Genomic DNA, 49,735 nt, shown 5'->3' with positions numbered 1-49,735 from the left:
TACGGTAATCCAGTAAAGATTAAGGGTAAGAAGTACTACACTATAACAACAAGTAAATTTGTTAAAAAAGCAAATGTTAAAGGATAGTTTAACTTCCTAATAACAAGAAAAGTGTCACGATTGTTAAAAAACAATTGTGGTACTTTTCTTTTACTAAATTTTTTCAACTTATCTATATATAACAGTTTAAATCTACCACCCACTATTTTAGTTAATTTTTAACAATAAAATTAGTTAAAAATTAAAAATAATAACTTTATATTAATATAGTATATAAATAAATTATCAAGAACAAATTTTTGAATTTATAAAAACTACTATTTTTACATTAGTTTTTGATATAAAGGTATTAAATAGATATAACAGATTTAATACTACTTATATTAAAATAACTAATATTTATAGCTTAATACTAAAAAATATGCATTATATTGACAATTAATAACTAATGTTATACAATCTGGGTGTGATTTAAATAACAAGGAGGGACTAATAATGCTAAGTAAAAATAACTATAATGAGAAATTAAGAATAATGAAATTACAAGCAAGGCAGGATCATTTTTCAATTCGCAAATTAACAATCGGAGCAGCTTCTGTTTTATTGGGATTTACATTTTTCGGAGCTGGCAGTCAAACCGTTAAAGCTGATATTGAATCGACAGCACAGAAAGTCAATGATAAAACAGAATCAGTTTCAGAAAAGACAACTGTCAATGATAGCGTTATCACACTTGGCTCTAGTAAAAATACAGAGACTGATGGTGACAAGAAAGGTGTCGTAAGCACTTCTCCTGTCCCAAAGTCTGAATCTAATGATACTGTTTCAGGTACTAAAACAGATGTTGCCAAAAAAGCTGATACTTATCAAGATGCAAAAAAAGGCCTTGTTAAAGACCATTTTGAAAGAGATGGATCCGATCAAAGTGACATTGAATCAGTGCGAAATAATAGAAAATCTGATATAGAATCTACAATTCAAACTGCACAAATTAGAATAAATAAAGCATATGCGTCTTCTTCAAAAGATCAAGATGACTTGCAAACTAAAAATGCCTATCTTGCTCAGATTGATAAGATTGATACTGATGTTATAGCTAAACTCGATGCAGGTAAAAGTGTTGAAGAAATAAATTCAACAGCAGAAACTGCTATAAAGGACATTTTAAATATTGCATCGACTGCAGAACTACATTTTGCCAAAAAGACAGCTACTGATGCTATTACAAGCAAAGCAAAAGAAGTAACAGATGCCTTAATAAAGGATACTGATAAAGATAAAGTAAAACAAATCGTTAGCGCAGCAAATCAAAGTCTACAAAAAACTACTGATGTTGAAACAGTAAATATTATTAAGGACAAAACAATTAATGAATTAAACAATCTTAAAAATGTAGCTGATGCAGTGGACAAGGCAGAAGTCGATACTAGCAAAACCAATCAAACTGCTAATATAGATAAAGCTGCTGCAGCCGCTGAAAAAAGGATTAATGATGCTTATAATAACTTGCCTGCAACCACACAGTCTAAAGTAAAAGATGCTTTGAACAAGGCTATAGCAGATATCGAGCAGACTAAAACAAAAACTGATGCGAATATCAATTCAGCTACTGCTGTTAAAGACATAGTTGCTGCTGCAGATAATGGACTTCAACAAATTACTGCTTCAGAAAATCAAGCCTACTTATCATTTGCCCAGGGAGATGCTAAAGAAGCAATCAAAGAAGCAGCTGATAAAGTCACTCCCGGTTTAAGTGGTGAAGACCAGAGTAAAGTTAATGATTTGTTAACGCAGGCTAATGCATCAATCGATAAAGCGACTGACCTAATCACAGTTACAACAATCAAAAATAACACTATTAACGCAATTAATAATGTAAAATCAAAGGCTGATGCTGCCGCAAAGGAAAGGCTTGATAAAACTAAAGATTTAAATAAAGCTAATGTTGATGAAGCAGTAAAACAAGCCATAAGTCGAATTGAATCTGCGTACAAAAATTTAACTACTGCTGAACAAACTGGCAATAATGCCAAATACCAAAAAGCTCTTGCCGATATCAAAGCTGCTCAGGATGCAGCGAACACAAAAATAGCTAATGCGACCTCTGAGAATGAAATTATTGCCTTAGTAAATGAGGGTATCAGTAACATCAATAAACTAGCAGATACAACTGAATTAGATTTTGTCATAATTAATATCAAAGACACTATTCAGAATCATGCCAATGACGTAATTGAACAACTGAAAACCCAGGAAAGTAAAAACCAAGTTGAAACGATAGTAGGAGAAGCTTTTGACGACCTTAATTCTGTTCAAAATGTAAGTGAGGCAAACAGAGTTAAAGTCGGAGCTATCAGGTCTATTGATAGGGTAAAGGATGATGAAAATCTTGCTTTGCAAAATTCAAAAGATACAGGCAAAGCAAATATTGACGAACAAGCTAATAATGCTAAAAAACTTGTTAATGCTGCCCATGATAAAATTTATGAGAATCTCGATGATGAAGAGAAAAAACAAGCTGATGTCATTCGTGATAATGCCTTGAAAGCAATTGAAGCAGCACAAGTTGCTGCAAATGCTGCAATTGAAGCAGCTTCTGATAAAAGTGCAGTAACTGACGCAGTGAACACAGCTAATAAGCAATTTAGCCAGACTACTAGTGCAGCAGAACTTAGTTTTGTAAAATTAGATGCAAAAAAAGCTGTTAGAGATGAAGCTGCTAAAATTATAAAAGATTTAAAAAATCAGTCTGACGTAGATACTGTTAATGCTATTGTTAACCAAGCCAACCTCGATTTTGAAAGTGCAGACAGCATTGATAAAGTAACCCATATTAAAGATAAGGCAATTAGTGATATTGACAATATCAAGGAAATTTCTGAAGCGGTTGATAAAGCTAAATTAGCAGCAAGCAAAGCTAATGGTCATTCCAATTTGAATTCTGCAGCTGAAGCTGCGAAAAAGCAGATAAGTGAAGCTTACAACAAGCTTAATGAGGATCAAAAGAATCAAATTCAAGATAAATATAAAGATGCTATTGCTGACATTGATGCAACTGCAACAGAAGCAAATACTCAAATTGATAATGCTAATGACCTTAATTCCATAACAAATATAGTAGCAACGGCTATTAACAAGTTTAATGAAACAGTAAACAAGGCGGAAATTGCTTTTGCAACAGTATCTGCCAAGGAAGTAGTTAAAGCAGAAGCAAATAAAATTATTGGCGGTTTATCAGATCAATCTGACAAAGACTTGGTTAATAAAATTGTAGACCAAGCTGATAAAGATTTTGCCACTGCAAAATCCATTGACAAAGTATTTGAAATCCGGGATAAAGCAATAAAGGATATTGATGCTGTCAGATCAGCTGCTGACCAGGCGGCACAAAATAAGCTTAATAATGCTAAATCAGCCGCAATTAAAGAGTTAACTGAAAAACAAACTAGTGTAAATAAAGCTATTGATGATTTGCCAAATGTTAGTGCTGAAAATAAGAGTGCTCTAAAGGATAAAGTTAATCTATATTATCAGACTGCCATCAATAATGTGGAAAAAGCAAACGATTTTGACCAAGTTGATAAAGAAAAAAATGATGGGCTTGAAAATATGGATAAAGTATTATCAGATGCTCAAAGGCTGAGTCAAGAAATTGCGTTAAATCAAAAGAAACTTGATGATTATGCACAAAAAGCAATTGAAAATATTAATAATTCCAATTTATCAGAAGCTGATAAAGAAAAAGCAATAAAGTCGATCGCTCAGGCTCGTGATGATGCCAAAAATATAGTTGGACAGCAACCTACTGTTGAGAGGGCGGATGCAGCTGAAAAAGCCGGAGAAGTTGCTATTGATGCGGCTGAAAAAGCAGCTTCTTTAACTGATCTTGAAGGAGCAAAACTCACCGAGAAAATCAAAGTTGAAAATGCAGCAGAAAATGCCAAGAATAAAGTTCAAGATGAATATAATAAACTGGATCAAGATGGGAAAGATAAAGAGAAAGGCAAACTTGAAACAGCATTAGAAGCTATTGAAAAAGCTAAAAATGATGCTGAAGCAGCAATTTCAAATGCTACAGATAAAAATGATGTAAACACAATATCTAAAACCGGCATTGATAAAGTTAATGGTGTAGCAGATGATACTTCACTAGAATTTGCCAAGGAGGCTGCGAAAGAAACAGTTCAACAAATAAGTGATATTGTTAAGCAAAATTTAAAAGATCCTAATGATCAGAATGCTGTCGATATAATTAATAAGGATGCTGTAACAAGCATTGACGCGGCCAAAACAATTCCAGATGTGACCACGATTCGGGATGATGCCATCCAGAAAATCAAACAAATTAAAAATGCAGCTGATGCTAAAGAAAATAATGACTTGTCTAATGCTAAAAGTAGTAGCAGGAATACAGTCGATGTAGATGCAAATGCAGCGCTTGATCGTGTCAATAAAGCTTATGAAAAATTAACCGAAACTGAAAAATCTGCTAAAAAAGATGAATACGATGCTGCTGTTAAAGCTATCAAAAATGCCAAAATTGCTGCAGAAGATAGAATTGATAATGCTACAAATGTAGATGCTATTAATGCTGCAATAAGCGACGCAAAACAAGATTTCAATACAATTGCTACTAATACCGAGGTCTCTTTCGCAAAACTGGCAGGTAAAGATAAGATTCAAGATGCTGCTGCAGAGGCAAATAAAGTCTTAAGTCCTAGGGGACAAGCTGCCGTTAAAGATATTGTAACTCAAGCTAATAGTGATATTGAAGACGCAGAAACTGTTGCAAAAATTGAAAAAATTACTGAAGATGCAATTAATAAGATAAAAGCACTTCAAGATAGTGAAAAGACTGACTTAGAAAATGCTATTAAGTATGCAAATGATGAATTTGAGAAAAAATACAAAGAAGCTATTGCAAGGCTGAAGAAGGAATTCAGTGATAGCGCTAAGACCGCTGAAGTTGACAATGCATATAATAAATATAAAGGAATTACTGGTAGTACGGTTGAAGAGGTTAACGCAAAAGAAATAGCAGCTGAAAGAGAATTGGCTAAAGGCGAAGTAAGTGATACCGGTACAAACGCGGAAACAAGAGTTGATGGTCTAAAACATAAGGATGGTACTGATTATACCGATAATGAAAAGAAAGCTTTAAAGAATCAAATTGAGAAAGATGTACTTGAAACAAACGGATCTAAAGATCAGTCGGGTACATTAGATAAACCTTCCGATACAGAAGGTATAGATACTGTCCGTAATGAAGCTGTTAACAAGATTATCAGTGAATCGATTGCTGATAGTCAAGAGGGAGAAAATGTTTTGCAGCACGATCCGGATGTATTGCTTGAGCGCCTTGCTAAAGCCCATAAGGCTGCAGTTGACAAATTACAAAAATTTGGTCCAAACATTAATCATGATCAGACTGATAAGAATTATGAAGAAGCAAAAAAGGCTCTTAGTTCTAATCCGACGGATTTAGCAACTGAACTCGCTGGTGAAAAATTAATTGCTAATGGAGCCTTATCTGATGCAAAGACAGCTGCTGACAATATTGTAGACAGTAATACTGATTACAGCTCTACTGTTAAGGATAAGATAAAGCAACAAATTCAAAAAGATTTTGATGAAGCAACTAATCGTATAAAAGAAAGTTCAACAGTAAGCGAACTCATTACCCAAAAGCGTAATGATGGTATAGACCAACTATATCGTGATGCAACTGATACTAATGTGAATGTTACCAACATTATTAACTCGGATGGCGGTAGCAATCAGATCACGGATATAACTAATACTAATCCTGATAACAATCAAAACAACCAGACCCCTAATACGACAGAAAACAACAAGGAGACAACTAAGACTGTAAAAGTTGTTCTAAAACACAATGCCTATCTCTATGATAATAGTGCTCATCGTGCCAATGGAGTTACCTTAGGGATTGGTTCAATACTTGAAACGACTGGTACTGAAACAATCAATGATAGACAATATTATGTTTTAGTAGATAAGGGAGCAAACGGTAAGAAATATTATGTTGCGGTTGGCAATGTCAAAGGTATCGCTAAAAAACTGCATCATAATGCTTACATTTATAATCAATACGGCAAACGTGTCAGGAAATATGGTAAGCTTAAAGCCGGTAAGGCAGTTAGGACTTATGGCAGTTCTGTTAAGATTCGGGGCAAGAAATACTATATTGTTGCCAAAAACCGTTTCGTCAAGGCAGCAAATTTCACCAGTCATAATGTAAAAACAACTGTAAAGAAAGCAAAAGAAATTGCTGCAGTTGGTGTAGCCGACCAATCTCAAGTAATTATCAACAAAAAGGTAATGCACAATGCATATCTTTATGATGAAAACGGGGTTCGTGCAAACGGCTTGGTAATAAATGCTGGCTCCACGATTGATGTTTCAACTCAAAAAGTTATCAATAAGAGAGTATATTATGCACTTGAAAATGGTTTGTATATAGCTGCAGGAAATATCGATGCCAAGAAACTGAAATTGAAGCATAATGCTTATGTATACAGTAAATACGGTAATCGCTTAGGTAAGAAAGTACTGAAGAAACGTAAATCAATTAAGACTTACGGTAATCCAGTAAAGATTAAGGGTAAGAAGTACTACACTATAACAACAAGTAAATTTGTTAAAAAAGCAAATGTTAAAGGATAGTAAATTTTCCTAACTAAAAAAGAATGCCACAATTGTTTGAGATAACAATTGTGGCATTTTTTATAGAAAAATTTTATTATTTTAAGCCATTTTTTTGCATTTCATGCAAAGTTTCGTATTGTTTTTTTAATCCTTTTTCAATTTTAGAATTACCTTTAGGTTGAAAATATTTTTTCCCAACCAGTTTATCTGGTAGATACTGTTGTGGCACCCAATCGCTTGCAAAAGAGTGAGGGTAAATATAACCTTTGCCATGCCCTAATTTTGTGGCACCAGAGTAATGAGTATCTTTTAAGTCCGCTGGTATTCCGCCATAATCTTTATTTTTTACATCTTGCAAGGCTGAATCAATGGCACTAATAGCGCTATTGCTCTTTGGCGATAATGCCAATTCTATTACTGCATTAGCTAAGGGGATGCGCGCTTCTGGAAATCCCAGATTCTTTGCTGCTTGAATGGCAATTTGTGTGTGCTGCACAGCAGCAGGATTTGCCAGACCGATATCTTCATAAGCAATTACACTTAATCGTCGGCAGATTGCGACTAAATCTCCTGATTCAATTAATCTGGCCAAATAATGCAAAGATGCGTCCGTATCAGAACCACGAATTGACTTTTGAAAAGCAGATACCAAGTCGTAATGACCGTCACCTTTGGCGTCAAAGTTTTGACTGCGTAACTGAATAGAATTAGCCATTTCATCTTGATTAATAGTTATTTCATCTTCATCATTTTGACCAGCTGCAATCATTTCCTGCTTGGTTGATCGCACTGCCAGTTCCAGTCCATTTAATGTGGCGCGTAAATCACCGTTGCCTTTTTGCACCAATAATTCTCTGGCATCATTAGTTAATTTTACATGGTATTTTCCTAAACCATTTTTATCATCTATAAGCGCACGGTCAATTGCCTTATTTACGTCTTCTTTTGCCAGTGGTTTTAGTTCAAAAATCTGACAGCGAGAACGAATAGCGGGTGAGATAGCAATATAGGGGTTTTCAGTTGTCGCCCCAATTAAAATAATTTGTCCTGATTCTAAAAGTGGCAGGAGAAAATCCTGTTTCGTTTTATCTAACCGATGAATTTCGTCTAGTAACAGTATGACAGTTCCACTTAATTTTCCTTCAGCTGCTACTTGTTCTAACTGCTTTTTGCTATCAGTAGCAGCGTTAAGCTGGCGAAAGGCATATTTAGTGGAGCCGGCAATAGCACTGGCAATACTGGTTTTGCCGATTCCAGGGGGGCCATAAAGAATCATCGAAGATAGCATTTTGGCTTCGACCATTCTCCGAATAATTTTTCCGGGACCAATTAAATGTTGTTGACCAACAACTTCATTCAAATTTTGCGGTCTCATTCTATAAGCTAATGGCTTCATTTAATTATCTCCATGGAAAAGCCTATGCCAAAAGCCAGCTTTTTTTTGACTTGTATCAGCAAGCTGAGCTTTAGGCATTTCTGGTGGATAAACTTGACTTATTTCAATGCGCATTTTGTTAATGGCACTGGAAGCTACCACTAATATTGCTGAATCATCAGGCCCCGTTTTAGCTGTCTCGTTATTAACAATGGTAAAAGAAGTTTCGTATTTGCTACAATAAGTTTCTACCTGATTAACAAAATTATCATGCAAATTACCGTTTATCAGTATATTGTAACCGACATAATCTTTGAAATGTTGTAAAAAAAGGCTGGTTAATTTGGGATCCTGCACTTCAGAATTAGTCATTCTAACCAAAACTCGTTCACGAAGAGACCCTAAAAATCTTCTGCGTTCATCCGGTTTTGTCTGTGGCGTGATGCCTTGTGCAGCATTTGAAACTCTGGTATTTAAATCTTCAGTCATTGGTGAGATTTCCTTTCGGGTAGCAAAAACCCCTCTCCAAGTAGGAAAGGGGTTTTGTGAAAATGTAGAAATTAAAGTAACTTGTTGTAGTATTCAACAACTAGAGCTTCGTTAATTTCTGGTTCCATTTCATCACGTTCTGGAAGACGAACAAGTGAACCTTCTACTTTGTTATCATCAAATGAAACAAAGGATGGGCGGGATACAACTGCTTCCAGTGCATCCTTAACTTGTTGCAAGTTCTTTGACTTTTCCTTGAGGCCAATGGTTTCACCAACCTTGACTTCGTATGAAGGAATATCAACACGCTTGCCGTCAACAGTAATGTGACCGTGGTTAACCAATTGTCTTGCTTGCTCTCTTGTAGTAGCAAAACCTAAACGGTAAACGATGCTGTCTAAACGGCATTCAAGCAAAGCCATGAAGTTAGTACCGTGTTCACCTTCACGAATCTTACCAGCACGTTTGAACAAAGTTCTAAATTGACGCTCGTTTAAACCATACATCCAACGCAACTTTTGCTTTTCGTGCAATTGCTCGCCGTATTCTGATAAACGACCACGTGAATTAGGACCGTGTTGACCAGGAGCGTAGTTACGACGGCTAAGCTCCTTACCAGTACCTGAAAGTGAAATTCCTAATCTTCTGGAACGTTTCCAACTTGGACCTGTATATCTTGACATAAAATCCTCCAATAAAATCTGATAACAGTTTTTGGAGTAAAATAATTACGTATAAGTTTAACATTCGTGCATCTTAATTTTCATTTTCGCCTATTGCAGCGTCGGTTACTCGTTCACTAAAACGTATTAAGATGTTGACGTTCTTGCCACTTATAGCTGCAAATATTTTACACGTTCTATATTATAGTTGTATTGCCTTCTTAAAGCAAGGAAAACATTGACTGCTTTAATTATTATAGGAAGAAAAAGAAAATTTGGTTTATAAGGACATATAAAAATCAGTATTTTGTTTAAAATTAAGGTAGCATTTATCAATATTGCATATCAATTTTTATAGCATAATGAAATGTGCTAGTTTAAAAAACTCTTGCCCACAATAATGTAGAAGTTTGGTATAATTGGGGTAGTTTTGGAGGAAGAATATGTCATCGACTCAATCCATAGTTGTAATCATTGCAATTTTAATCATTATTATAATTATAGCACTTATGATCATAGTCAATCGACGCCAATTAAGGCAGATTCTTGAATTGGACGATTTGATCACTAAAATTGCCAAAATGCATTTAGAAACAGACATTATTAATCTGGATAAAATGGATTTAGCAGGTGAGAGTCTGACCACACTGACTACTTGGCGCAAAAGCTATGAGCAGGCATCAACTAAAAAAATTCCTGCTGCGCAGAGCTTTCTTGAACAAGCTGCTAACCAAAACGCTCATTATCAAATATTCAAGGCCCATAAAAATATTAAACAGGCTCAGGAAATCATGGGTTCAACCTATAAAGACGCTAAAAACACAAAAGAAGTTTTTACCGAATTACTTGAATCAAACCGTGAAAACCAAAAGCAATATAATGACTTATTCAATCAATTTAAAGAATTGCGTAAGGGGGTTTTGGCAAATTCATACGAATATGGTACTGCACTTGATAAAATTGAAACTGATTTGACCAATATGGAAACTGACTTTTCAGAAGCCAAGAGTTTGACTGCTCAAGGAGACCAGGTTGAGGCAAAGCGTATTTTATCAAAGATAAAAGTAGCTTTAACAAATATCAGTTCTGTTCTTCCAGAAGTTAAAAATGCGTGTCACCAAATTGATACAGTTTTCAAAGACCAACTGGATGAGCTTTCTGATAGTTATAAGAAAATGATGTCTTCAAAATACTACATTACTCAAGTTGACGTTTTAGCCGAAATTAAAAAAATTCGCGGTCAAGTGGCTGATGCAGCAAGATTACTGACAGAATTAAAAATATCTGATTTAAACACAAGTATTGCAAAAATCAAAAAGGAAATTGCTGCTCTATACGATACTTTGGCTAATGAATATAAGGCAAGACCTTTTGTAGAAGAAAATCAGGACAAAATCCAGAGACTTCTTGCTCATGAACAGGTTGAGTCCAAAAACTTGGTGGCCAAATTGCGTCACATAGATGAGAGTTACGAGCTTACGCATAATGAGCTTGCTACCAGCAGGCAACTAGAGCAGGAAGTCAATGACATGGAACGCCAATATACAGTTGACACGCAAAATGTTGCTGACGGTAAGGGAGTTTACTCACAAATCAAATCATCCTGGTTAAACATGCTTGACCGTCTACGTGAAATTAGCAATCAGCAAAAGACAATGTCGCAAGATGTCGATGGCCTTTATGATTCGGAGAATGTCGCTAATGATTCAATCAATCGTTTTAAACAAGAAGTGTCTTTAGTTTATCGGCGGTTAGAACGTAAAAATTTGCCAGGTAATCCGGATTCTTTTGTTCAAATGTATACATTAGTTGTTAATGAAATAGGTCATGTAGCAAAAGAATTGAGTCAAGTTCGTTTAAATATGGAAAAAATTTCTCAGGAATTAATCCAAATTTCTGATGATGTTGAGAGACTAAAAAGAGAAGCAGATGACATTATTAATTCTGCGGATTTAGTTCAACTGACTTTGCAGTATTCAAACAAATATTCTGACAATGGTTCAATACAAAATGCTCAGAAAAAAGCAATGGGTCTTTATGAGCAAGATTATAATTATAAGGATGCTCTTGATACCATTGCAACTGCTATTGAAAAAGTGGAACCGGGTTCGTACCAGCGTTTAGAAAATTTATATTATTCGGATAAGAAAAATAATGACTAAATTTTATAAACTTTTGTCAAACAAAATCTCAGCTTTAAAATTTGTAAAGGATTTTAAGGCTTTTTTATTGCTAATGAATAAATAATTGAAGCTTAGATTATTTTAAGTTACAATTTATAAGTTAATAGCTGACCTTGTAGTGTATTGGAGGAGAAATTCCGTGATTTACTTTGACAACAGCGCCACGACCAAAATTGATCCTGCTGTTTTAGCAACTTATGATAAAGTAGCACAAACTATTTGGGGTAATCCATCTAGTTTACATAAACTGGGAGACCGTGCTTACCAACTTTTGGAAAGCTCGCGTAAACAGATTGCTAATCTTTTGGGTACAAAGCAGGATGAAATTTTCTTTACTTCCGGTGGTACAGAATCAAACAATTGGGCTATAAAGGGCACAGCATTTCAAAAACGTCAATTTGGCAAGCATCTCATTACATCGAGTGTAGAACATGCTTCTGTCGCTAATGCTTTTAATGCGCTGGAATACATCGGCTTTCGCGTAACTCACTTGCCAGTTGATAAACAAGGGCGTGTCAATGTCAATGATTTGCGCAATGCTCTTGATTCTGACACCACATTAGTTTCAATAATGGGTGTCAATAATGAGATTGGTTCAATTCAGCCAATTGATGAGATCAGTGATTTATTGTCTAACTATCCGACTGTGAGCTTTCACGTTGATAACGTTCAGGCATTGGGTAAAAATATTTGGTCACGAGTTTTTACTCCTCGTGTTGATTTCTCCAGCCTTTCCGCCCATAAATTTCACGCACCAAGAGGTACTGGTGTCCTTTATAAAAAAGAAGGCAAGATGCTGGATCCTCTACATGATGGCGGGGGACAGGAAAAAGGTCTTAGATCTGGCACGGAAAACTTGCCGGCGATAGCAGGAATGGCTAAAGCTGTACGCTTGCTTTTAGAAAATGAGCAGGAAAAAGCTGTAAGAGAGGCTGCTATTAAGGAAAAAATAGTAAATTATTTGCAGGGCAAGCCTGGTATAACTATATTTTCCCCTGTCAATAACAATTTTGCGCCTCATATTTTATGTTTTGCACTTGAAGGCATCAGGGGAGAAACTTTAGTCCATACACTTGAAGAATATGACATTTATACTTCCACTACTTCCGCATGCTCCTCTACTAAGGTTGACCAAGCCAGCACGTTAGTAGCAATGCATGTTGATGATAAAATTGCCACCAGTGCAATTCGTCTCAGTTTTGATGAATCCAATACGCTTGATGAAGCGGATGAGTTTATAAGAGTTTTTGACAAAATTTACCGTCATTTTGCCCCAATTAATCATTTAGGAGAATAGATTTTTTATGAAATATACTGAAATAATGGTGCGTTACGGTGAGCTTTCAACAAAAGGAAAGAACCGGAAAGATTTTATCGGTCGCTTAGCCGGTAACGTTACTAAAGTGCTGCGTGAATTTCCACAGGTTGAAATTCACCCACGCCATGATCGGATGCATATCGTTTTAAACGACGCTCCTTTTGAAGAGGTCGACCAACGTTTAAAAAAAGTTTTTGGCATACAAACTTATTCACCAACAATTAAAGTAGAAAAAACGCTGGCGGAAATTGAAAAAACTGCACTTGCTTTAATGAAAGAAACTTTTAAAAAAGGAATGACTTTCAAGGTTAACACTAAGCGCAGTGACCATCAGTTTTTATATGATACTAATGAATTGAATAAAATGGTTGGTGACTACCTTTTTTCACACATGGATGATTTAAAGGTAGAAATGAAACATCCTGACATTGTGCTCAGAATTGAAGTGCGTAAAGATGCAGTTTACATTTCTAACCAGCTGCTTCATGGCGCTGGGGGAATGCCAGTTGGTACTGGTGGTCGAGCTGTCATGATGCTATCTGGAGGCATTGATTCGCCAGTGGCTTCCTATCTTGCTCTAAAACGTGGTGTTGATATTGATATGGTGCATTTTTACAGCCCACCATATACCACCGAAAAAGCTTTGAATAAAGCTAAAGAATTAACTGGTATTTTGGCTAATTATGCTGGTAAAATCAATTTCATTGCAGTACCGTTTGCAGAAATTCAGGAAACCATTAAGGAAAAAATTCCCGAGGGCTACTTGATGACTGTGCAAAGAAGATTCATGTTACAGCTAGCTGATAAAATTAGAGCTAAAAGAAGAGGATTGGCTATTTTTAATGGTGAGTCTGTTGGGCAAGTCGCTTCACAAACTTTAGAGTCAATGGCGGCAATTAACGATGTAACCACTACACCGGTCGTCAGACCAGTTGCTACAATGGATAAAACCGAAATCATTAAATTAGCAGAAGAAATTGGAACATTTGATTTATCTATTCAGCCATTCGAAGATTGCTGCACCATTTTTGCACCTCCTCGTCCAAAAACAAAACCAAAAATTGAAAAAGCACGTGAATTTGAAAATCGCCTTGATGTAGATGGCTTAATTGAACGTGCACTGGCGGGCATACAAGTGACTTCGATTTATCCAAATGATAAGTTTTTAGCAGATAAAGCAGAAGAAGATGCTTCACTACTTTAAAAAGTATGTTATAATACGCCCAAAGCAATAATTGAGAGGTATTAACCTTATAAATAGAGAAAGGCTCGTTGATGGTGAAAAGCCGAATGAAGGTTAATTGGTAGCTCGATTGGACTGGTTGGCTGAACTGAAAGTAAGCTAATCCGGCAAATGTGCCGTTATCATTTTTAAGAGAAGTAGAATTTATTCTGCTTAACCTTAGGTGGTACCGCGGTTAATTACATCGTCCTAGACATTTTGTCTAGGACTTTTTTATTGGGAGGAGAATTATGACAGATTTAGCACCAAAATACGATCCGAAAGAAGTCGAACAAGACAGATATCAAAAGTGGCTTGATCAAGACTTGTTCAAGCCATCCGGGGATAAAAAAGCACACCCATATTCTATTGTTATTCCGCCACCAAATGTTACTGGCAAACTTCACTTAGGGCATGCCTGGGATACTGCAATTCAAGATACATTAATTCGACTCAAAAGGATGCAGGGTTATGATACTTTGTATCTTCCAGGGATGGATCATGCAGGAATTGCAACTCAAGCTAAAGTTGAAGCCAAATTACGTAAACAAGGCAAAGACCGACATGAAATGGGTCGTGAAGCTTTTGTTAAGCAAGTTTGGGACTGGAAAGATGAATACGCTGCTATTATCAAGAGTCAGTGGGCAAAATTAGGCCTGTCTCTCGACTATTCCAGAGAAAGATTCACTTTGGATAAAGGCTTATCCAAGGCAGTTCGTCGCGTTTTTGTGCAACTTTATAATGAGGGTCTAATTTACCGTGGTGAATATATTATTAATTGGGATCCGGAGCTGCAAACAGCTTTAAGTGACATTGAAGTTATTCACCAAGACGATAAAGGTGCTTTTTACCATATTAAGTATCCGTTTGCTGATGGTTCCGGTTTTGTTGAGATTGCTACTACTCGTCCTGAGACAATGTTCGGTGATACTGCTGTTGCTGTAGCTCCCGGAGATGAACGCTACAAGGATATAGTGGGCAAGGAACTGATTTTGCCAATAGTAGGACGTCATATTCCAATTATTGAGGATCAACACGTTGATCCAGAATTTGGTACTGGTTTGGTAAAAATTACTCCAGCTCATGATCCTAATGACTTCTTGGTAGGCAATCGTCATAACTTAAAACGGATTAATGTAATGAATGACGATGGTACTATGAACGAAAATGCCGGTAAGTATGAAGGTATGGACCGTTTTGAATGCCGTGAAGCATTGGTTAAAGATTTAAAGGAGCAAGGCTACTTAATTAAAGTTAAGCCAATTGTACACTCAGTTGGACACTCGGAACGTTCTGGAGTTCAAGTTGAACCACGTCTGTCAACTCAATGGTTTGTTAAGATGAAACCTCTGGCAGATAAAGTTTTAGAGAATCAAAAAACTGCGGGCAAAGTCAATTTTGTACCAAAGAGGTTTGAACAAACTTTAAATCATTGGATGGAAGATGTTCATGACTGGGTAATTTCACGTCAATTATGGTGGGGACACAGGATTCCAGCTTGGTATAACAAAAAGACTGGTGAGATGTATGTTGGAGAAGAAGCACCAAAAGACATTGAAAACTGGAAGCAGGACCCAGATGTTCTAGACACCTGGTTTTCAAGTGCTTTATGGCCATTTTCAACTTTAGGCTGGCCTGATGAAGATTCTGCTGATTTTAAACGCTATTTCCCAACCAATGCTTTAGTTACCGGTTATGATATTATCTTTTTCTGGGTTTCACGGATGATTTTCCAGAGTCTGCATTTTACCCACAAGAGACCATTTAATGATGTTGTTCTTCACGGCTTGATTCGTGATGAACAAGGTCGCAAGATGAGTAAATCTCTGGGTAACGGTGTTGATCCAATGGACGTTATTGATCAATATGGTGCAGATGCTTTACGCTGGTTCTTGCTCAATGGTACAGCTCCTGGACAGGATACACGTTATAATCCTAAGCAATTGGCATCTGCATGGAACTTCATTAATAAGATTTGGAATGCTGCCAGATTTGTGATTATGAATTTACCAGAAGATGTAAAAGCAGCTCATATGCCTGATACCAGCAAGTTTGATCTGTCAGACAGCTGGATTTTTGACCGCTTAAATCACACTGTAAGTGAAGTAATTCGTTTATTTGATGATTATCAATTTGGTGAAGCTGGGCGCGAACTTTATAACTTTATCTGGAATGACTTCTGCGACTGGTATATCGAAATGGCCAAAGTTGCTCTCAATGGTTCAGATGAAGAACTGAAGACTAGAAAGCAAGAGAATTTAATTTGGATTCTTGACCAAATTTTACGTTTGCTTCATCCAATTATGCCATTTGTGACTGAAAAGCTCTGGCTGTCAATGCCTCATGAAGGCAAATCAATCATGGTTGCGAAGTACCCTACACCTCGTGATGAATTTGTTAATGACAGAGCGCGGCGCGATATGGCTTTCTTGATCGAAATTATTAAAGCTGTACGTAATATTCGAATGGAAGTTAATGCACCACTTTCTTCGCCGATTGATATTATGATTCAATTAGAAGACAGCAATAATGAACGGATTTTGACTGAAAATGAAGATTACGTCAAGAATTTCTTGCACCCGAAGAACCTGACTATTGCTGCCAATATAACTGCTCCGAAATTGGCCAAAACTGCTGTGATTGCAGGAGCTCAAATTTTTGTCCCACTAGCCGATTTAGTTAATATTGATGACGAAATCAAGCGCATGACAAAAGAGGAGAAAGATCTCCAAGCTGAAGTTGAACGTTCAACTAAAAAATTGAATAATCAAGGCTTTGTAGCACATGCACCAGAGGCGGTAGTTAATAAAGAAAAAGCTAAAAAGGCTGATTATGAAAGTCAGCTTCAAAACGTTCAGGAAAGAATTCAAGAATTAAAGAAGAGTGAATAAAGTGACTTTTACTAAAGCTCAAGATGTGATTAATTATTTATATTCACTTCCTAAATTACATGAAAAAGCAGATCTATCTTATATAAAGAAAGTACTGACTTTTTTGAATAATCCCCAAGATAAAGTTAAAACAATTCACGTTACGGGCACTAATGGTAAAGGATCTACTTCATACTATTTGAGCAGCTTGCTGCAAAAGGCCGGTCAGAAGACTGGCCTTTTTGTTTCGCCATATGTGTTCGAATTTAACGAACGTATTCAATTAAATGGGCAAAATATTAGTGACGCAGATTTAGTAAAGACAGCTAATGCCATAGAATCAGCTTTGACAAAAATTCGTAAAACAAACAACAATTTTTCTTTAGTAACTTTTGAGTATGAAGTGGTAATGGCCTTTCTCTATTTTGCAAGAAAAAAATGTGATTATGCTGTCATAGAAGTCGGTATAGGTGGCGAACATGACAAGACAAACGTGATTACACCTGAAGTCAGCGTAATTACCACGATTGGTTTAGATCATGAACAAATTATCGGACCCACACTTCAGGATATTGCTCGTGAAAAAAGTGGAATAATTAAAAGAAATCGTCCTGTAGTTTTAGGTAATATTTCTAAAGAAGTATTGCCCATAATTCAGCAAAATGCACAAAAAGAACATGCGACAATAAAACTATTAGGAAAAGATTTTAAAATTTCCTTGCAAGAAAATTTAACTTATCAAGATCAAAATAAGAAAATTTCCTTTTTACCCAGACCTTTAGTAGAAGGTTATGATGTAGGTATCGCTGTTGCTGCTGTTAGCCTTTTGGGAGTGAAACTTTCTGCAGCTGAAATTAAAGAGACAATAAATCAAACTAAAATTCCTGGTCGTTATCAGATTGTGCAAAATAAACCTTTAGTTATTCTTGATGGCGCACATAATATTCAAGCCATGCAAAACCTGCTTAATTTTGCTCATTTTGAACAGAAGAAAAAACAGGGCAAAATTAGAGTTTTGATTATGATGATGAAAGATAAGGATATTGAGCAAGTATTTAAATTGTTTAAACTAGAAGATGAAGTATACATTACAACAATTGATTATCCTCGTGCAGCCAAGAAAAAAGATTTCCCGACTTGGATTCAAGAAAAATACCAATACCAAGCTGACTGGGAAACATCTTTTAGGAGTTTAAAGCAGAAGAGTCAAACAAATGATATACTGCTAGTGACGGGATCGTTTTATTTAGTCGGAAATATTTTACAAATGGAGACAAAAAATGCGAGTTCAAGGTCTTGATGATGAAATTAAGGGAATATTATTCGATATGGACGGATTGCTGGTCAATTCTGAAAATTTGTATTGGGAAGCTAATATACAGGCTGCTAAAGAAACAAATCTAGGCACTCCGGATGACATCTATCTTAAATTAGTTGGCTCGACAACCACTGATATGGACGATTTTTATCAAAAATATTTTAAAAATAAGCAGCAACGGGACCAATTTATTAAGCGTACGGATGAGTTGGTGTGGCAGTGGACCGAGGAAGGTAAACTAAAATTGCGCCCTGGAGTGCAAGAAGCTCTTGATCTTTTTCAAAAAGCTGGTTTACCTATGGCAGTGGTTACCAGTAACACAGAAGATGTGGTAGAGCATAATTTGTGGGCAACAGGTAGCCGCAATTATTTTCAGTTTCATTTAAATTATGATGATGTTAGAAAAAATAATGTTCAGCCAAAGCCTGCTCCGGATATTTATCTTTTGGCGACTAAAAAGCTACGTGTTCCTCAAAATAACATTTTAGTTTTTGAGGATTCTTCTCCAGGGTTATTAGCGGCTGTTAACGCAGGTTTAAAATGTGTAATGGTGCCTGATTTAATTCCGGCAAGTAAAAACGACTATCAAAATGCTGTATTTGTCTGTAAAGATTTTAATGAATTTCTGAAAAAGGTTTGTTAATTTTCGACGTATTTAATAGTGAAAGGAATGGTTTTATGGAATTGATAAAATCTAATCACTATTTATTGAAAACTGACTGGGAAATGTTAAACAGCCTTTTTGCTGAGTTAAAAGAACATGGAATAGAGAAGTTCGATGAACTTTTTATAAAACTGACAGAGCTAAAAATCATGAATTTAGATGATTTGCTTAAATATATTTCTGGCAGTCAATGCGATAAAAATTTAGCTGTTCTTTGTGAGGGACTGCTTGAAAGACTGAGGTCGGCGGTTCCAGATCGTGAACTTATTATGACATCCAGTGATGAAGTAGGTACCTATTTATTGGATAAGTTGGCTGGCCGTAAACAAGAAGAGCTTTGGGCAGTTTATATTGATAACAGTAATCATATTGTTGCTGAAAAAAGATTATTTCAAGGAACTTTAGATAAGTCAATTGCTCACCCACGGGAAATTTTCCGTTGGGCAGTAATTTATGCCTGTGCCGGCTTTTTTGTGGTTCATAATCATCCAAGTGGCAATTTAATTCCATCAAAAAGCGATATAGAGCTAACTAAAATGCTTTTTGCTGCTTCTGAATTATTTCATATTGACTTTCTTGATCATTTTATTGTGGGGAAGGGACAATATGTGAGTTTGCGTGAACGGCAATTATTTTAAATTCATCTTAAAGTTACATTTCATTTTCTTTTTTAAGTTGCACTTTATGCTATAATTATTCAAGATTTAGAGACTGCAATAATTAAGGAGAGATTTACGTGTTTGGATTAGGAGCAAAAAATATTGGCATCGATTTAGGGACGGCCAATACTCTTGTTTATATGGAAGGCAAAGGAATTGTCTTAAGGGAGCCTTCTGTTGTGGCTAAAAATACCCATACTGGAAAAGTAATAGCGGTAGGGTCAGAAGCAAGAGAAATGATCGGAAGGACACCGGAAAGCATAGTGGCTATCAGGCCAATGAAAGATGGTGTGATTGCTGATTATGATACAACTGCCTCTATGCTTAAGTATTTTATAGAAAAGACTGTAGGCAACTCCAAACCTTCAGCTATGATTTGTGTACCTTCGGGAGTAACTGAAGTTGAAAAACGGGCAGTTATTGATGCTGCTCGTGTAGCTGGTGCGCGTGAAGCCTTTGTAATAGAAGAGCCTTTTGCAGCCGCCATTGGAGCTGGATTGCCAGTAATGGATCCTACTGGTTCAATGGTCGTGGATATTGGTGGTGGAACTACTGATGTAGCAACGATTTCTCTTGGGGGAATTGTTTCATCTACATCAATTCGTCAAGCTGGTGATAAGTTTAATACCGCAATTGTAAATTATGTACACTCAAATTTTAATCTTTTGATTGGTGAAAGAACCGCTGAAGACATAAAAATCCAAATTGGCTCCGCTTCAGTTGAAAAGGCAGAAGGAATTGAATCTGTTAATATTCGTGGACGTGATTTAGTTACCGGATTGCCAAAATCAGTTGATGTTAAAGCAGTTGATGTTTCAAAAGCAATTCAAGATGTCGTTCAAGATATTATTGTTGCTATTAAAGAAACTCTAGAACAAACCTCTCCTGAAATTGCAGCGGATGTAATTGATCACGGTATTGTGCTAACTGGTGGTGGTGCTTTACTTAAGAATTTACCAGATGTTATTTCAGAAGCTACTAAAGTTCCAGTATTTATAGCACAAGACCCATTAGATTGTGTTGCAGTTGGTACAGGTGAGTCTCTGAAAAATATTGAAGTAATGCGTAGAAGTCGCAGATAATATAAAAAGTCGGCTATTATTGCCGATTTTTCTTTAGGGACTGTTTCCAAATGAAGAAATTTTTACAGAATAAAAAACTGTTGTCAGCATGTCTTGCAGTTATTGTAGTATTTATAGTTTTAGGTGGTAGTGTAAGCTTGCGTAATAAGCGCAACACTCCATTAATTATTCAAAGCTTTGGTAATGATATAGTCGCTGCAGGGTCAAGGGTTATTGATTTTCCTCTTAGTTTTGTGTCTGGCAGTTTAAATAATGTGCATGATTTGCTGAATACTCAAGATGAAAATAACTATCTTAAGAGCCAAATAACCGATTTGGAACAAACAAAGGCTCGTAACTCAAGTCTTGAAGCTGAAAATAAACAACTTAAATCCGCTTTAAAGTTAAAAGAAACTTTAACTGACTATAATATGATTCAGGCCTCGGTAATTTCGCGTTCACCAGACAGTTGGACAGATCTTTTAGTTATCAACAAGGGAACTACTTCTGGCTTACGTAAAAACATGGCCGTGATGTCGGGCGGTGGAGTTATTGGTCGTATAATAGAGGTAAATGCTGCTTCTGCAAAGGTGGAATTAATTACCACTAGTGACAAGTCGGCAAACCGCTTTGCAGTTCAAGCTCAAGCCACAAACGGAAAAAAGGTTCATGGCATAATTACAGTGATAGGTAACAAAACCTTAGCTTTTACTCAAGCAATGGATAGTAAAAAGCTCAAGCGTGGTACGAAAATTTACACTAGTGGAATGGGCGGTAATTCTCCTAAAGGATTATTAGTAGGAACTATTTCTGCTACAACACATGACTCATTTGGCTTATCTGATTTAATCAAAATAAATCCAGCTGGCGAATTAAACGATCCTTCAGTTGTCACTGTTATCAAAAGGAAAGTGAGCGACTAATGAAGACACTGCGAAAATTTACTCTTGTCTTAGCATTATATGTTGCTTTAGCTGTTAGCGGCAGCTTGTCCTTTTACCTGCATCAGTTTTTTTCATTTGGCAAAGCTGCGAACTTATTAGTACCTGTTAGCATGATGCTAATCGCGCTATTTGATGACACTAATGATAAAGAAATTTGGTTGGCTTTAGGTGCAGGTATAGTCAGTGACATTTATTTTTTTGGCATTATAGGTATTTACGCAATTATTTTGCCAATAGTTTCATGGCTATTGCAAAAATCTGCACGATTTTTGCCTGAGGTATTTTGGGCCAGAGTTCTGGCAGTTTTAATTGCTTCTGTTCTAACTCAAGGCTTCACGTGGCTGATTTTGAATATGACAGGTTTGTCAAGTATTGGTATTTTGAAGCTGGTGCAAAGTATTTTGCCAACTCTGTGCTGGGTATTTATATTTATTTGTGCCACCTATAAATTATGGTGGAATCTGGCTCTTAACTATCCTTTTATGGTTAATTTAGAAAATTACCGGCAATAAAAAACGTGAGATATAAGTCTCACGTTTTTTATTCGAAAAATCCAAAGCTTGATAATGCACCAACAGCCTGCATTACAACTGCCGCTAATGTAATTATTGCCATCAGCCAAGCCATAGCAATTGTTAATTTTTGAAATTTGGATCTCTTTTTCTTATGTCTTCGCGTCATTGATTGACCTCCTACTTGATCAATATTTTATGCTACTTAATAGTTTTTTTCAATCGCGGAGTAAGATAAAATAGATATTAAATGATAGAGGATGTAGCCAATGTTTATAATTATCTTGATACCTGTCATAGGTCTTGCTTTAGCTTATATTGTTAATAAAATGTTTCCTAAAGCTCAATTCAGGGGATATGACCTATTGCCTTTCTTTTTTATATATGCATGTCACTTAATTACCATGCACCAAAAAAGACCTGAGTTTTTGCCTTATGGTTTCTTCGTTTTTTTCTTCTTAGTTATAGTTATAGCAATATCTGATGCTGTTAAAAATAAAAATCTTTCTTTAAGTCAAACTCTGCGTAAAATCTGGGATTACTTAACTGTAAATACTATTTTTTGGTATCTGGGTCTATTATTTTTGATGATATAGTCAAACTTTTTAATAAAAAAATTTTAAAAAATCTAGTCGCAAACCCGAATTGGTTTGCGATTTTTTCTTTTTGTGTCATTAAAAAATAAATATTTAACTTTTTTGACTAAAAAGTGGTAGGAAGTGGTGAATTGTGGTAAATTATTTAGTGGAAGGGGGCTAAGCCATGTTCATGGGTGAATATCATCACAATCTTGACAGCAAAGGGCGTTTAATTATACCTGCCCGTTTGCGTAGCCAAATAGGTGACAAAATGATATTTACTCGCGGAATGGAAGGCTGCATTTTTGGCTATACTACTGAGGCATGGCAAAAAATTGAAGCTAAATTAGCGCAACTTCCATTGACTAAGAGAAATGCGCGTAGCTTTACGCGTTTGTTCTACTCTGGTGCGATGGAATGCGAATTTGACAAACAAGGTCGTGTGAATCTGACCACAACGCTGAAGAAACATGCTTCCCTTGTCAAAGAATGTGTCATTATAGGAGTTTCTGATCGAATTGAAATTTGGTCTAAGGAACGTTGGGAAAGCTTTAGTGATGAAGCCAATGAAAACTATGATGATATCGCAGAAAATTTGGATGAAATTGAACTATAATTATGGAATTCAAACACACCAGTGTACTCTTACACCAAACAATCGATAATTTAAAACTAAAAAATGGTGGTCTTTATGTAGACGCAACTTTTGGCGGTGGCGGTCATGCAAAATATTTATTGAGCAAACTTACAAGTGGTACATTAATTGGTTTTGATCAAGACGAATACGCAATAAATTCGGCTAAGTTAAACTTTGCTGATTTACTTACTCAAAATGCCGATCCTAAATTAAAATTGGTACATGATAATTTTAGCCATTTAAAAGAGAATCAGGTTGAGCTGGGTTATCAAAATGGTATAGATGGGATTTACTATGATTTGGGAGTTTCCTCGCCACAATTTGATCAAGCACAAAGGGGTTTTTCTTATCGCTTTGATGCAAGATTAGATATGAGAATGGATCAAGAGCAAAGTCTTGATGCTTATCAATTAGTTAATAACTCAAGCCAAAAAGAATTGGCGAATATTTTGTATAAATTTGGTGGAGAAAAATATTCTCGCCAGATTGCCCATAAAATTGTCATTAAAAGACAAAAAAAGCCAATTGAGACAACATTTGAACTAGTTGATATAATTAAGGAAGCAATTCCTGCGTTTGCAAGAAGGACTGGTGGGCACCCAGCAAAAAAGACCTTTCAGGCTTTGCGTGTTGCTGTGAATCACGAGCTTGATGTTTTAAATGAATCACTTGAAGAGGCGGTTCATTTGTTAAAACCTGGTGGTCGAATTAGTGTGATTACCTTTCAGTCTGATGAAGATAAAATTGTAAAAAATATTTTTAAAAAATACTCTGAAGTTGATGTACCTAGGGGAATGCCAGTTATTCCTGACAACTTGAAGCCAATGCTTCGTTTAGTTAACCGCAAACCCATTGTTGCCTCACCCGAAGAGCTAAAGAATAATAATCGCTCACACAGTGCAAAGTTGCGAGTCGCAGAAAAATTGTAAAGAGGAAAAAACAATGGCTGATAATTTAGCAAGAAAAGTAGAGTTTAATCCTAATGAGCAAAGAGATCCAAAGAAGAGACAACGTCAAGTTCTCAATCATCACAACGTTGCTTGGACCGGCTTTGAAAAGTCCTTGCTTGTATTGGGAACAATAATAACCATTGGCTTAATGACAATGCTAGTTTCTTCCAGTATTTCTGCTACTTCAGCTCAACATGAACTTACCAATGTGCAACGGTCTGTTGCAAAAGGGCAAAGTCAAGTTGGAGATTTGCATCAAGAATTAGGTGAGTTAACCTCAAGCTCTCGTATGAGTAAAATTGCACGAAGCAAGGGGTTAGCTTTGAATGAAAAAAATATTAGGACTATACGCTGATGAAAAAGCATAATAGTAAAATAAGTAACTCTAATTCCAAAGCTCACGGATACCGTTTTACAGTCGGGAGATTTCTCGAGGTAGCTGTTGCTTTGGTTTTTCTCGTATTTATAGGAAGATTTTTATATATTGGCATTTCAAAGACTATTAATGGACAAAATTTAACTGCTAAAACTGAGCAATTATATATGCGTAATCAGGTATTAAAGGCTAATCGCGGTACTATATATGACCGTAATGGCCTGGCAGTTGCTCAAGATTCTCATTTATATACTATTTATGCTATTTTAGATAAATCTTCTATCAATTATAAAAATAAGCCTGAATATGTTGTTGATAAAAATAAGACTGCTAACAAATTAGCTCAAGTCTTACCTCTTAAAACTGACGAAATTTTAAAATATCTTAATCCTGCACGCCCTGTTTTTCAGGTACAATTTGGTACTGCAGGTTCCAATTTATCAAAAAAGCAAAAAGATAAAATTGAAAAGATGAATTTGCCTGGTATTAAATTCTTTGAAACCCAGTCTCGGCTTTATCCTAACGGTAATTTTGCTTCTCACGTAATAGGAATGGCTACCCCGGTATATGATAAAAAAACCAAGCAGCAGAATCTTGAGGGTACCATGGGACTTGAAGCATGGTATGATGAAGTGCTTACTGGAAAAAATGGTTATCAGGTTTCAGCGGTGGATGCTTCTAATTTTCAGACTCCAAATAGTGCGCATACTTACAAGGCACCAGTTGACGGTAACAACATTTATCTAACTATTGATTCACAATTGCAAGAGTATCTTGAAAATAGGCTCTCCTATGTCCAAAATACGTTTAATCCGGTTTCCATGACGGCTGTCGTTGAAGACATTAAAACAGGTAAAGTTTTAGCTGCGTCTCAAAGACCAACTTTTAATCCGCAAACGAAAAAGGGTCTAAAAAACTCATATCGCAATATTTTAGTACAAGATACTTATGAACCGGGCTCTGTATTTAAAGTTCTAACGCTTTCATCATCTGTAAATAGTGGAAATTACCACCCTAATCAATATTATAATTCAGGATCTGTTTCTGTTAATGGATCCGTAATTCACGACTGGCAGCCTCACGGCTGGGGAAGTATACCATTTTCACAAGCTTTTCCTCGTTCGAGTAATACTGGCTTTGTTCATATTGAGCAGCAAATGGGTGCCAAGACCTGGAAAAAATATTTGAAAAAGTTTCATATTGGCGAAAAAACTGGAGTAACCTTGCCCGGTGAACAACCAGGAACCATAGCATTCAGTTCTCCGATTGATCAAGCAGTAACTAGTTTTGGTCAAGGTGTTGATGTCAATGTTATGCAAATGATGCAGGCATTTAGCAGTCTGGCAAATGATGGGCAAATGGTAAAACCGCAATTCGTTGAAAAAATTACGGATGCTGATAATCATACTATAACTGGTTATCAAATTAAAAATGTAGGTCAACCAGTTTACACTAAAGAAACTGCATCTACCGTACTTGAAAATATGCGTAGAGTTTTAAATAAACGCATTGGAACAGGTTCTGCATACCAAATGAAAGGTAAGAGTATTGCCGTTAAAACAGGTACTGCTCAGATTGCTAACCTTAAAGGCGGAGGCTATCTTAAGGGTAACAATAATTACATCTTTTCAGTGGTCGGGGTCACTCCTGCTAAGCATCCACGATACTGCATTTACATTACTGTCAAACAGCCACGTAAAATGAGTAAACCAGCTGAAGTAATACTTTCATCAATTTTTAAACCCATGATGAATAGAGTAATTCTCATGTCTAAAAATGGGTTAAGCAGTCCAACTGCTGTAAAAACGCCCAATCTAAAAGGCTTAAACTACAAAGAGGCCGAAAAGGTTGCACAGCGTGTTGGGTTAAGACTTGCTAAGATTGGTACGGGTGATAAAATAACTGAACAGTCTTACTCGGCAGGTCAAAAACAACAGTCAGGAAAATTAATGCTTGTTCGTACTGCTGGAAGTATAGAATGTCCAGACATGAAGGGCTGGTCTATTGATGAGTTGCACCAGTTTGCTGATTTAACTGGGGTTAAACTAAGCATAAAAGGTACAGGAGTAGTTTTTAAGCAAAGCTTGGCTATAGGACAACCTGTTAAATCAGGCACAAAAATAAAAATACAATTAAAGGAGTAGCATTTTTATGCTGATTATTAGCATTATTGCATTAGTAAGTTCACTAGCGTTGACTGGGATCATTCTGCCTTGGATGATTATTTTCATGAGGACCCATCACGAGGGACAAGAAATTCGTGATGAAGGTCCTAAATGGCATGAAAAGAAATCAGGAACGCCTACAATGGGTGGGGTAGTCTTTGTTTTGGCAGCTGCATTATCTACCATTTGGGTTAGTATTTGGCAACACCAAACTTCTAAACTAATTTGGATTTTACTAATCAGTTTGCTTGGCTACGGAATAATCGGCTTTTTAGATGATGGTATTAAACTTTTTTACAAGCGCAATTTAGGTTTGCATGCCTGGCAAAAATTTTCCTTACAAATACTGGTTGCTATTGTGATTGTCATTATTGCAGCTACAGATAATTTTCAATTTAAACTTTTTATACCATTTTTTGGTATTGTGAACAGTGCTATTTTATTTACCATTTTTGTAATTTTTTGGCTGGTTGGCTTTTCCAACGCTGTTAATCTTTCAGATGGATTAGATGGTCTAGCAACGGGACTTTCAATTATTGCTTATGCTACTTATTCTTATATTGCACTTAAACAAAAGAATTTTGGTATTTTAATTTTTTGTATGAGTGTTATAGGTGGTTTGATTTCATTTTTTATTTTTAATCATAAACCTGCTAAAATTTTCATGGGTGATGCTGGATCTTTGGCATTAGGCGGTGGATTGGCTGCTGTCAGTATCTTTTTAAACAGACCTTGGTCTCTTCTATTAATTGGAATTGTGTTTGTTTGTGAAACAGCGAGTGTAATTCTACAAGTAATCTCTTTTCAGACTACAGGTAAAAGGATTTTTAAAATGACACCAATTCATCATCATTTCGAAATGCTGGGGTATTCTGAATGGAAAGTAGATATTATATTCTGGATAGTTGGATTAATTGGTAGTTTTTTATATTTAATAATATGGGGATAAAATTAGGCAAATGAAGCAGATTGAGACTTATCAGAACAAAAACATTTTGGCTTTAGGTCTGGGCAAAAGCGGTTTTGCAGTTAGTAAATTGCTGCTTAAACTAGGTGCAAAGCTGACTTTAAATGATCAAGCTGATTTGAGTAAAAATCAAAATGCACAGGAATTGAAAAAAAAGGGTGTCCGCGTGATTGGCGGCAGGCATCCAATTGAATTATTAAGTCAAGAAAGTTTTGATTATTTAGTAAAGAATCCTGGCATCCCTTATGAAAATCCAATGGTACAAGAGGCCCAAAAACTAAAATTGCCTATTATTACCGAGCCAGAAATTGCATTGAGTGTTAGTGATGCCCCTTATATTTGCGTTACAGGTTCGAATGGGAAAACCACTACAGTAATGCTGACCCAGAAAATTCTTGATCATCATTTGTCTAAAAGTGGACATCATGCATACGCAGTAGGGAACATTGGCGTACCTATATCTGAAGTGGTTGAAAAAGCGACCAAGGATGATATTTTAGTTTGCGAAACTTCCAGTTTTCAGTTACTTGGTGTTACAGATATTAATCCTAAGGTGGCAGCAATCATTGACATTTACCACAATGTTCACTTGGATTATCATAAAACTTTTGAAAATTATGTTAATGCCAAACTGAATGTTACTCGTACGCAGAGTCCAGATCATTATTTTTTAGCTAATTTTGATCAAAAAGATATTTTGAAAAAAGAAAGGAAAGTTACAAGAGCAAAATTAGTAACTTTTTCTGAAAATAATCAAGATGCTGATTATTTTATTGCCGATGGATATTTACAAAATCAGCAAGAAAAAATAATGAAGACATCTGACATGAAATTACCTGGAATTCATAACCAGCAAAACGCGTTAGTTGCAAGTGCAATTGCACAAATAATGGGTGCAGATACCAATGATATTAAAGCTGTTTTAACAACTTTTGCCGGTGCAAAGCACCGCTTGCAATACGTGATGACATTAGAAGGTCGCAAAATATACAACGATTCTAAATCTACAAATATTGAAGCAGCTTCTGTTGCAATTCCTTCTTTTGAAGATCCGGAGGTCTGGATCGCTGGTGGCTTAGATCGAGGATTTACTTTTGATTCTTTAGTACCTCTTTTAAAAAAACACGTTAAAGCAGCTGTTTTATATGGAGAAAGTCGTTATTTATTAGCAGATGCTGCTAGAAAAGCGGGTATTAAACAGATTGTAATTGAAAACACTTTACAGGAAGCAGTTCCTAGCGCATATGAATTAACAAAACCTGGTGACGTATTGTTGTTTTCACCGGCTTGTGCGTCATGGGATCAATTTAGAACATTTGAAGAACGTGGAGACTATTTTGTTAATTTTGTAAAGGAATTGAAGACGAAATAAAATGAGAATAATATTTACTGGTGGAGGAACCGGTGGTCATATTTATCCTATTATGGCTATCATTGAAAGATTAAAAGAGCGCAACTTAGCTACAAATGATGAAATTCTGTTTGTAGGTACTAAAAATGGTCTTGAAGCAAAAATTGTTCCGGCGGCTGGCGTAAATTTCAAAACAATTGAAATGCGCGGGTTTTCACGTAAACATATAATGAGTAATTTTGCTACAATTAGGTTGTTTCTTAAAGCTACAAAAAAGGCTCAAAAAATTATTAATGAGTTTAAGCCTGATATCGTAATGGGTACTGGTGGCTACGTGAGTGGTGCTGTAGTTTATGAAGCAGCTAAAATGAAGATACCAACCTTGATTCATGAATCGAATTCGGTTGTTGGAGTTGCTAATAAGTTTTTAGGTCACTATGTAAATAAGATTTGTTATACGTTTGATGACGCAGCTAAACAGTTTTCTGAGAAGAAAAAATTGGTAAAAACTGGGAATCCGCGTTCTCAGCAGGTATTGAACTTATCATCAGCAAAAGTTGATATGCAAAGTAAATGGAATCTGAATCCAATAATACCTACAGTATTAGTTTTTGGAGGATCTCGTGGAGCTTTAGCAATCAATCGTATTATGCTTAAGTCACTAACTCGTCTGCAAAAAAAGCCATACCAAATAATTTGGGTAACTGGAACATATTATTTTAAAGAAATCCAAGAAAAACTGGCTAATATAGACTATGGTAAAAGTATTAAAATTTTACCATATGTTAAGGATATGCCAGCACTTTTGCCTAAAATGATTTGTGTGGTTTCACGATCTGGAGCAACCAGCATTGCGGAATTTACAGCTCTAGGTGTTCCCGCAATATTAATTCCTAGTCCGAACGTTACTCATAACCATCAGATGAAAAACGCACTTGACCTGGAAAAAGCAGGCGCTGCGACGGTGATTGCTGAAAGCGACCTTAATATCAATAATTTTATTTCCTCAATTGATCATATCGTTTTAGACCGTAAATATTATACAGAAATGAGTAAAGCTTCAAAGAAATTGGGCGTTCCAGATGCATCTGACGAAGTAATTAAAGTAATGCAAGATATATCTCAGTAAGAAGAAGGTGAGGCAGTTGACTAAGAAGCGAGTAACAAAAATTGATCCAAAAGAAAAATTATCACCTTATTTAGATCACGAATCTAATCGAAAGAAAAAGTTTAAAGCTAAAACAAAAGTCTCTGCCTCTTTGTCAAAGTTACATAACGAACGTAAAACTGCATTATTTAAACGTTTGGGACTTGTTGTGGGAATCTCAGTAGTGTCAATTTTGGGACTAGGTTATTATATTTCTCCTTTAGCAAATGTGAAAAGCATTCAAATAAAAGGAGAAAATGATTTACCTATAAATGAAGTTGTAAAAACTGCTGATATTAAAGCCAGTGATAAAGTAATTGACCATCTGCTTAATAAGGACAGCATAGACCATAAACTGTCATCAAGATACTCTGAAATAAAAACCATAAATGTCCATGTTAAAAATTTTAACCATTTGATTCTTAATATTGACGAATACCATACGATTGGTTACATTAAAAATGCCAAAGGATACCGGAAAATACTTACACATGGCAAATTGGGTTCTCAGATAATTCCGTGGTCAAAGGTAAGCCCGGATAAGCCGGTTTTTGTGGGATATAACCATGAATTATCATTGAAAGAAACTCTTCACTTGTTTAATAGTCTACCTCCAGATTTTCAAAATCAGATAAAATTGTTAAGCGGCAACACTAGAAGAAAATCACAGGTAATTTTTCTAATGAAAAATGGAAATGTAGTAATTGGCAACGTTTCTACCCTCAAAAGTAAATTAAAGTACTATAATAAAATAAAAACTAAAGTGGGAAAAAATACTTTAATTGATTTGGAAGTAGGTGCATTTAGCAGGCCGCTTACACCAAGTGAAAAGAAAGCTTATGGTTTAACTTAGGCTGAATTTGAGCTACTTTTATGGTAAAATTTTTGTAAAGAGCACTGACAGGGGGTAAATTTTGGACAATACAAATTTATTAGTGGGCTTAGATATTGGTACCACAAGCGTGAAAGCGGTTGTAGCTGATAATGGTAAAGTTATTGGAGCTGTAGCTGTTCCTAACAGAGGGATGCGCCATGGCAATATAGTTGATATTGATGAGACAGCAGCTGCTATTAATAGAGCTTTAAAAGAAATAGCTAAAAAGACAAACGCAAAGATTTATCGAGTTGTAACAGGCATACCGGTGGGTATGCTTCAACTTGAAACTGCAAGCGATTTGGTTAATGTAAGCGATAATGGTCAGGAAGTTGGCAACCATGATGTCAGACGTGTAGTACGTGCTGCTATCAGGTCTGCAGTAAAAAACGAACGTGAACCTATTGCTTTTTTGCCAAGCCGCTTTTTAATTGATGGTAAAACGGAAGTCGATGATCCCCGAAAAATGATTGCTCATTCTCTGTCGGTGCAGGGCATCATGTTAACGGCTCCAGCAAGTCCTTTGCATAATATTAAAAAGGCTATAGAGCGTGCAGGTTATTCTAATAACTTTTTTGTTCCAACTCCACTTGCTATTGCCAGTGTAGCTTTAAATGAAAGTGAGCGACAGTTTGGCTCGATTATCCTTGATTTAGGTGGTGGCGTGACTACTGCCACGGTCATTCACAATAATCAGATTAAATATGCTAATATTGACTTTGAAGGAGGTAGCGATATTAGCAATGACATCTCTGTTGTTCTTAGTACATCAAAAAGGGATGCAGAACAAATAAAACTTGATTATGGCTATGCTGATCCAAATTTAGCTTCTGAAAAAAATAAATTTGCTGTTAATAGCGTAGGTTCAAATGGTCAACAGATGGTTGACGAGAGCTACTTAAGTGAAATTATTAATGCCAGAGTTATGCAGACCATTGACAGAATTGAAAAAGGCTTAGTTAAACATGATGCTTTAAGTTTGCCTGGTGGTGTCATTATCACTGGTGGAAGCAGTCTGTTACAAGGTTTTGATGGCATAATAGCCAATACTTTAAATGTCAAAGCCAGAATCTATCAACCTGACCAAATTGGAATGCGCAATCCAATATATTCAGCTGCATATGGAGTCGTTAACTATGCATATAAAATGTCTGATATTGACTTTTTAGTAATTAACGCAATATACGGCAAGGATGCACTTGGTCAAGAAGAAGTGACTGTTCAAGAAAAAACAAAAACTTCGAAAAGAACAGCTACTGTTAATGAAAGTAAAAGAAAAGAAGAATATAATAGACGTGAGTTACTGAAGCGAGAAAAATCTTCGCAAAGTAAAACGAAAAATAATACGCAAAATAAAGATAAAGGCTTTAAGAACTTCTTCAAAAAGTTCTTTGATTAAAGGTGGTTAATTAGATGGATTTTACGTTCGATTCTGACGACAATAAAAATGCTGTCATCAAAGTTATTGGTGTCGGCGGTGCTGGTGGTAATGCTGTTAATCGAATGATCGATGATGGCGTACAAGGAGTATCTTTTGTAGCTGCTAACACAGATGTACAAGCATTAAATAGTAATAAAGCTGAAAATAAAATTCAGCTTGGGCCAAAGTTGACAAGAGGACTTGGAGCTGGTTCACATCCCGAAGTGGGTCAAAAAGCTGCTGAAGAAAGTGAGCAGACGATTGAAGATGCGCTAAAAGGTGCAGATATGATTTTCATTACCGCTGGCATGGGAGGCGGCACGGGAACTGGCGCTGCTCCAATTGTAGCCAAAATTGCACGAGAAACTGGAGCATTAACAGTTGGTGTTGTTACTCGTCCTTTTACATTTGAAGGACCCAAAAGGTCCAAAAATGCAGCTGAAGGCATTTCTCAGTTAAAACAGTATGTGGATACTCTCGTTATCATTGCTAATAACCGGTTGTTGGAAATGGTCGATAAAAAGACTCCTATGATGGATGCCTTTAAAGAAGCTGATAATGTTTTAAAACAGGGTGTTCAAGGCATTTCCGATTTAATCACTTCAACCGACTATGTCAACTTGGATTTTGCAGATGTTAAAACTGTTATGGCTAACCAAGGTGCCGCTTTAATGGGAATTGGTCGTGCAAGTGGCGAGAACCGAACTGTTGAAGCAACTAAGCTGGCAATTTCTTCACCATTGCTTGAGGTTTCAATTGATGGCGCTAAACAGGTTCTCCTGAATATCACCGGTGGACCTGATTTGACTTTATTTGAAGCACAAGATGCTTCTGAAATTGTTTCAAAGGCTGCAGGTGATGATGTTAATATCATTTTTGGTACGTCCATTAATCCTAATTTAGGAGATGAGGTTGTTGTCACTGTTATAGCTACAGGAATAAATTCACAAGCAGAAGAGGAAGCTTCTAAACAGCTTCCTGGTCACAGTCACCAGATAAAGTCACAACCTAGTCAAACTAATTCATCTGGGCAAAATACCAATTCGGTTGAGAGACCTGTTGAGCCTAGACCTTCAACTGATGATGGTTCACAAAATGTTCAGACTGCTCCAAAGCATAAACCTATGGTCGATCCTACAAGTGTATGGGGTTTGGATAACGATGATGAAGGAAATCGTCGTTCAACACCATCTGCCACAAATCAAGAGGAAAGATCGAGTTCGTTTGATGACGACGATCAAAGCAGTATTTCACAAATCGAAACCAACGCTTTTGATGACGATGATACTGATGATATTCCATTTTTCAGGCATCGTGGTGAAAACTAATAGGAGGCAAGAAAAATGGCTTTTAGTAAAATAGGTAAATTTTTCGGTGTTGCAAATGATGAAGATGAAATGCTGGATGATGAATATGCAGAAGACCAGCAATTAAATAATGAGGACAATTATTCTGCTGGTGCAGTTGATCGTGACAATGTAGTTTCGATAAAGTCCGGCATGAATGCGGCTAAGAGCAAAATTGTTCTTTATGAGCCACGTGTTTATTCTGATGCCAAGGATGTTGCACAAAACTTGTTGAATAACAAAGCAGTGATTATTAATTTTAGCAGGATGGAAGATGCCTCTGCTAGGAGAGTTGTCGATTTTATAACGGGGACAGTTTATGCTCTGAATGGCGAAATTCAACGCATCGGGGATAAGATATTTCTGGCAACACCTCCTAAATTCGTTACTAATGGCAAAATTAGTGACTTAGTTGATAAGAAAGATACTTTAAGTTAATGGCAGCAAATATCATATATTACGGTATTAACATTCTTGATTATATAATATGGATCTACAGCATTATTATGGTAATTGATGCAATTTTAAGTTGGGTTCCCTTTTTACGTGATTCAAGTCTGGGTCGCATTATTAATCTGTTAATTGATCCTTATTTGAACCTTTTCCGTAAGGGACCGATTCTAAGACTATCTAATGCCACTGGGTTGGATATTTCATTTTTAATTGGCTTACTATTACTTTATTTTGTGCAAAATTATGTCTTAAGATGGGTGGCAAACATTTTATTTAGATTGTTTGTTTAATTTTTATAAAAAGCTGATAAATTTCATGATTTGTCAGCCTTTTATTTTTTCCTGAATTATGCAAATAGTTTTCTTTGTTAAATGAATGTCTTTTAAAGTTCATGCTATAATGATTTTAGAAAAGACCAATGTGTCTTTTACCTTCATTAACAGGGGGCATTGTGTGAACACAAAAAACATAGCAAAACGAAGTGCTTATGCTAAGAATGTTTTGTTTAAAGGTGATTTATCTGACCAGAAAATAGTAGATAAGATGAACGGACTCATAAATAACGCTCTTGACAAGCATGAAGAAGTTTTAACAGATTTTTTGAATCCTGGAGAAAGAGATGTTCTTAAAAAAATAGCTGGCACTGAAGTTTGTTTGCAGAGCTATGGTGGGTATTTAAATGCTGAAAAGAAAAGAGTTTTTATAACTGAAGACTGGGATACTATTGCACCTCTTGCATATCAGGTTACAGTTTTTAATATTGAATATCCTCAGAAATTTACTTGTTTGTCACATAGTGCAATATTAGGAAGCCTAGCTAATGCAGGCATAGAAACCTCAACATTTGGTGACATTATTACCGATGGCAATGGTAAGTGGCAATTTTTTGCTAAGAGCGAACTAAAAGATTTTTTTCAATATGAAATCACCTATATAGGAAAGACAAGGGTTAGAATAAGACCTAGTCTAAATCAGAAAGTAATAGCAGTTGATGATGAAAGTGAACTGTTAACTGCAATTGTTTCTTCACTAAGGTTGGATGCAGTTTTAGCTTCAATCACAAATGATAGCAGACAGAAAATAAAAACATATATATCAGATAATTTAGTTAAATTAAATTGGCATAGTATCAAAGATTTTAATATAATGGTTAATGAAAATGATGTCTTAAGTTTAAGACATTTTGGCAGATGTGAAATTAAGGATATATCAACGACACGAAAAGGCAAGTATAAGGTGGTGTATAAGCTATGGCAGACGAGAAAAAGGAATCGCAGAAATTGACTCCGCTTGAAATTCATAATAAAGAATTCAAAAAGAGAGGTTTAAGTGGCTATGATAGGCGCGAAGTAGACAGTTTTCTTGACCAAATAATCAATGATTATGGTGATGCGTTAGATCAAACGGTTGACTTGAAGAATGAAATTGTGAACTTGCAAGATCAGGTTTCGGATTTACAAAAACAAGTTAAACAGTACAAGCAGAATGAAGATGCTACGAAAGAAGCTGTAGGTAACGCTAAAATTCAAGCAGAAAGAATTATCAATGATGCTACAGTTCAAGCTAATAATACTACTGAACAAGCAAAAATTGATACTGATTATCAACGTCAACAACTTGAAACTATTAAATCAGACTATGAACGTGTGAAAAAGGAAGCTTCAGGTTATCGCTCTTATATTCAAGATCTTTTACAAAAAGCAATTGATAATCTCAACGATGAAAAATGGCAAAAAGCACTCGATAAATATTTCGATACTGAACGATTTTATCCCCCAGATGGTGCTGAACCAATAATGTTAACTGATGAAGACGAAGATGTCGATGAAGACGATGATGATGAAGATATCGACGAAGACGAAGAAGTAGAGGTTGACAATGGCATTGATGATGAAGTAAACTTTGAACAAGACACTGAAGAAGATAATAATAGTCCTAAACCAATGACTGGTGACAGTCCTAGTGTTGAAACTGTTAATAACGAAGATACTAGTTCTAATAATGGCTCTGGTACTACTGTTATTTTCCCAGATGACTATAAAAATCATTAATAACAAACTGACAGTAAAACTTGAGAGCAATTCAGCGAATTAGCGATGGTGTGAGACTAATATAAGAGCTTAATGGTTGATCAGCTGTTAGTATTAGTTTGTTACGTTAGTTGCACGATACGCAATCGTTAAGTGGAGTTTAACAACTCAATTTAGGTGGTACCACGATATTAACCTCGCCCTAATCATAGGACGAGGTTTTTTTATAGGAAGGATTAATATGAAAGTAAAAGATACACTTAATCTGGGTAAAACCAAATTTAAGATGCGGGGCAATTTGCCAGTTCGTGAAGCACAATGGCAAAAAGAATGGGAAGAAAATAAATTATATGAACAGAGGTTAAAGCTGAATAAAGGAAAACCAAGATTTGATTTACACGATGGTCCTCCTTTTGCAAATGGTAATATTCATATTGGTCATGCCATGAACAAAATTTCTAAAGATATAATTGTTCGCTTTAAAAACATGAATGGATATTATGCTCCCTATGTACCAGGATGGGACACGCATGGCTTGCCAGTCGAACAGCAATTAACTAAACAGGGTGTTAACCGCAAAAAAATGAATCTTGCTGATTATCGTCAACTTTGTCAAGATTTTGCCAGTCAAGAAATTAAAAAGCAAATGACCGACTTTAAGCGACTGGGAGTAATGGGAGATTGGGATCACCCTTACATTACTTATCAACCCGAATACGAAGCAGAAGAAATTCGTGTCTTTGGTAAAATGTATGAAAAAGGTTATATCTATAAAGGTAAAAAACCTGTTTATTGGTCACCTTCAAGTGAATCAACATTGGCTGAAGCTGAGGTTGAATATCATGATATTAAATCACCTTCGATTTATGTTTCATTTCCTGTAAAAGACGGTAAGGGCATTTTAGATCCGAAAAATACATATTTCTTAATTTGGACAACTACACCTTGGACTATCCCTACTAATCAGGGTATTACTGTTAACCCAGGTTTTGATTACTCGGTTGTTCAAGTTGGGGCTAAGCGTTATGTTGTTGGAACTGATCGTTTGGCAGCAGTTGCTGAAGAATTAGGTTGGAAGGACTATGAAGTAGTTCAGCATCTTAAGGGTACTGAAATGGATCATATGGTTGCTAAGCATCCTTTATATGATCGTGATTCTATTTTGATGAATGCGATGCACGTTACTGCCAGTGATGGTACTGGACTAGTTCATACAGCTTCAGGATTTGGTGAAGATGACTATAATGTTGCTCAAAAATATGGTATTCCGGTGTACAGTCCAATGGACGACAAAGGTTGCTTTACTGAAGATATTAACGATCCAGATTTAGCAGGGTTGTTTTATGATGATGCTAATAAAGTCGTCAGTGAAAAATTAAAGAAATCAGGCAATTTACTTAAGCTTAGCTTCTTTACTCACTCTTATCCTCATGATTGGCGTACAAAGAAACCTGTGATTTATCGAGCTACTACACAATGGTTTGCTTCAGTTGAAAAGTTCCGTCAACAGATTCTTGATCAAATTGATAAGGTTAAATTCACGCCATCCTGGGGTCAATTACGCTTGCACAATATGATTAAGGATCGTGGTGATTGGGTAATCTCAAGACAACGTGCATGGGGAGTTCCATTGCCAATCTTTTATGCAGAAGATGGTACTGCGATTGTCACACCAGAAACTATTGAACATATTGCCCAGATTTTTGCCAAAGAGGGGTCAAATGCCTGGTATAGAAGAAGTGCCAAGGAATTGTTGCCAGACGGATTTACTTCTGAGCATTCACCAAATGGAAAATTTACTAAGGAAAAAGACATTTTAGATGTTTGGTTTGATTCTGGGTCTTCTCATCAGGCTGTAATGGCTAAAAGACCAGACTTGAAATTCCCATGTGATCTATATCTTGAAGGCAGTGACCAGTACCGTGGTTGGTTTAACTCAAGTCTGATTACTTCTGTAGCTGCCACGGGTAAAGCACCTTATCGCGGTATTTTGTCTCAAGGTTTCGTTTTGGATGAAAAAGGACATAAAATGTCTAAATCGTTAGGTAATGTAATTTCGCCAAACGACGTTATCAAACAAATGGGAGCAGAAATTATTCGCTTGTGGGTAGCTTCTGTAGACACTACTTCTGATGTTGCTGTTTCACAAAATATTTTGCGCCAAGCTTCTGAAAGTTACCGCAAAATAAGAAATACTTTCCGTTATATGTTGGCTAATACTTCTGATTTTGACCCACAAACAAATAGAGTCGCTTATGAAGATCTAAACTCCATTGACCAATATATGGAAGTTAAACTCAACGATTTGGTTAAAAATTGTCTTGACAGTTATGAGCGTTACGATTTTAATAATGTTTATAAAAAGATTTTTGCATTCATTTCTAATGATCTTTCAGCATTTTATTTGGACTTTGCCAAAGATGTTCTTTACATTGAGAGTAAAAATAGTCATGCAAGAAGGTCAATGCAAACAGTGATTTATGATGCAGCAGTTAAGTTGGCTAAGGTTTTGACGCCTATCTTGCCACATACTATGGAGGAAGTTTGGTCTTTCTTAAAGGAAAAAGAAGATTACGCCCAACTTGCTGAAATGCCTGAAATTGAACAATATGCAAATCATGATAATCTCCTTGATAACTGGAAGAAGTTTATGAATTTCCGCGATGATGTTTTGAAAGTCTTAGAAGAAGCACGAGATCAGAAATTAATTGGTAAATCTTTCGAAGCAGGAGTTACAGTTTATCCGACTGATGAGATGAGAGCAGTTTTAGCCAATCTAGATGCAAACTTTAGGCAAATTTTAATAGTTTCTAAATTAACTATTGCTGATGGTGAAGCACCTGCAAATGCAGAAAAATTACCAAATGGTGCATTTCTTGTTGAACATGCAGAAGGTGAAGTTTGTCCTCGGTGTCGTATGATCAGAACGGATATTGGAGCTGATAGCGAAGTACCAATGCTTTGTGGCAGATGTGCTAAAATTGTTAAAGAAGATTATCCTGAAGCTGTACAAGAAGGTTTAGAAGAATAATGCGTTACGGTAAGGTAAAGCAGTTTGATCAAAACAGTAGTTTTGGTTTTATCACTGACGATGAAAATCAAAAGGCGTACTTTGTCTTTTATACTGCTATTAAAGAAGAAGGATATCGTTGCTTACATGTCGGACAAAAAGTCAAATATCAGCTCGCTCAAGGAAAAAATGGATTGCAATGTGTTAATGTATATTTAGCTGATTAGCAGGAAAGTGAATAATGGATTTAACAGAAACTGAAATCTCTTCAAAACAAATTTTTACAGGTCGTATAGTTGATCTTTCAGTAAGAACGATCAAATTGCCTAATGGTGAGACTGCTACAAGAGAAGTAGTAAAACATCAACCTGCATCAGCTGCTATAGCTGTGAATGAAAAGCAGGAAATGCTGTTAGTTGAACAATGGCGTGAGCCTATCAAAGAGTTGACTTTAGAAATTCCAGCAGGTTTAATAGACGAAACTGATGCTAGTCCACTTGATGCAATGAAAAGAGAGTTAAACGAAGAAGGCGGCTATCATGCAGACTACTGGGAAAAGATAACTGAGTTTTATTCATCTCCCGGTTTTACTAATGAGAAACTCTACTTATTTTATTGCGATACATTAACTAAATTGACTGATAAAAAAGATCTTGATCCTGATGAGTTTTTAACTAGTCATTGGTTTAGTTTGGAAGAGTTGAAAAGACTTTCGGCACAGGGTAAAATCGTTGATGCCAAGACATTATATGCAATGAGTGTTTGGGAAAACATGCTGCTCACCGGTGCTGACGCAAAGGAATAAAATGACTGAAAAACGATCTGATTACCGTAAAAAATTAAAACATAAAAAAAGCAAAAACTTTTTAAATACAATTAAATCTGCTTTTGATGATAGTGATGATGAAGTTGATGTTAATCCTGATTTTACCCGTGATAAAGATGAAGTTGCAGAATCAAATGATTTTGCAAATGACAGGGTAAAAAAACAGGAGCAGGCTCCAAGAAGAGAAGAGAACAAATCTCAGTCTCAGTTAACCACGAGTCAAGAAAAGGCATTAAAGCTGAAAAGTAAACTTAACCGTGCAATTTTAATTGTTGCTGTTTTAATTATTTTGGTTTTATTAGCGTTATTTCACTTATAAAAATAAAACGAGGGTAAAAATGAAGATAGCGATTATTGTCCCAATGGAAATTGAGGCTGAATATTATCATAAGTATTTTCACTCTGGTCACAAAGAAATGTTCGGATCTACTACATTCGAGCATTTTTGCGTTAACCACAATGATTTGTACATTGGTTTGAGTGGAATAGGCAAAGTGCAGGCTGCTATGAATTTAGCCAGTTTACTAAGCAATGTTGATATTGATTTGATTTTCATGACTGGTACGGCGGGATCATTGCAAAAGCAAGTTCACAGAGAAGATTTGATTTTAGCTGATTCGTTTGCATATCACGATGCTCATAATACTTTGGCAGGTAATTATGTTGAAGGACAAATACCTGGAGAACCAGCTAAATTTGACTTAAATTCCTCTGAGAGAAAGGAATTTGCACAGTTTTTGCAAGAAAACAACATTGAATTTAAAGAGGGATTAATTGTTACAGGTGATTCCTTCATTGGCTCTGAGAAGCAAAAAGATGAGATAAAGCAAAATTTTGCTCACGCATTAGGTGTTGAAATGGAAGGAGCTGCTTTTGCTCAGGTAGCTTATCATTTTGAAAAACCTTTGATAGCTGTACGAGCTATTTCTGACAATGGAAATCAAGACGCGAACGAGGATTTTGATCATTTTGCTCAAAAAGTGGGAGCTAAGGCTGCAAAGATTATTTGTACTTACATAGAGAAGATGAATTAACAAATGACAGAAATTTATCTGGACAATGCTGCTACGACACCAATGTCGCCTAAAGTAATTGACGTAATAACCGGTGAAATGAAAAACAATTTTGGTAATGCCTCAAGTACTTATGAACTGGGCCGCAAAGCACGACATGCTATTGATCAGGCAAGACAAGAAGCTGCCAGAATTATTAACGCAAAGGAAAATGAAATAATTTTTACTTCAGGTGGTTCAGAAAGCAATAATACTGCTATTTTTGGGACTGCTCATAGTCGTCAAGATATCGGTAAACGTATAATTACAACCAAGATTGAGCATCCATCTGTTTTAGAGCCGATGAAACGTTTAGAAAGTGAAGGCTATGAAGTCATATATCTTGATGTCGATGATAATGGTTGTATTTCACTCGCCGATTTAAAAGATGCACTAACTCCACAAACTACCTTAGTTTCCATTATGGCCGTTAATAATGAATTGGGAACAATTAATCCTTTGACTGAAATTGGCAATATAGTAAAACAAAGCAATGCATACTTTCATGTTGATGCTGTACAAGGATTAGGCAATATAGATCTTGATGTTGTTAAGATGAATATTGATTTATTATCAACTTCAGCTCATAAAATAAATGGTCCTAAATTCCTTGGATTTTTATATGAAAAGAACTCGCTTAATTTACCGCCTCTAGTTTATGGTGGAGAGCAAGAAACCAAGCGTAGAGCAGGAACAGAAAATGTGCCTGGAATTGCCGGTTTTGGTGAAGCTATCACTGAAATTGCAGCGATAGATAAAGAAAATTTGCAAACTAAATATCAGAACTTGCAAAATCTTATTTTAAATGAGCTCAATCAATCTAATGTTAAATATCAAGTTAACGGTGGAACAAAAAAATTTGATTCTCATCATGTGTTGAACTTGCATTTTAATGGTATTCCAACAACAGTTTTGCAGACAAATTTGGATTTAGCTGGTTTTGCTGTTTCAGGGGGGTCTGCGTGTACTGCAGGTTCAATTGAACCATCCCATGTTTTAGTTGCCTGTTTTGGTAAAAATTCTCCGAGAATAAATGAATCTATTCGCATTTCTTTTGGACGTTACACCACTGAAGAAGAAGTTAGAGTCTTCGCAAAGGAACTAGCTAAAATTGTGAGCAAAATCCAGAATAAATAAATTTAATTGCTTTTTTAGTTAAATATGCTTATTATTAGTAAGTGAGGTAGAATTATGGCAAATACAGTTATTATTAATGGGGATAAACGCAAGTTTACCCTTAGTCCAGAACTAAAATTATACGCTCTGATTGATGCAGGTTTTGTTAAAACAGTTAAGGGTAATTTTAATTATGAGCATCCACTTTATAATGATTCGCCGTATAATGCTCCAACTAAACTGAAGATGACCATAAATAAAGAAATGACTCATCTGACCATGGTTGTCACAGACAAAAATGGTTTACAAAAGGTCAACATTTTTAAGAACGAAAAATTAGCTCCTACTGTTGAACTTTTAGATTATATATTAAAGGATTTAGAAGAGCGCAATATTATTGTTGCTGTAAAGGATTGATTAATTTGGTAAAGAAAAAAACCAGAGTTGTAGTTGGCATGAGTGGGGGAGTGGACTCTTCCGTTTCGGCACTCCTTTTAAAAGAACAGGGATACGATGTAATTGGCGTATTTATGAAAAATTGGGATGACACTGATGATTCTGGTGTCTGCACTGCTACTGATGATTACGAAGATGTAAAAAGAGTAGCAGATCAAATCGGGATTCCTTACTATTCAATCAATTTTGAAAAAGAATATTGGCATCGCGTTTTTGAGTATTTTTTAAATGAATATAAAAAAGGCCGTACGCCTAATCCGGATGTTATGTGCAATAGTCAGATAAAGTTTAAATCATTTTTAGAATTTGCACTTAATCTTGATGCAGATTACATTGCAATGGGTCATTATGCGAAAACTTTAACTGACAAAAATGGTATCACTCATATGATGCGCCCTAAAGATGGCAATAAGGATCAAACTTACTTTTTAAGTCAATTAAGCCAAAATCAGATTAGTCGAGTTATTTTTCCGTTGGCTAATTTAACTAAACCCCAGGTGCGCGAAATTGCAATCAAAAATGGTTTGGCTACAGCAAAAAAGAAAGATTCAACTGGTATTTGTTTTATTGGTGAAAGAAATTTTCGCAAATTTTTGAGTGAATTTCTGCCGGCTCAATCTGGAGAGATGATCACACCAGATGGAAAAGTAGTTGGCCATCATGCAGGACTAATGTATTATACAATTGGTCAAAGATCAGGATTAGGACTGGGTTCAACAAAAGAATCAACTGCTCCATGGTTTGTGGTTGGTAAGGATCTACAAAAAAATCAATTGATCGTCGAGCAAGGATATGACAGCAAATTGCTTTACGCCACTGAATTGGAAGCTAGTGATATGTCATTCTTTACCGGACAGCCTGATCACGATTTCAAAATTCATTGCAGTGCCAAGTTTCGTTATCGCCAACCTGATGTTGGGGTAACGGTATCTTATGATGCAGAAAAAAACAAGGCGAAAGTATACTTTGATGAGCCAGCCCGGGCAGTTACACCCGGACAAGCTCTTGTTCTTTATCAGGGTGAGGAATGTCTTGGTGGCGGCAATATTGATTGTGCCTATCAAAATGATCTTCAGCTTCAATTAGTTTAATGTCACTTGAAAGGAAAATGTTTATAAACATTTTCCTTTTTATTTGTCTTCGTTTTCTCTTTTAAACTATTAAATGATAAACTAGAAAATAACAGTTACAGAAAAGAGTAATTAATGAATGCAGATTTATTTTGTCAGACATGGTAAAACAGAGTGGAACTTACAGAAACGTTTTCAAGGAGCACATGGTGACTCACCACTTTTACCTCAAAGTTTAATTGATATTCAAAAATTAAGCGACTTTTTAGGTCAAACAAAATTCGCAGCAATCTATTCAAGCCCTCTGAAAAGAGCCAGAACTACTGCAGAAAAACTTACTAAGAATCTAGGTAATCCCTTTTCTCTCAAGATAGATGATCGTTTGCGAGAATTTGATTTGGGGGAAATGGAAGGACTTACGTTTACTGAGGCTAAAGCCAGGTATCCGAAGCAAGTCACTGATATTTGGGACGAACCTGAGAAATATGATGGTCACAGCATTGGAGGAGAAAATTATCCTGAGGTAATTGCACGTGGTAAAAGCTTTGGCAGAGACGTTGGACTACAATTTAAACAAGATGATAAAATACTGGCAGTGAGCCATGGAGCAGCTCTTGGAGCGATTATGGGTGGATTATTGGGTTATTCGCTACCGGATATCCGCCAGAATGGTGGTTTAAGCAATACTAGCCTTACTATTTTGGAAACAAAAGATAGGGGCAAAACCTTTAAAGCTCTGGTGTGGAATGAGACGAAATTTTTGGACAGGAAAATGGTAGATTCGGATTCATTATGAGACAAAAAAGAAAAATAGCTGATAATTCAAACGGGGTTTCCAAAAAGGTACACAAACTAATAACGAAAATTGATAAACAACCGCAAAATAGTGAAAACTATTTAAATTTGGCAACTTATTTAATAGAACAGGGCAGTAATGACCAAGCAACTGAACTTTTAGAAAAAGCCAAAAAGTTAGTTACTCATCCTCAGGATTTGGATTATGATTTGGCCGTTTGTTACTATTTACAAGGTAAATTTGATCTGGCACTAAAAATCCTTAATCAAATTCCTAATGATGATTTAGTTTTATATCAAAAAGCACTCGTTTTTTTCAAAGTTGGTCAAAGCCAAAAAGCACTGGCATACGCTCTGACAATTAAGAATGTTGATGCAAAAGTGTTGGAATTAATAGGGGATATTTGGCTAAGCCTCGGTAAAATTCAGGAAGCAGAGTCAACTTATAAAAAAATAGATACCAAAAAAAGATCGGCCAAAATCAATTTCATGCTGGGAATAACAGTTTTAGCTAGAAATCGCCAAGAGGCTGAAAAATACTTAACAAAGTCAAAAAAGCAAGATCCTAAAGTTTTTGAACAAGAGCAAAAAAAATATTCTTCGTTACTAAAATTAGTGAATGATGCGAGAAAAAACAATGACTGAATTTACTGGAAAAATTAATAGAATAGTTTTTGAAAACGATCAAGACTTGTATAAGATACTTGATGTTGCCATAATCGGAAAATTAGAAAAATATGATCGAGAAGATATTAAAGTAACCGGCAGTTTTGGAGACGTTCAAGTTGGTGCAACTTATACTTTTTCTGGAAGATTGATTGTACATAATAAATTTGGTCTGCAATTTCGTTGTGATAATTATAAATTGGCCTTGCCTCATGAAAAAGGTAGTTTGATTAATTATTTAAGTTCCAGTAAATTTCCTGGGATTGGTAAAAAAGCGGCTGATACAATAATTTCAGACTTGGGAATGGATGCACTGACAGTTTTAAAGGAAAAACCTGAAAAGGTTCGAACTTTGTCAATTTCGAAAAAGCAAAAAGAGAGTTTGTTAAATGGTGTCAGTACAATGGATTCATACTCTGAAACTGTATTAAAACTGGCCCAATTTGGTTTGAATAAGAAGGTAGCGAGCAGACTATACCAACTTTATCATGGCGAAACCTTAGCTAAACTTGAAGAAGATCCTTATGCTTCTATTGCTGAAGTTACAGGTTATGCATTTAAGAGTGCCGATCGAATTGGCAGTAAATTAGGAATTAGTTCAAATGATCCCAAAAGAGTTAATGGTGCTGTTTTTCAAATTTTACTTGATGAAGTTGCTAAAGAAGGCAATACATACGTTAAACTTGAGCAGCTGCTGCAAGAAGCGGGTAAACTACTTCAAATTAATGAGTATGACACCATAGCAACTTGTGTTAATAATCTCCAACATCAAGGTAAAGTTGTAGTAATGGGAGAAAACGCTGCATTACAGGAAATTTATGAAACTGAAACTGATATTGCCAACGCAATGAAAAATCTAGTTGAAAAAAAGCAAAAGAGTTCAAGTTACGGTGAAAAAGATTTAAACCTTGCAATAGCTAACTCTGAAACTAAGCTGAAAATTCACTATGATAATACTCAAAAGGCAGCGATTAAAAACGCACTATCTAATCCAATTTCAATTTTAACTGGTGGTCCCGGAACTGGTAAAACTACTATCATAAACGGTATTTTATTAGCATTGAAAGAGTTGGCAGAAATACCATCATCGTCTCTTTATAGTACAGACCCGCCATTTTTACTTGCTGCACCCACTGGTCGTGCAGCCAAGAGAATGGAAGAAATTACTGGGATTACAGCTAAAACTATCCATCGTTTGCTAGGTTTAGGGATTGGTGAAAATGATGCAACTGATCTGAATGAATTAAATGGTGAAATTTTAATTATTGATGAAATGTCGATGGTAGATATGTTTTTGTTTAGGCAACTGGTTTCCAGCATTAACGAAACTAAGCACATTGTTTTTGTTGGTGATAAGGATCAACTGCCATCAGTTGGTGCAGGAAACGTTTTTGCTGATTTAATCAAATCACAGGTCTTTCCTACAACCGTTCTGAAGCAAATTCACCGTCAAGGAGATGATTCCAGCATTATTACGTTGGCTCATGACATTAATGAAGGAAAGAACCCTCAGGAATTATTTAAAAAGACCAAAAACTACTCATTTATTTCATGTCCACCGCATGAAGTTTCGCATGTTGTTAGTCAAATCGTCCAACGTGCTTTAGCAAAGGGTTTTGATCCTGATGACGTTCAGGTACTAGGAGCAATGTACCAAGGTGATGGCGGGGTTAACAATTTGAATAATGTTATTCAAGAAATTATTAATCCTTCAAAGCAAAACAGTAAAACACTGGAAGTACACGATGAAATTTTTCGCATTGGTGACCGCATTTTGCAATTACAAAATAATCCGGAAAAAGACATTTATAATGGCCAAATCGGTAAAATCCTCGCAATTGATAATGATAATTCTCAAAAATGCATGGTGGCTGATTTTGATGACAGAGAAATAACCTTTAGTAAAAAAGATCTGTTTGATTTAACCAGAGCATACGCAATTACCATTCACAAAGCTCAAGGCTCTGAATTCCCGTTAGTTATTTTGAGTTTGACTATGCAAAACTATGTCATGCTTAAACGTAACTTATTGTACACTGCTGTAACTCGTGCAGAGAAAAATTTGGTTTTAATTGGTGATCCTCGCGCTTATGAAATGGCTTTTAATACTTCTGGTAATGACCGTCAGACAGGATTAACAGTTAAACTGCAAAAAATATTAAATGTGCAAGATAAAACTGTTCAAGAAAAAGATTCAGGTAAAAATAAAAATGAACAAGAAGAAGCAAATTCTGATGTGCTTGAAGATCTAACTCAGGATCATATATTAACACCGGAATTGATTTATTCGGGTCGAATTGATCCTATGATTGGGATGCAGGACATTAAATTAGATGCAAAAACAAAATAAGGTACTTTTAAAAACAATGGCAAAGATAAAAAATGAACAAGTTAGTATAAACTTGCAGAAAGAACTTGCAGAGTGGGTTGCCACTAACACTCATATTTTAAATTTTGATCCAGACACATTTGAAATTGAAACTATTTTTAAAGATTCATTTGGCGAATCAGTGTATTGCTTTGTCGAGAAAATTGAATTTGATAAATATAAAGTTACAGATGATGGTCGTACACTTTTTAAGTTAGATCCCAGCGCAAGTGACGAAGATTTAATAGCTGCCAGCGAAGATTTAATCACAGCCAGTGGCTTTTCTTTTAATGTTGAAAATGGAGTTATCAGCTGTGAATGTAATGAACAAACTTTGGCTGAAAACATTATGCAATTAGGACAATTAGAAGTAAACGTTTCATATCTTAATTAAAAAGCTATCACTAAATACTATTTTTTATTGCTAATTTTAAAAAATAATGATTAAATTATTAATATCATTTTAAGCAAAAGGAAGAAAAGCCTATGGCAATTATTTTTGATAAGGTAAAGAAAAACTACGGTAAGAAGCCTGTATTTTATAACCTAAATTTTAAAATTCCTTTAGAACCAACAGTAATTGGTTTGGTCGGACCTAATGGTGTAGGCAAGTCAACCATGTTAAGGTTGCTTGCGGGGGTATTGGAACCAACCGAAGGATTGATCAAAAATGACCAGGCTAATGAACCATATGTTAAGTGGGCCAGCTTGCATACTATTTTCGTTGCTTCAGGTGAAAGAGGTCTTATGTACAGGCTAAATACTCTTGAAAATGGGATGTATTTTTCTTCACTTAAAGGAATTAGTATTAAAAAAACAGAAAAAAATATTCGAAAAATGGCGCAGGATTTCAATTTTTCAAATGAACTTAACACTTATTTTCAAAATTTGTCTACTGGCTTGAAGAAAAAGGCTGCTATCCTTGTGGGAGCTGCAATGGAGACAGAAGTTTTACTTTTGGACGAGCCGTCAAACGGACTTGACATAGCTGCTCAGGAAGATTTAGCGTCCTTTATTCTGGATTTGAAAAATAAATACGGTAATACTATTTTTATTTCATCGCATGACACTCAAATGCTTTCTGGTGTTGTTGATCATTATCTGTTTTTAAGAGATGGCCAAATAGAGAAAAATATTGGACATAAAATGACTGAAAATGATCTGATTTCTGAATACCGTGAAATTTATCAGCGAAAGTAGGATTAAAAATGAAAAAAATTAAAAAGCTATTTAATATTTTTTGGGTACAATTATATTTACAGCTAAAACTGCAATTTCGTTATGTTAATTCTGCGATTAGTTCGCTGGTTTTATATGCCGGAGCTTTCTTGATTGTTGTCTTTTTCACTGATCCTGCACAACTTGGTCAGGCATATGGTACAAAGCAAGGTGTTTTATTTACTATTGTTGGTTTTTTGTTTTGGAGTATTGGTATTGCCTCAATGGGTCAATGTAGTAACGGAGTAGAAACTGATGAGCAAACCGGTTTGCTTGAAAGTGAAACTCAGTCTGTTTTTCCTTTATGGACCCTATATTTTATTGAAACTTTGGCAAATAATTTGTTTGTATGGATTTATCTTTTAATCATAGGCTTTATTGCTTCGTTTTTTTCAATTTTCACGGTAGTTGAATTATTAGAAGCTTTATTGTTAACATTTGTATTTTCTTTAATTTCCAATTTTGGAATGTTTGGCATCGGGATGATTTTTGCCTCTGGTTCTATTAGATTTAAAAGAATGGGTCAGTGGGCAACTATAACGCAGGCTTTATTATTGATGTTGTCAAATGTTTATTTACCAGTATATAATGTCTTTCAGGAGGTCATTCCCTATGTTGGTGGCATCGAAATAGTTCGGCAAATATTTTTGGGTCATGGAGTTTCATTGCCAAAACTGATAATATTTATAGTGGTAAATGTTGTTTGGTTCTTAGTTGGTATTTTAATATTCAATTATTGTATTAAGAAAGAGCGCAAAAATGGCTCATTTGATGCTTTTTAATTTTAAGAAAGGTGATATTTATTTTAACGTTCAAAAATGTTAAATGGGGGACAAAAAATTATTTTAAAGTAAGAAAATTATATTTAGGCGCATTTCCCAAAAATGAACGATTTCCATTTGTCGGGTTGCTGGCGATGGC

The 49,735-nt window shown here is 35.7% G+C and carries 45 protein-coding genes (1 of these 45 running past the window's edge); 41 read left to right on the top strand and 4 right to left on the bottom strand.

Going from position 1 to position 49,735, the window contains the following annotated elements; genetic code table 11:
• Nucleotides 1-495: 495 nt before the first annotated feature.
• Nucleotides 496-6,684, top strand: coding sequence for an SLAP domain-containing protein (locus tag LACWKB10_RS04850; RefSeq protein ID WP_034979457.1), 6,189 nt, complete (start codon nucleotides 496-498; stop codon nucleotides 6,682-6,684).
• A 76-nt stretch (nucleotides 6,685-6,760) separates the two neighbouring features.
• Here LACWKB10_RS04850 and LACWKB10_RS04845 read toward each other — a convergent pair whose 3' ends face one another.
• The 3 genes from LACWKB10_RS04845 to rpsD form a co-directional block, all read right to left on the bottom strand.
• Nucleotides 6,761-8,062, bottom strand: a complete 1,302-nt coding sequence (locus LACWKB10_RS04845) for a replication-associated recombination protein A (protein WP_034979454.1) — start codon at nucleotides 8,060-8,062, stop codon at nucleotides 6,761-6,763.
• A complete protein-coding gene (locus LACWKB10_RS04840; RefSeq protein ID WP_034979451.1) occupies nucleotides 8,063-8,530 on the bottom strand; it encodes a YueI family protein in 468 nt (155 codons plus the stop codon).
• Between the two features lie 71 nt (nucleotides 8,531-8,601).
• A complete protein-coding gene (gene rpsD, locus LACWKB10_RS04835) occupies nucleotides 8,602-9,213 on the bottom strand; it encodes a 30S ribosomal protein S4 (protein WP_034979449.1) in 612 nt (203 codons plus the stop codon).
• Between the two features lie 422 nt (nucleotides 9,214-9,635).
• Between rpsD and ezrA the strand changes: the two genes are divergently transcribed.
• From ezrA to mreD, 10 genes are all read left to right on the top strand, one after another.
• Nucleotides 9,636-11,354 (top strand): septation ring formation regulator EzrA, encoded by a 1,719-nt coding sequence (gene ezrA / locus LACWKB10_RS04830; protein WP_034979447.1) that lies wholly within the window; start codon nucleotides 9,636-9,638, stop codon nucleotides 11,352-11,354.
• A 160-nt stretch (nucleotides 11,355-11,514) separates the two neighbouring features.
• A complete protein-coding gene (locus LACWKB10_RS04825; protein WP_034979446.1) occupies nucleotides 11,515-12,672 on the top strand; it encodes a cysteine desulfurase family protein in 1,158 nt (385 codons plus the stop codon).
• Between the two features lie 7 nt (nucleotides 12,673-12,679).
• Nucleotides 12,680-13,897 (top strand): tRNA uracil 4-sulfurtransferase ThiI, encoded by a 1,218-nt coding sequence (thiI, locus tag LACWKB10_RS04820; RefSeq protein ID WP_034979442.1) that lies wholly within the window; start codon nucleotides 12,680-12,682, stop codon nucleotides 13,895-13,897.
• A gap of 269 nt (nucleotides 13,898-14,166) precedes the next feature.
• Complete coding sequence (locus tag LACWKB10_RS04815; RefSeq protein ID WP_034979440.1) at nucleotides 14,167-16,806, top strand: valine--tRNA ligase; 2,640 nt, start codon at nucleotides 14,167-14,169, stop codon at nucleotides 16,804-16,806.
• A gap of 1 nt (nucleotide 16,807) precedes the next feature.
• Nucleotides 16,808-18,085, top strand: coding sequence for a folylpolyglutamate synthase/dihydrofolate synthase family protein (locus LACWKB10_RS04810; RefSeq protein ID WP_034979439.1), 1,278 nt, complete (start codon nucleotides 16,808-16,810; stop codon nucleotides 18,083-18,085).
• On the top strand, nucleotides 18,066-18,746 hold the full coding sequence (locus LACWKB10_RS04805; RefSeq protein WP_034979436.1) for an HAD family phosphatase: 681 nt from the start codon (nucleotides 18,066-18,068) through the stop codon (nucleotides 18,744-18,746). The genes LACWKB10_RS04810 and LACWKB10_RS04805 overlap by 20 nt, the downstream gene beginning before the upstream one ends.
• Nucleotides 18,747-18,781: 35 nt before the next feature.
• Nucleotides 18,782-19,405, top strand: a complete 624-nt coding sequence (locus LACWKB10_RS04800) for a RadC family protein (RefSeq protein ID WP_034979433.1) — start codon at nucleotides 18,782-18,784, stop codon at nucleotides 19,403-19,405.
• A 98-nt stretch (nucleotides 19,406-19,503) separates the two neighbouring features.
• Nucleotides 19,504-20,508, top strand: coding sequence for a rod shape-determining protein (locus tag LACWKB10_RS04795; RefSeq protein ID WP_034979431.1), 1,005 nt, complete (start codon nucleotides 19,504-19,506; stop codon nucleotides 20,506-20,508).
• Nucleotides 20,509-20,558: 50 nt separating this feature from the next.
• Entirely contained in the window at nucleotides 20,559-21,410 is an 852-nt protein-coding gene (gene mreC / locus LACWKB10_RS04790; RefSeq protein WP_034979428.1) for a rod shape-determining protein MreC, read from the top strand.
• Nucleotides 21,410-21,943, top strand: coding sequence for a rod shape-determining protein MreD (gene mreD, locus LACWKB10_RS04785; protein ID WP_034979424.1), 534 nt, complete (start codon nucleotides 21,410-21,412; stop codon nucleotides 21,941-21,943). Before mreC ends, mreD begins: the two co-directional genes overlap by 1 nt.
• Before the next feature lie 28 nt (nucleotides 21,944-21,971).
• On the opposite strand, the gene LACWKB10_RS09980 is transcribed toward mreD, so the two are convergent.
• Complete coding sequence (locus tag LACWKB10_RS09980) at nucleotides 21,972-22,112, bottom strand: DUF4044 domain-containing protein (RefSeq protein WP_081945343.1); 141 nt, start codon at nucleotides 22,110-22,112, stop codon at nucleotides 21,972-21,974.
• Nucleotides 22,113-22,212: 100 nt separating this feature from the next.
• Between LACWKB10_RS09980 and LACWKB10_RS04780 the strand changes: the two genes are divergently transcribed.
• From LACWKB10_RS04780 to LACWKB10_RS04635, 30 genes are all read left to right on the top strand, one after another.
• Nucleotides 22,213-22,539 carry a DUF3397 domain-containing protein gene (locus LACWKB10_RS04780; protein WP_034979421.1) on the top strand — a complete coding sequence of 109 codons (327 nt, stop codon included), beginning with the start codon at nucleotides 22,213-22,215 and terminating at the stop codon, nucleotides 22,537-22,539.
• A gap of 166 nt (nucleotides 22,540-22,705) precedes the next feature.
• Nucleotides 22,706-23,137, top strand: coding sequence for a division/cell wall cluster transcriptional repressor MraZ (gene mraZ, locus LACWKB10_RS04775; RefSeq protein WP_034979419.1), 432 nt, complete (start codon nucleotides 22,706-22,708; stop codon nucleotides 23,135-23,137).
• Nucleotides 23,138-23,139: 2 nt separating this feature from the next.
• Entirely contained in the window at nucleotides 23,140-24,087 is a 948-nt protein-coding gene (gene rsmH / locus LACWKB10_RS04770; protein ID WP_034979417.1) for a 16S rRNA (cytosine(1402)-N(4))-methyltransferase RsmH, read from the top strand.
• Nucleotides 24,088-24,100: 13 nt separating this feature from the next.
• Nucleotides 24,101-24,463, top strand: a complete 363-nt coding sequence (ftsL, locus tag LACWKB10_RS04765; RefSeq protein WP_034979414.1) for a cell division protein FtsL — start codon at nucleotides 24,101-24,103, stop codon at nucleotides 24,461-24,463.
• Nucleotides 24,463-26,628: a penicillin-binding protein gene (locus LACWKB10_RS04760; RefSeq protein WP_034979411.1), complete on the top strand. Its 2,166-nt coding sequence runs from the start codon at nucleotides 24,463-24,465 to the stop codon at nucleotides 26,626-26,628. The genes ftsL and LACWKB10_RS04760 overlap by 1 nt, the downstream gene beginning before the upstream one ends.
• A 7-nt stretch (nucleotides 26,629-26,635) precedes the next feature.
• Nucleotides 26,636-27,598, top strand: coding sequence for a phospho-N-acetylmuramoyl-pentapeptide-transferase (gene mraY / locus LACWKB10_RS04755; RefSeq protein ID WP_369792485.1), 963 nt, complete (start codon nucleotides 26,636-26,638; stop codon nucleotides 27,596-27,598).
• Between the two features lie 10 nt (nucleotides 27,599-27,608).
• Nucleotides 27,609-28,988, top strand: a complete 1,380-nt coding sequence (murD, locus tag LACWKB10_RS04750) for a UDP-N-acetylmuramoyl-L-alanine--D-glutamate ligase (RefSeq protein WP_034979405.1) — start codon at nucleotides 27,609-27,611, stop codon at nucleotides 28,986-28,988.
• 1 nt (nucleotide 28,989) lies between these two features.
• Entirely contained in the window at nucleotides 28,990-30,096 is a 1,107-nt protein-coding gene (murG, locus tag LACWKB10_RS04745; RefSeq protein WP_034979402.1) for an undecaprenyldiphospho-muramoylpentapeptide beta-N-acetylglucosaminyltransferase, read from the top strand.
• Nucleotides 30,097-30,112: 16 nt separating this feature from the next.
• Nucleotides 30,113-30,967: a cell division protein FtsQ/DivIB gene (locus LACWKB10_RS04740; RefSeq protein ID WP_034979398.1), complete on the top strand. Its 855-nt coding sequence runs from the start codon at nucleotides 30,113-30,115 to the stop codon at nucleotides 30,965-30,967.
• Nucleotides 30,968-31,028: 61 nt separating this feature from the next.
• Nucleotides 31,029-32,387, top strand: coding sequence for a cell division protein FtsA (gene ftsA, locus LACWKB10_RS04735; protein ID WP_034979396.1), 1,359 nt, complete (start codon nucleotides 31,029-31,031; stop codon nucleotides 32,385-32,387).
• Between the two features lie 14 nt (nucleotides 32,388-32,401).
• A complete protein-coding gene (ftsZ, locus tag LACWKB10_RS04730) occupies nucleotides 32,402-33,736 on the top strand; it encodes a cell division protein FtsZ (protein ID WP_034979393.1) in 1,335 nt (444 codons plus the stop codon).
• Between the two features lie 15 nt (nucleotides 33,737-33,751).
• Entirely contained in the window at nucleotides 33,752-34,192 is a 441-nt protein-coding gene (locus LACWKB10_RS04725; RefSeq protein ID WP_034979390.1) for a cell division protein SepF, read from the top strand.
• A complete protein-coding gene (locus LACWKB10_RS04720) occupies nucleotides 34,192-34,497 on the top strand; it encodes a YggT family protein (RefSeq protein ID WP_034979387.1) in 306 nt (101 codons plus the stop codon). Before LACWKB10_RS04725 ends, LACWKB10_RS04720 begins: the two co-directional genes overlap by 1 nt.
• Nucleotides 34,498-34,708: 211 nt before the next feature.
• On the top strand, nucleotides 34,709-35,491 hold the full coding sequence (locus tag LACWKB10_RS04715; RefSeq protein ID WP_034979487.1) for an RNA-binding protein: 783 nt from the start codon (nucleotides 34,709-34,711) through the stop codon (nucleotides 35,489-35,491).
• The gene (locus tag LACWKB10_RS04710; RefSeq protein WP_034979384.1) at nucleotides 35,458-36,258 is read left to right on the top strand and encodes a DivIVA domain-containing protein; all 801 of its coding nucleotides are present in this window, start codon (nucleotides 35,458-35,460) and stop codon (nucleotides 36,256-36,258) included. Before LACWKB10_RS04715 ends, LACWKB10_RS04710 begins: the two co-directional genes overlap by 34 nt.
• Before the next feature lie 220 nt (nucleotides 36,259-36,478).
• On the top strand, nucleotides 36,479-39,268 hold the full coding sequence (ileS, locus tag LACWKB10_RS04705; RefSeq protein ID WP_034979381.1) for an isoleucine--tRNA ligase: 2,790 nt from the start codon (nucleotides 36,479-36,481) through the stop codon (nucleotides 39,266-39,268).
• Nucleotides 39,268-39,474 (top strand): cold-shock protein, encoded by a 207-nt coding sequence (locus LACWKB10_RS04700; protein WP_034979379.1) that lies wholly within the window; start codon nucleotides 39,268-39,270, stop codon nucleotides 39,472-39,474. Before ileS ends, LACWKB10_RS04700 begins: the two co-directional genes overlap by 1 nt.
• Nucleotides 39,475-39,488: 14 nt before the next feature.
• Nucleotides 39,489-40,052 carry an NUDIX hydrolase gene (locus LACWKB10_RS04695; RefSeq protein ID WP_034979378.1) on the top strand — a complete coding sequence of 188 codons (564 nt, stop codon included), beginning with the start codon at nucleotides 39,489-39,491 and terminating at the stop codon, nucleotides 40,050-40,052.
• Nucleotide 40,053: 1 nt separating this feature from the next.
• Nucleotides 40,054-40,392 carry a hypothetical protein gene (locus LACWKB10_RS04690; protein WP_034979375.1) on the top strand — a complete coding sequence of 113 codons (339 nt, stop codon included), beginning with the start codon at nucleotides 40,054-40,056 and terminating at the stop codon, nucleotides 40,390-40,392.
• Between the two features lie 19 nt (nucleotides 40,393-40,411).
• Nucleotides 40,412-41,107: a 5'-methylthioadenosine/adenosylhomocysteine nucleosidase gene (locus tag LACWKB10_RS04685; RefSeq protein WP_034979372.1), complete on the top strand. Its 696-nt coding sequence runs from the start codon at nucleotides 40,412-40,414 to the stop codon at nucleotides 41,105-41,107.
• Between the two features lie 3 nt (nucleotides 41,108-41,110).
• Entirely contained in the window at nucleotides 41,111-42,262 is a 1,152-nt protein-coding gene (locus tag LACWKB10_RS04680) for a cysteine desulfurase family protein (RefSeq protein ID WP_034979369.1), read from the top strand.
• 54 nt (nucleotides 42,263-42,316) lie between these two features.
• Nucleotides 42,317-42,658 carry a DUF1831 domain-containing protein gene (locus tag LACWKB10_RS04675; RefSeq protein WP_034979365.1) on the top strand — a complete coding sequence of 114 codons (342 nt, stop codon included), beginning with the start codon at nucleotides 42,317-42,319 and terminating at the stop codon, nucleotides 42,656-42,658.
• A 5-nt stretch (nucleotides 42,659-42,663) separates the two neighbouring features.
• Complete coding sequence (gene mnmA, locus LACWKB10_RS04670) at nucleotides 42,664-43,788, top strand: tRNA 2-thiouridine(34) synthase MnmA (RefSeq protein WP_034979485.1); 1,125 nt, start codon at nucleotides 42,664-42,666, stop codon at nucleotides 43,786-43,788.
• Nucleotides 43,789-43,906: 118 nt separating this feature from the next.
• A complete protein-coding gene (locus LACWKB10_RS04665) occupies nucleotides 43,907-44,563 on the top strand; it encodes a histidine phosphatase family protein (protein WP_034979363.1) in 657 nt (218 codons plus the stop codon).
• A complete protein-coding gene (locus LACWKB10_RS04660) occupies nucleotides 44,560-45,207 on the top strand; it encodes a tetratricopeptide repeat protein (protein WP_034979360.1) in 648 nt (215 codons plus the stop codon). The genes LACWKB10_RS04665 and LACWKB10_RS04660 overlap by 4 nt, the downstream gene beginning before the upstream one ends.
• On the top strand, nucleotides 45,200-47,578 hold the full coding sequence (locus tag LACWKB10_RS04655) for an ATP-dependent RecD-like DNA helicase (protein WP_034979356.1): 2,379 nt from the start codon (nucleotides 45,200-45,202) through the stop codon (nucleotides 47,576-47,578). The genes LACWKB10_RS04660 and LACWKB10_RS04655 overlap by 8 nt, the downstream gene beginning before the upstream one ends.
• Entirely contained in the window at nucleotides 47,562-47,990 is a 429-nt protein-coding gene (locus LACWKB10_RS04650) for a DUF1828 domain-containing protein (RefSeq protein WP_052060285.1), read from the top strand. The genes LACWKB10_RS04655 and LACWKB10_RS04650 overlap by 17 nt, the downstream gene beginning before the upstream one ends.
• A 92-nt stretch (nucleotides 47,991-48,082) precedes the next feature.
• Nucleotides 48,083-48,796: an ABC transporter ATP-binding protein gene (locus tag LACWKB10_RS04645; RefSeq protein ID WP_034979353.1), complete on the top strand. Its 714-nt coding sequence runs from the start codon at nucleotides 48,083-48,085 to the stop codon at nucleotides 48,794-48,796.
• 8 nt (nucleotides 48,797-48,804) lie between these two features.
• On the top strand, nucleotides 48,805-49,596 hold the full coding sequence (locus LACWKB10_RS04640) for a hypothetical protein (protein ID WP_034979350.1): 792 nt from the start codon (nucleotides 48,805-48,807) through the stop codon (nucleotides 49,594-49,596).
• A 134-nt stretch (nucleotides 49,597-49,730) separates the two neighbouring features.
• On the top strand, nucleotides 49,731-49,735 hold the 5' end (the start) of the coding sequence (locus LACWKB10_RS04635) for a GNAT family N-acetyltransferase (RefSeq protein WP_034979478.1). 418 nt of this gene lie beyond the right edge of the window; only the first 5 of its 423 coding nucleotides appear in the window; its start codon is at nucleotides 49,731-49,733; the stop codon falls past the right edge of the window.

The sequence above is a fragment of the Lactobacillus sp. wkB10 genome (assembly GCF_000760615.1).
GTDB lineage: Bacteria > Bacillota > Bacilli > Lactobacillales > Lactobacillaceae > Lactobacillus > Lactobacillus huangpiensis.
Note: the sequence above shows the minus strand (reverse complement) of the source record. Positions and strands in the feature narration are given on the sequence as shown.

Coding starts and splice junctions, on each gene's coding strand:
- LACWKB10_RS04665 (WP_034979363.1), top strand. CDS start 43,907: ATGCAGATTTATTTTGTCAGACATGGTAAAACAGAGTGGAACTTACAG.
- rpsD (WP_034979449.1), bottom strand. CDS start 9,213: ATGTCAAGATATACAGGTCCAAGTTGGAAACGTTCCAGAAGATTAGGA.
- LACWKB10_RS04650 (WP_052060285.1), top strand. CDS start 47,562: ATGCAAAAACAAAATAAGGTACTTTTAAAAACAATGGCAAAGATAAAA.
- LACWKB10_RS04850 (WP_034979457.1), top strand. CDS start 496: ATGCTAAGTAAAAATAACTATAATGAGAAATTAAGAATAATGAAATTA.
- LACWKB10_RS04800 (WP_034979433.1), top strand. CDS start 18,782: ATGGAATTGATAAAATCTAATCACTATTTATTGAAAACTGACTGGGAA.
- LACWKB10_RS04645 (WP_034979353.1), top strand. CDS start 48,083: ATGGCAATTATTTTTGATAAGGTAAAGAAAAACTACGGTAAGAAGCCT.
- LACWKB10_RS04845 (WP_034979454.1), bottom strand. CDS start 8,062: ATGAAGCCATTAGCTTATAGAATGAGACCGCAAAATTTGAATGAAGTT.
- LACWKB10_RS04840 (WP_034979451.1), bottom strand. CDS start 8,530: ATGACTGAAGATTTAAATACCAGAGTTTCAAATGCTGCACAAGGCATC.
- LACWKB10_RS04725 (WP_034979390.1), top strand. CDS start 33,752: ATGGCTTTTAGTAAAATAGGTAAATTTTTCGGTGTTGCAAATGATGAA.
- mraZ (WP_034979419.1), top strand. CDS start 22,706: ATGTTCATGGGTGAATATCATCACAATCTTGACAGCAAAGGGCGTTTA.
- LACWKB10_RS09980 (WP_081945343.1), bottom strand. CDS start 22,112: ATGACGCGAAGACATAAGAAAAAGAGATCCAAATTTCAAAAATTAACA.
- LACWKB10_RS04690 (WP_034979375.1), top strand. CDS start 40,054: ATGACTGAAAAACGATCTGATTACCGTAAAAAATTAAAACATAAAAAA.
- LACWKB10_RS04640 (WP_034979350.1), top strand. CDS start 48,805: ATGAAAAAAATTAAAAAGCTATTTAATATTTTTTGGGTACAATTATAT.
- LACWKB10_RS04700 (WP_034979379.1), top strand. CDS start 39,268: ATGCGTTACGGTAAGGTAAAGCAGTTTGATCAAAACAGTAGTTTTGGT.
- LACWKB10_RS04720 (WP_034979387.1), top strand. CDS start 34,192: ATGGCAGCAAATATCATATATTACGGTATTAACATTCTTGATTATATA.
- LACWKB10_RS04660 (WP_034979360.1), top strand. CDS start 44,560: ATGAGACAAAAAAGAAAAATAGCTGATAATTCAAACGGGGTTTCCAAA.
- LACWKB10_RS04780 (WP_034979421.1), top strand. CDS start 22,213: ATGTTTATAATTATCTTGATACCTGTCATAGGTCTTGCTTTAGCTTAT.
- LACWKB10_RS04685 (WP_034979372.1), top strand. CDS start 40,412: ATGAAGATAGCGATTATTGTCCCAATGGAAATTGAGGCTGAATATTAT.
- ftsZ (WP_034979393.1), top strand. CDS start 32,402: ATGGATTTTACGTTCGATTCTGACGACAATAAAAATGCTGTCATCAAA.
- LACWKB10_RS04655 (WP_034979356.1), top strand. CDS start 45,200: ATGACTGAATTTACTGGAAAAATTAATAGAATAGTTTTTGAAAACGAT.
- mreD (WP_034979424.1), top strand. CDS start 21,410: ATGAAGACACTGCGAAAATTTACTCTTGTCTTAGCATTATATGTTGCT.
- mreC (WP_034979428.1), top strand. CDS start 20,559: ATGAAGAAATTTTTACAGAATAAAAAACTGTTGTCAGCATGTCTTGCA.
- LACWKB10_RS04675 (WP_034979365.1), top strand. CDS start 42,317: ATGGCAAATACAGTTATTATTAATGGGGATAAACGCAAGTTTACCCTT.
- ezrA (WP_034979447.1), top strand. CDS start 9,636: ATGTCATCGACTCAATCCATAGTTGTAATCATTGCAATTTTAATCATT.
- mraY (WP_369792485.1), top strand. CDS start 26,636: ATGCTGATTATTAGCATTATTGCATTAGTAAGTTCACTAGCGTTGACT.
- ileS (WP_034979381.1), top strand. CDS start 36,479: ATGAAAGTAAAAGATACACTTAATCTGGGTAAAACCAAATTTAAGATG.
- LACWKB10_RS04695 (WP_034979378.1), top strand. CDS start 39,489: ATGGATTTAACAGAAACTGAAATCTCTTCAAAACAAATTTTTACAGGT.
- murD (WP_034979405.1), top strand. CDS start 27,609: ATGAAGCAGATTGAGACTTATCAGAACAAAAACATTTTGGCTTTAGGT.
- murG (WP_034979402.1), top strand. CDS start 28,990: ATGAGAATAATATTTACTGGTGGAGGAACCGGTGGTCATATTTATCCT.
- thiI (WP_034979442.1), top strand. CDS start 12,680: ATGAAATATACTGAAATAATGGTGCGTTACGGTGAGCTTTCAACAAAA.
- LACWKB10_RS04805 (WP_034979436.1), top strand. CDS start 18,066: ATGCGAGTTCAAGGTCTTGATGATGAAATTAAGGGAATATTATTCGAT.
- rsmH (WP_034979417.1), top strand. CDS start 23,140: ATGGAATTCAAACACACCAGTGTACTCTTACACCAAACAATCGATAAT.
- LACWKB10_RS04815 (WP_034979440.1), top strand. CDS start 14,167: ATGACAGATTTAGCACCAAAATACGATCCGAAAGAAGTCGAACAAGAC.
- LACWKB10_RS04680 (WP_034979369.1), top strand. CDS start 41,111: ATGACAGAAATTTATCTGGACAATGCTGCTACGACACCAATGTCGCCT.
- LACWKB10_RS04710 (WP_034979384.1), top strand. CDS start 35,458: ATGGCAGACGAGAAAAAGGAATCGCAGAAATTGACTCCGCTTGAAATT.
- ftsL (WP_034979414.1), top strand. CDS start 24,101: ATGGCTGATAATTTAGCAAGAAAAGTAGAGTTTAATCCTAATGAGCAA.
- LACWKB10_RS04760 (WP_034979411.1), top strand. CDS start 24,463: ATGAAAAAGCATAATAGTAAAATAAGTAACTCTAATTCCAAAGCTCAC.